General features: G+C 59.7%; 52 protein-coding genes (2 of these 52 cut by a window edge). 19 read left to right on the top strand and 33 right to left on the bottom strand.

Going from position 1 to position 57,671, the window contains the following annotated elements; all coding sequences use genetic code 11:
• The 10 genes from uvrA to KIK84_RS16785 form a co-directional block, all read right to left on the bottom strand.
• Positions 1–3,096, bottom strand: the 5' portion of a protein-coding gene (gene uvrA, locus KIK84_RS06285; protein WP_214122174.1) for an excinuclease ABC subunit UvrA. The gene continues 2,715 nt to the left of window position 1, outside the view; only the first 3,096 of its 5,811 coding nucleotides appear in the window; it begins with the start codon at positions 3,094–3,096; the stop codon falls past the left edge of the window.
• Between the two features lie 76 nt (positions 3,097–3,172).
• Positions 3,173–3,670 carry a hypothetical protein gene (locus KIK84_RS06290; RefSeq protein ID WP_214122175.1) on the bottom strand — a complete coding sequence of 166 codons (498 nt, stop codon included), beginning with the start codon at positions 3,668–3,670 and terminating at the stop codon, positions 3,173–3,175.
• Between the two features lie 99 nt (positions 3,671–3,769).
• The gene (locus tag KIK84_RS06295; protein WP_214122176.1) at positions 3,770–3,910 is read right to left on the bottom strand and encodes a hypothetical protein; all 141 of its coding nucleotides are present in this window, start codon (positions 3,908–3,910) and stop codon (positions 3,770–3,772) included.
• A gap of 88 nt (positions 3,911–3,998) precedes the next feature.
• On the bottom strand, positions 3,999–5,759 hold the full coding sequence (locus KIK84_RS06300; protein ID WP_214122177.1) for an MFS transporter: 1,761 nt from the start codon (positions 5,757–5,759) through the stop codon (positions 3,999–4,001).
• 132 nt (positions 5,760–5,891) lie between these two features.
• Entirely contained in the window at positions 5,892–6,362 is a 471-nt protein-coding gene (locus tag KIK84_RS06305) for a hypothetical protein (protein WP_214122178.1), read from the bottom strand.
• 7 nt (positions 6,363–6,369) lie between these two features.
• Positions 6,370–6,654, bottom strand: coding sequence for a DUF1289 domain-containing protein (locus tag KIK84_RS06310; RefSeq protein WP_349815904.1), 285 nt, complete (start codon positions 6,652–6,654; stop codon positions 6,370–6,372).
• Positions 6,651–7,163 carry a YbaK/EbsC family protein gene (locus KIK84_RS06315; protein WP_214122179.1) on the bottom strand — a complete coding sequence of 171 codons (513 nt, stop codon included), beginning with the start codon at positions 7,161–7,163 and terminating at the stop codon, positions 6,651–6,653. Before KIK84_RS06315 ends, KIK84_RS06310 begins: the two co-directional genes overlap by 4 nt.
• A gap of 6 nt (positions 7,164–7,169) precedes the next feature.
• Entirely contained in the window at positions 7,170–8,102 is a 933-nt protein-coding gene (locus KIK84_RS06320; protein ID WP_214122180.1) for a 2-hydroxyacid dehydrogenase, read from the bottom strand.
• Positions 8,103–8,114: 12 nt separating this feature from the next.
• Complete coding sequence (locus KIK84_RS06325) at positions 8,115–8,531, bottom strand: YchJ family protein (RefSeq protein ID WP_214122181.1); 417 nt, start codon at positions 8,529–8,531, stop codon at positions 8,115–8,117.
• A 14-nt stretch (positions 8,532–8,545) separates the two neighbouring features.
• A complete protein-coding gene (locus KIK84_RS16785) occupies positions 8,546–8,671 on the bottom strand; it encodes a hypothetical protein (protein ID WP_284150467.1) in 126 nt (41 codons plus the stop codon).
• Between the two features lie 245 nt (positions 8,672–8,916).
• Here KIK84_RS16785 and KIK84_RS06330 point away from each other — a divergent pair, with 245 nt between their 5' ends.
• The 12 genes from KIK84_RS06330 (at position 8,917) to KIK84_RS16905 (ending at position 23,274) form a co-directional block, all read left to right on the top strand.
• The gene (locus KIK84_RS06330; RefSeq protein ID WP_214122182.1) at positions 8,917–10,014 is read left to right on the top strand and encodes an ABC transporter ATP-binding protein; all 1,098 of its coding nucleotides are present in this window, start codon (positions 8,917–8,919) and stop codon (positions 10,012–10,014) included.
• A gap of 4 nt (positions 10,015–10,018) precedes the next feature.
• On the top strand, positions 10,019–11,116 hold the full coding sequence (locus tag KIK84_RS06335) for a LacI family DNA-binding transcriptional regulator (RefSeq protein ID WP_214122183.1): 1,098 nt from the start codon (positions 10,019–10,021) through the stop codon (positions 11,114–11,116).
• 1 nt (position 11,117) lies between these two features.
• Entirely contained in the window at positions 11,118–12,062 is a 945-nt protein-coding gene (locus tag KIK84_RS06340) for an ABC transporter permease (RefSeq protein ID WP_214122184.1), read from the top strand.
• A 22-nt stretch (positions 12,063–12,084) separates the two neighbouring features.
• The gene (locus tag KIK84_RS06345) at positions 12,085–13,017 is read left to right on the top strand and encodes a carbohydrate ABC transporter permease (RefSeq protein ID WP_214122185.1); all 933 of its coding nucleotides are present in this window, start codon (positions 12,085–12,087) and stop codon (positions 13,015–13,017) included.
• Between the two features lie 44 nt (positions 13,018–13,061).
• Entirely contained in the window at positions 13,062–14,672 is a 1,611-nt protein-coding gene (locus KIK84_RS06350; protein WP_214122186.1) for a type 2 periplasmic-binding domain-containing protein, read from the top strand.
• Between the two features lie 20 nt (positions 14,673–14,692).
• Positions 14,693–15,451 (top strand): SDR family oxidoreductase, encoded by a 759-nt coding sequence (locus KIK84_RS06355; protein ID WP_214122187.1) that lies wholly within the window; start codon positions 14,693–14,695, stop codon positions 15,449–15,451.
• On the top strand, positions 15,448–16,398 hold the full coding sequence (locus tag KIK84_RS06360; RefSeq protein ID WP_214122188.1) for a sugar kinase: 951 nt from the start codon (positions 15,448–15,450) through the stop codon (positions 16,396–16,398). The genes KIK84_RS06355 and KIK84_RS06360 overlap by 4 nt, the downstream gene beginning before the upstream one ends.
• Complete coding sequence (locus KIK84_RS06365) at positions 16,395–17,579, top strand: glycoside hydrolase family 88 protein (RefSeq protein ID WP_214122189.1); 1,185 nt, start codon at positions 16,395–16,397, stop codon at positions 17,577–17,579. The genes KIK84_RS06360 and KIK84_RS06365 overlap by 4 nt, the downstream gene beginning before the upstream one ends.
• Positions 17,580–17,601: 22 nt before the next feature.
• Positions 17,602–18,450, top strand: coding sequence for a 5-dehydro-4-deoxy-D-glucuronate isomerase (gene kduI / locus KIK84_RS06370; protein ID WP_214122190.1), 849 nt, complete (start codon positions 17,602–17,604; stop codon positions 18,448–18,450).
• Positions 18,451–18,494: 44 nt separating this feature from the next.
• The gene (locus KIK84_RS06375) at positions 18,495–20,312 is read left to right on the top strand and encodes a right-handed parallel beta-helix repeat-containing protein (RefSeq protein ID WP_214122191.1); all 1,818 of its coding nucleotides are present in this window, start codon (positions 18,495–18,497) and stop codon (positions 20,310–20,312) included.
• Between the two features lie 131 nt (positions 20,313–20,443).
• Entirely contained in the window at positions 20,444–21,550 is a 1,107-nt protein-coding gene (locus tag KIK84_RS06380; protein ID WP_214122192.1) for a porin, read from the top strand.
• 152 nt (positions 21,551–21,702) lie between these two features.
• Positions 21,703–23,274: a methyl-accepting chemotaxis protein gene (locus tag KIK84_RS16905; RefSeq protein WP_349815910.1), complete on the top strand. Its 1,572-nt coding sequence runs from the start codon at positions 21,703–21,705 to the stop codon at positions 23,272–23,274.
• Here the strand turns inward: KIK84_RS16905 and aceK are convergent.
• The 4 genes from aceK to rodA are packed head-to-tail and all read right to left on the bottom strand — an operon-like array spanning position 23,255 to position 29,000.
• A complete protein-coding gene (aceK, locus tag KIK84_RS06390; protein ID WP_214122193.1) occupies positions 23,255–25,105 on the bottom strand; it encodes a bifunctional isocitrate dehydrogenase kinase/phosphatase in 1,851 nt (616 codons plus the stop codon). The genes KIK84_RS16905 and aceK overlap by 20 nt on opposite strands.
• A gap of 18 nt (positions 25,106–25,123) precedes the next feature.
• Positions 25,124–25,789: a carbonate dehydratase gene (gene can, locus KIK84_RS06395; RefSeq protein WP_214122194.1), complete on the bottom strand. Its 666-nt coding sequence runs from the start codon at positions 25,787–25,789 to the stop codon at positions 25,124–25,126.
• 18 nt (positions 25,790–25,807) lie between these two features.
• The gene (locus KIK84_RS16910) at positions 25,808–27,832 is read right to left on the bottom strand and encodes an LTA synthase family protein (RefSeq protein ID WP_214122195.1); all 2,025 of its coding nucleotides are present in this window, start codon (positions 27,830–27,832) and stop codon (positions 25,808–25,810) included.
• A 13-nt stretch (positions 27,833–27,845) separates the two neighbouring features.
• Complete coding sequence (rodA, locus tag KIK84_RS06405) at positions 27,846–29,000, bottom strand: rod shape-determining protein RodA (RefSeq protein ID WP_214122196.1); 1,155 nt, start codon at positions 28,998–29,000, stop codon at positions 27,846–27,848.
• 25 nt (positions 29,001–29,025) lie between these two features.
• Between rodA and KIK84_RS06410 the strand changes: the two genes are divergently transcribed.
• The 7 genes from KIK84_RS06410 to ruvC all read left to right on the top strand — a co-directional run bounded on the left by KIK84_RS06410 (position 29,026) and on the right by ruvC (position 35,583).
• Positions 29,026–29,631, top strand: a complete 606-nt coding sequence (locus KIK84_RS06410) for a YqiA/YcfP family alpha/beta fold hydrolase (RefSeq protein ID WP_214122197.1) — start codon at positions 29,026–29,028, stop codon at positions 29,629–29,631.
• Positions 29,632–29,707: 76 nt separating this feature from the next.
• A complete protein-coding gene (locus KIK84_RS06415) occupies positions 29,708–31,780 on the top strand; it encodes a ribonuclease catalytic domain-containing protein (RefSeq protein ID WP_214122198.1) in 2,073 nt (690 codons plus the stop codon).
• A 2-nt stretch (positions 31,781–31,782) separates the two neighbouring features.
• Complete coding sequence (locus KIK84_RS06420; RefSeq protein WP_214122341.1) at positions 31,783–32,637, top strand: energy transducer TonB; 855 nt, start codon at positions 31,783–31,785, stop codon at positions 32,635–32,637.
• A complete protein-coding gene (gene mtgA / locus KIK84_RS06425) occupies positions 32,634–33,371 on the top strand; it encodes a monofunctional biosynthetic peptidoglycan transglycosylase (RefSeq protein WP_214122199.1) in 738 nt (245 codons plus the stop codon). Before KIK84_RS06420 ends, mtgA begins: the two co-directional genes overlap by 4 nt.
• Before the next feature lie 46 nt (positions 33,372–33,417).
• Positions 33,418–34,029: a lysophospholipid acyltransferase family protein gene (locus KIK84_RS06430; protein WP_214122200.1), complete on the top strand. Its 612-nt coding sequence runs from the start codon at positions 33,418–33,420 to the stop codon at positions 34,027–34,029.
• A gap of 12 nt (positions 34,030–34,041) precedes the next feature.
• Entirely contained in the window at positions 34,042–35,031 is a 990-nt protein-coding gene (locus tag KIK84_RS06435; protein ID WP_214122201.1) for a phosphatidate cytidylyltransferase, read from the top strand.
• Between the two features lie 3 nt (positions 35,032–35,034).
• The gene (gene ruvC / locus KIK84_RS06440) at positions 35,035–35,583 is read left to right on the top strand and encodes a crossover junction endodeoxyribonuclease RuvC (protein WP_214122202.1); all 549 of its coding nucleotides are present in this window, start codon (positions 35,035–35,037) and stop codon (positions 35,581–35,583) included.
• Between the two features lie 15 nt (positions 35,584–35,598).
• On the opposite strand, the gene KIK84_RS06445 is transcribed toward ruvC, so the two are convergent.
• The 19 genes from KIK84_RS06445 to KIK84_RS06535 form a co-directional block, all read right to left on the bottom strand.
• Complete coding sequence (locus KIK84_RS06445) at positions 35,599–36,291, bottom strand: hypothetical protein (RefSeq protein WP_214122203.1); 693 nt, start codon at positions 36,289–36,291, stop codon at positions 35,599–35,601.
• 188 nt (positions 36,292–36,479) lie between these two features.
• On the bottom strand, positions 36,480–37,403 hold the full coding sequence (gene lpxC, locus KIK84_RS06450) for a UDP-3-O-acyl-N-acetylglucosamine deacetylase (protein ID WP_214122204.1): 924 nt from the start codon (positions 37,401–37,403) through the stop codon (positions 36,480–36,482).
• A gap of 36 nt (positions 37,404–37,439) precedes the next feature.
• Positions 37,440–38,684 (bottom strand): cell division protein FtsZ, encoded by a 1,245-nt coding sequence (gene ftsZ, locus KIK84_RS06455; protein WP_214122205.1) that lies wholly within the window; start codon positions 38,682–38,684, stop codon positions 37,440–37,442.
• Between the two features lie 117 nt (positions 38,685–38,801).
• Complete coding sequence (gene ftsA, locus KIK84_RS06460) at positions 38,802–40,031, bottom strand: cell division protein FtsA (RefSeq protein WP_214122206.1); 1,230 nt, start codon at positions 40,029–40,031, stop codon at positions 38,802–38,804.
• Positions 40,032–40,043: 12 nt separating this feature from the next.
• Entirely contained in the window at positions 40,044–40,826 is a 783-nt protein-coding gene (locus KIK84_RS06465; protein ID WP_214122207.1) for a cell division protein FtsQ/DivIB, read from the bottom strand.
• Complete coding sequence (locus KIK84_RS06470; RefSeq protein WP_214122208.1) at positions 40,823–41,809, bottom strand: D-alanine--D-alanine ligase; 987 nt, start codon at positions 41,807–41,809, stop codon at positions 40,823–40,825. Before KIK84_RS06470 ends, KIK84_RS06465 begins: the two co-directional genes overlap by 4 nt.
• Complete coding sequence (gene murC, locus KIK84_RS06475) at positions 41,806–43,257, bottom strand: UDP-N-acetylmuramate--L-alanine ligase (protein ID WP_214122209.1); 1,452 nt, start codon at positions 43,255–43,257, stop codon at positions 41,806–41,808. The genes KIK84_RS06470 and murC overlap by 4 nt, the downstream gene beginning before the upstream one ends.
• A complete protein-coding gene (gene murG, locus KIK84_RS06480) occupies positions 43,254–44,378 on the bottom strand; it encodes an undecaprenyldiphospho-muramoylpentapeptide beta-N-acetylglucosaminyltransferase (RefSeq protein WP_214122210.1) in 1,125 nt (374 codons plus the stop codon). Before murG ends, murC begins: the two co-directional genes overlap by 4 nt.
• Positions 44,375–45,625, bottom strand: coding sequence for a putative lipid II flippase FtsW (ftsW, locus tag KIK84_RS06485; protein ID WP_214122211.1), 1,251 nt, complete (start codon positions 45,623–45,625; stop codon positions 44,375–44,377). The genes murG and ftsW overlap by 4 nt, the downstream gene beginning before the upstream one ends.
• Positions 45,622–47,154: a Mur ligase family protein gene (locus KIK84_RS06490; protein WP_214122212.1), complete on the bottom strand. Its 1,533-nt coding sequence runs from the start codon at positions 47,152–47,154 to the stop codon at positions 45,622–45,624. The genes ftsW and KIK84_RS06490 overlap by 4 nt, the downstream gene beginning before the upstream one ends.
• Before the next feature lie 2 nt (positions 47,155–47,156).
• The gene (mraY, locus tag KIK84_RS06495) at positions 47,157–48,335 is read right to left on the bottom strand and encodes a phospho-N-acetylmuramoyl-pentapeptide-transferase (protein WP_214122213.1); all 1,179 of its coding nucleotides are present in this window, start codon (positions 48,333–48,335) and stop codon (positions 47,157–47,159) included.
• Positions 48,329–51,331, bottom strand: a complete 3,003-nt coding sequence (gene murF, locus KIK84_RS06500; RefSeq protein ID WP_214122214.1) for a bifunctional UDP-N-acetylmuramoyl-L-alanyl-D-glutamate--2,6-diaminopimelate ligase MurE/UDP-N-acetylmuramoyl-tripeptide--D-alanyl-D-alanine ligase MurF — start codon at positions 51,329–51,331, stop codon at positions 48,329–48,331. Before murF ends, mraY begins: the two co-directional genes overlap by 7 nt.
• Positions 51,331–53,064: a peptidoglycan D,D-transpeptidase FtsI family protein gene (locus KIK84_RS06505; protein ID WP_214122215.1), complete on the bottom strand. Its 1,734-nt coding sequence runs from the start codon at positions 53,062–53,064 to the stop codon at positions 51,331–51,333. Before KIK84_RS06505 ends, murF begins: the two co-directional genes overlap by 1 nt.
• Complete coding sequence (ftsL, locus tag KIK84_RS06510; RefSeq protein WP_214122216.1) at positions 53,061–53,366, bottom strand: cell division protein FtsL; 306 nt, start codon at positions 53,364–53,366, stop codon at positions 53,061–53,063. The genes KIK84_RS06505 and ftsL overlap by 4 nt, the downstream gene beginning before the upstream one ends.
• The gene (gene rsmH, locus KIK84_RS06515; RefSeq protein WP_214122217.1) at positions 53,363–54,292 is read right to left on the bottom strand and encodes a 16S rRNA (cytosine(1402)-N(4))-methyltransferase RsmH; all 930 of its coding nucleotides are present in this window, start codon (positions 54,290–54,292) and stop codon (positions 53,363–53,365) included. The genes ftsL and rsmH overlap by 4 nt, the downstream gene beginning before the upstream one ends.
• Positions 54,293–54,307: 15 nt before the next feature.
• Positions 54,308–54,736, bottom strand: a complete 429-nt coding sequence (gene mraZ, locus KIK84_RS06520; RefSeq protein WP_214122218.1) for a division/cell wall cluster transcriptional repressor MraZ — start codon at positions 54,734–54,736, stop codon at positions 54,308–54,310.
• A 274-nt stretch (positions 54,737–55,010) separates the two neighbouring features.
• Positions 55,011–56,348, bottom strand: coding sequence for an ATP-dependent protease ATPase subunit HslU (gene hslU, locus KIK84_RS06525; RefSeq protein WP_214122342.1), 1,338 nt, complete (start codon positions 56,346–56,348; stop codon positions 55,011–55,013).
• A gap of 11 nt (positions 56,349–56,359) precedes the next feature.
• Positions 56,360–56,908: an ATP-dependent protease subunit HslV gene (gene hslV, locus KIK84_RS06530; RefSeq protein ID WP_214122219.1), complete on the bottom strand. Its 549-nt coding sequence runs from the start codon at positions 56,906–56,908 to the stop codon at positions 56,360–56,362.
• A gap of 55 nt (positions 56,909–56,963) precedes the next feature.
• Positions 56,964–57,671, bottom strand: partial view of an STAS domain-containing protein gene (locus KIK84_RS06535; protein ID WP_214122220.1) — the end only. Its footprint extends 1,005 nt past the window's final position; the window shows 708 of its 1,713 coding nt (coding positions 1,006–1,713); its start codon lies off the right edge, out of view — the gene reads right to left on this strand; it ends in the stop codon at positions 56,964–56,966.

Here is a 57,671-nt window from a genome sequence, read left to right on the forward strand (position 1 = left end):
CGTTGCTTTGTTGGCGTTGTCGTCAACCAGCGGGTGCGCATCAGCCTTAGTCGCCGTGTGCGGCTCGAAGGCGTAAGCCAAGGACGGCTCAGCCACCTCGTGCACCACTCCCATAGCCGCCGCGTACTCCCGCAGCGCCCGCGCCGTGTGCGAATGGGCGTGCAGCATCACCTCCTCGGGCGTGCCCACGGCCACCACCTCACCGCCTGCGTCCCCGGCATCGGGGCCTAGGTCTATGAGCCAGTCTGCAGCGCGCATCACGTCCAAATTGTGCTCAATGACCACCAGCGAATGCCCGGCATCCACCAGCTTGCGCAAGGCGCGCATGAGCTTGGCGATGTCGTCAAAGTGCAGGCCGGTAGTGGGCTCGTCCAGCAGGAAGAGCATGCCTTTGCGCGCCAGCGCTTGGCGGCTGGCGGGCTTGGCCTTGGCGGCGTCGGCCAAGTGGCCAGCGATCTTGAGGCGCTGCGCCTCGCCACCGCTGAGTGTGGGCACGGGCTGCCCTAGGCGCACGTACTCCAGCCCCACGTCCACTATGGGCTGCAGGCTGCGCAATACCTCCCTATCGTTGGCAAACAGGCCCACGGCTTCGCTCACGGTCAGGTGCAGCACGTCGGCCACGTTGAGGGTACGGCCACCGCGCTCTATCGTCACTTCCAGTATCTCGGGGCGATAGCGCTTGCCATCGCAGTCAGGGCAGCGCAGGTAGACGTCGCTCAAGAACTGCATCTCGATGTGCTCAAAGCCCGAGCCACCGCAGGTGGGGCAGCGGCCATCGCCGCTGTTGAAGCTGAACTTGGCGGCGGTGTAGCTGCGTTCTTGCGCCAGTGGCACGGTGGCAAACAGTTCGCGGATGCTGTCCCACGCGCCCACATAGCTCACGGGGTTGGAGCGGGCGGTTTTACCGATGGGGGACTGGTCTACAAACACCACATCGGCCAACTGTTCAGCCCCCAGCAAGTGCTGGTGTGCGCCCGGTGTTTCGGTGGCTTTGCCAAAGTGGCGCAGCATGGCCGGGGCCAATACGTCTTGGATAAGCGTGGACTTGCCCGATCCCGACACGCCGGTGACGCACACCAAGCGGTTGAGCGGGAACTCCACCGACACGTTGCGCAGGTTGTGCTCGGTGACGCCTTCGAGCACCAAGCGCGGCGCGTTGGGCGGCACAGCGCGTTTGAAGCCAAAACCCACTTGCTTGCGAGCGCCCAGATAAGCGCCGGTCAGGGTATCGGCACTTTTCAGTGCTTGGGGCGTGCCGTCAAACACGATCTGCCCGCCGCGTTCGCCGGGGCCAGGTCCCATGTCAATCATGCGATCAGCCGCCCACATGACCGCCGGGTCGTGCTCCACCACTACCAGCGTGTTGCCCGCGTCGCGCAAGCGGTGCATGGCCGAGACGATGCGATCCATGTCGCGTGGGTGCAGACCTATGCTGGGCTCGTCCAGCACGAACAGGGTGTTGACCAAGGATGTGCCCAAGGCCGTGGTGAGGTTGATGCGCTGCACCTCGCCGCCGCTCAGGGTGCGGCTTTGGCGATCCAGCGTCAGGTAGCCGATGCCCACCTCGCACAGGTAGCGCAGGCGGGTGTGGATTTCGTCCAGCAGCATGCGCTGGGCTTTGGCATCGCCATCCACCAGTGCGCCCTCATCGCTGCTGACAGGGGGCAAGCCTGCCTGCAGACTGGCCACGAACTGCTGCAATCGGCTCAATGGCAGCAGCATCAGGTCGTGCAGGCAGAGGCCAGGCAGGCTTTCCAATTGTTCGCGGCTCCACGCCACGCCGTGGGGCAGGTAGCGCTGGGTGGGGGGCAACACGGCATCAGCATCGGCCTTGCTGCCCAAGCGCCACAGCAGGCTGTCACCCTTGAGGCGCGAGCCGTGGCAGACCGGGCACTCGGTGTAGCTGCGGTACTTGGACAGCAGCACGCGGATGTGCATCTTGTAAGCCTTGCTCTCCAAGTATTCGAAGAAGCGGTAAATGCCGTACCAGCGTTGGTTCCACCTGCCGTTCCAGTCCGGCGCGCCGTGCAGCACCCAGTGCTTTTGCGCGTCGCTGAGCTGATACCAGGGCGTGTCGCGCGGAATGCCTGCGGCCTCAGCGTGGCGCATCAAGTCATCTTGGCACTCCGACCACGCGGGGGTTTGTATCGGCTTGATAGCACCGGCGCGCAAGGTGAGTTTGTCGTTGGGGATGACCAGCCCCATGTCCACCCCGATGACGCGGCCAAAGCCGCGGCAGGTGTCGCATGCGCCCACCGCCGAGTTGAAGCTGAACATGGACGGTGTGGGCTCGGCGTAGCGCAAGTCGCTGTCGGGGCAATGCAAGCCCTGCGAGAAGCGCCACACCACGGGCTCGACCTGCTCTGACTGCTCGTCTTGCAACACGTACACGTTGAGTCGCCCGGTGCCGCGTTTGAAGGCCAGCTCGATGGCCTCCAACACCCGCACCTGCTCGGCCTTGGCCAGGCGCAGGCGGTCAGCTACCACGTCCAGCTCCACCACCGCGCCGGCAGCCGTGCTGCGCTCGCGTTTGGCCTGGATGCGGGTAAAGCCGCTGGCGCTGAGCCATTGGGTCAACTCCTCTTCAGTGGTGTTGGCGGGCAGTTCCACGGGGAAGGTGAAGACCAAGCGCGGATCGCCGTGGGCGGCAGCACGCTCTTGCAGTTGGGCATACACGGTCTGCGCCGTGTCGTGGCGCACGGGCTGGGCGGTTTGGCGGTCGTACAGCGCCGCCATGCGGGCGAACAAGAGCTTGAGGTGGTCGTTCAGCTCAGTCATCGTCCCCACGGTGGAACGGCTGGAGCGCACTGGGTTGGTCTGGTCGATGGCAATGGCCGGGGGCACGCCTTCGACCTTGTCCACAGCGGGCTTGTCCATACGGTCGAGAAACTGGCGCGCGTAGGCACTGAATGTCTCTACATAGCGGCGCTGCCCCTCGGCGTAGAGGGTGTCGAAAACGAGGCTGGATTTACCCGACCCGCTAGGCCCTGTGACGACCGTGAGTTCGCCCGTGCGAATATCCAGATCGAGGTTTTTGAGGTTGTGCTGGCGTGCACCGCGGATGCGGATGGTTCCGCGCTTGTCTGCGTCGCTCATGACTGGCTCTCTCGCTTGGTTGCCCGGGGGGAGCAACATTCTAGAGGCTGGCCATGCGGCTGAAAGGCTTGGTGAATTAGCCCTTAAGGACTTGCTCCAACTCCTTGGTGGTTACCGAACCCACTGCCTCGCGGATTTTGGGCAACAAGGCCAGCAGTTCGTCATAGCCAGCTGCTGCCTCGACCGCCAAATTGAGCCGGAAACCGCGCAAGCCCATGCCAGCAGTGATCTTGGTGGCTATAGGCATAGCCAATAAATAGCGCTCTTGCTTACTCAAAGCGGTTTTGGGCAACTCCGCGTCTGATAGCAGCACATCGACCGTATCCAAACCCAACGGGGCGCGCTCGGTATTGAGCTGTACCCCTCCCTCACCGGGCAGTGGTTCGATAAAACCTTGCGCAATAAGGTGCTCTACATCGGTCGGCACGACCCCCAGGGACGTCACCGAAGCCAAGATATCACTGAGATTTTTCTGTCCATCAAACAGCAAAAACAAGGAGCGCTGGCGCTGGCTGAGCAGCGGCGAACGCTCTTTGAAAGCTTGTTGACCCAACGGTGTCTTGGTATAGCGCATAGTGTTTTTGGGTAAAAAGTGCTATCTATGCTGCATCAAGCCACCCCCACCGAGCTAGGTAATAACCCTAATTAACCACAAATACACCACCGCATGCCCTTACTTGGGTGCTGCTGGTGCTTCAGTGTGGGTTGCATCGGCCCCGTGCTTTTCACCGCTCATATCAATATCGCCACCTTTGCTAAGCAAATAAATCGCCAAAGCCACAAATACAACAAATCCTGCTGCGATCTTCCACATGGAGTTTTCCCTCTAAAAATACAAAGCCCCTGACTGTGCAGGGGCTTAGAACGGGCAACCGCATCCCTGCAAGCTGCCCGCCGCTCTATCAGTCGTTGGCGTAGATGTCTACATCTTTGGTTTCCTTCACAAACAGCATGCCAACCACGAAAGTGATGCCGGCGATGATGATGGGATACCACAAGCCGTTGTACATGTTGCCGGTCTGGGCCACGATGGCAAAGGCGGTGGTGGGCAGCAAGCCGCCAAACCAGCCGTTACCGATGTGGTAGGGCAAAGACATGGAGGTGTAGCGGATGCGGGTGGGGAACATTTCCACCAGCATGGCAGCAATCGGGCCGTACACCATGGTGACCAAAAGCACCAAGTAAGTCAGCAACACGATCACCGTCACCTTGTCGAACTTGGCCATGTCAGCCTTGGCGGGGTAGTTGGCGGCCTTGAGTGCAGCCCCCAAGTTGTCGCCCAGCAAAGTGGCAGAAGCGGTTTTTTCGTTGCCCAAGTCCGCTACCTTTTTCTTGGCTGCTTCTACCGCCTTGGCATCTTGGGGTTGGGCGGCGGTCAGCTCGGCCAATTTGGCTTCGGCTTTGGTCTTGGCATCCAACACTTCTTCTGGGCTGTACTTCACCTTCACCTCGGTAGCTCCCACCTTGATGAGGGCTGGCGTACCGGCAGGGGCGGCTTGGTTTTCATAGCTCACCGAGGCGTTGGCCAGGCGTTGTTTGGCCACATCGCAGCTGGACGTGAACTTTTTGGTGCCCGTGGGGTTGAACTGGAAGGAGCACTCGGCGGGGTCTGCGATCACCACCACTTGGGAGTTGGCTTGCGCTGCAGCCAAATCGGGGTTGGCCGCTTTGGTCAAGGCGTTGAACACAGGGAAGTAGGTCAACACCGCGAGCAAGCAACCCGCCATGATGATGGGTTTGCGGCCAATCTTGTCAGACAGCGAGCCAAAGAGCACAAAGAAGGGGGTGCCGATGGCCAGCGAAATCGCAATCATGATGTTGGCGGTAGCGCCATCGACCTTCAGGGCTTGCGTCAGGAAGAACAGCGCGTAGAACTGTCCGGTGTACCAGACCACGGCTTGGCCAGCGGTCAAACCCACCAGAGCCAGAATCACGATCTTGAGGTTTTTCCATTGACCAAAAGACTCGGACAAAGGCGCTTTGGAAGTCTTGCCTTCGGCCTTCATCTTTTGGAAAGCAGGCGACTCATTCATGCTCAAACGGATGTAAACCGAAATGGCCAACAACAGAATGGACACGATGAAAGGGATACGCCAACCCCAAGCGGCAAAAGCATCTTCACCAATCGAGGTGCGCACGCCCAAAATCACCATCAAGCTCAGGAACAAACCCAGCGTAGCGGTGGTTTGGATCCAAGCGGTGTAGGCTCCGCGCTTGCCGTTGGGCGCGTGCTCGGCCACGTAAGTCGCAGCACCACCGTACTCCCCCCCCAAGGCCAAACCTTGCAGCAAACGCAAGGCAATCAAAATGACTGGGGCGGCCACACCGATGGAAGCGTATGTGGGCAGTACCCCCACGATGAAGGTGGACAAGCCCATGATGAGGATGGTCACCAAGAAGGTGTACTTGCGACCAATCATGTCACCCAAGCGTCCAAACACCAGCGCGCCAAAGGGGCGCACGATGAAGCCCGCAGCAAACGCCAACAGCGCGAAGATGAACGCTGTCGTTTCATCCAAACCGCTGAAGAACTGTTTCGCAATGATGGCGGCCAAGGAACCGTAGAGGTAAAAGTCGTACCACTCAAACACGGTGCCCAAGGAGGAAGCGAAGATAACTTTCTTCTCTTCCGCCGTCATTGGGCGAGGGGCAGTAGTTGCCATGATGGGTCTCCTAGTCTGTTTTCAAGCCTTCGGTATGAAGGGTGATTCCATTCTTGGAGCGGCGTCTGACCGTGTTCTGACAGCAGGCTGACGAATTGCTTACAACCCCAGTAGCAACCCTAGGAACTTGTTTCACATCAAGGAATTTGCCAGTTCCTCAAGGGAAAGTACTAGGGCGGGGTTTTCCCCCACGCGCCAGCACGGTAGCTGCCGCACACCGGCTTGCAGGGCTTGCTGCGCCAGTCGCGCCCTGTGGGCCTGCACGGCGGCCGTATCGGGTTGCACTGCCAAAGTAGGTAATAGCGCTAGGGGTGGCGGTGCATCGTCGGCTTGCCACACCCAGCGCATGGCCACATCGCAGCCATAGCGGTTGGGCAAACCATCGGGCAGCGACAGGCTGTGCGCTAGCAACCAGTACTGGGCCTGCGCCACCCGCTCAGCATGGCGCTGTAGCGCAGGCACGGTGTCTGGCAGGCACACTGGCCAGTAGCGCACCCGGTAGCCCTGCGGCAAAGCCATGGCCTGCAGCACCGTTGGCAGCGCCTGAAAAGCCTGCCAACAGGCTTGGCTGGCGCAGTCCCAATACAGGGTGATGGTGTGCATGCGTCCCTCAGTGGTCGGCATCTGCCAGCGCTTGTGCCCATGCTTGCGGGTGGCGCTGCTGCAGACGTTGCTCCACTGCAGCCCACACGCGCAGGCGTTGCTCGGCGTTGGCAGTGCTCCAAAGACGCAACTCATCGAGCGTGCGCAAGCAGCCTTGGCACACTCCCGCCGCCTCATCCATGCGGCACACCGACACACAGGGACTGGGCGGCAAATCTTGGTCAGAATAGGCTGTAGAGCGCACCCACACTGCTCTATCAGCTAGCATTTTTATAGCAAACAAATTACTCATACCCCCTCCTTAGCGGCATCTTCCACCACGTCAACCACAGGGGCGCTGGTGAGACGCACCAAGTCTTGCGGCTGCAAAGGAAACACGGCATGCGGGTGCCCGGCAGCCGCCCAAATGGACTCGAAGCGGAACAACTCGCGGTCGATCAGGGTCACGCTCGAATTGGCATGCCCCACGGGGCTGACGCCACCGATGGTGAAGCCTGTGCTGCTTTTCACAAAGGCTGCGTCGGCGCGGGTCAGCCCGCCCACTTGGGCGGCGACCTTGGCCACATCCACCCGCTTGTCCCCGGAGGTGACGACGAGCACGGCGCGGTCGTCGGCCACTCGGCGAAAAATAATGCTCTTGGCAATCTGCCCTAACTGCACGCCCAAAGCGTCAGCAGCCTGCTGGGCGGTGCGGGCGGCATCGCTGAGCATCTGCGGCGCATGGGGGTGCTCCCTCTCTTGCAGGCTGCGCGCCACGCGTTGCACGCCCTCAGGCAATGCGGTCAATTCGGCTCCACACATGGTGTCTCAATATCCTTTGTTGGGGTCTACCACGCCCACCACGGCCTGGCCGTGGAGAACGGCCTGCATTTTGTGCACGATTTGGGCGATGCTCTCGCTACGCAATGTGCGTGCCGAGGTGTGCGGCGTGAGCGTGAGGCGTGGGTGGCCCCAAAACGCATGCTCGGGTGGCAGCGGCTCGGTACGAAACACATCCAGCGTGGCACCAGCCAACTGACCGCTATCGAGCGCCGCCAGCAAATCGGCATCCACCACATGCGCGCCCCGCGCCACATTGATAAGGTAGCTGCCACGTGGCATGTGGGCCAAGCGTTCGGCGTTGAGCAGGCCATCGGTCTCAGGGGTGAGGGGCAACAGGCATACCACGCACTGCACCTGCTGCAAAAACGCTGGCAGCTGCGCTATGCCATGGAAAGTGCGCACACCGCCCACCTGCTTGGGGCTGCGGCTCCAGCCCAGCACCGGAAACTCGAAGGTGGCCAGCGCCTGTGCCACGCGCGCGCCCAGCACACCCAAGCCCAGTACGCCCACCGCGAAGTCGGCCCGGCTGCGCACCGGGGGCAGCTGCCACTGGCCCGCGCGCATGGTGGCCTCGGCACTGTCCAAACCACGGAAATAGCGCACCACGGCTTGGGTCACGTATTCGGCCATTTGCACGGCCATGCCCGCATCATCCAAGCGGATGACGGGCAACCTAGGCGGAAAGCGCAGTGTGAGCAAGGAGTCCACGCCCGCCCCGGTGACGAAGTAGGCCTTGGCGCTGTGCTGCTCGTCGAGCATGGCCTGAGGCGGTTTCCACACCACGCAAAAGTCCGCAGTGGGCATGCCACGCTCCCACGCTTGCACTTGCGCTGGCAGCCCTGCAGCTTGCAGCGCCGCTTGCAACTCGGGCACCCAGTGCTGGGCAGAATCATCGGGGGCGTAATACAGGACACGCATCGTCAACTCCCATCAACTCCATGTGGCGTCGCCATCCACGTAGTACCAACGGCCTTGCTCACGCACAAAGCGGCTGGTCTCGTGCAGGCGCACAGCTTTGCCACTGGCCGGTTTGTGGCGTGCCACAAATTCCACCGTGGCGTGGTCTTCGTCTTGCTGCTGGACTGCGCGCACGTCCAGCCCCAGCCATTTGATGCCAGGCTCAAAGTCCAAGGACTCAGGGCGCTGGCTGCTGTGCCAGGTCGCCAGCAAATAGTCCTCCCGCTCCAGCACAAAGGCGCAGTAGCGGCTGCGCATCAGGTTCTGCGCATCCGGTGCGGGCGTGGGAGAGTCCAGATACTGGCCACAACACTGGGTGTAAGGCCGCACGGTTTTACCCGTGCTGGCCAAACGCCCACAAGGGCAAGGACTATTCAGGGGCAAAGACATAGCGGTCGCCATGGTTACAAACCCGCAAAAGAACTGCCGTCGCACTGCCAAAACGGCGCGGTGCTGACGGAAGATGTTGGCAAGCTCCGTACCACGGCGCACATGCCGCACGATGCGCCGATGGTGAATGTTGTTGTCATGAATGGGTAGGTAAAGCGGTTCGTTTGGCGCGACTGCGCCCGCTTCTGCACAAGGAAGTGGGCTATCTTAGCCAAGCCGCGCATATGGGAATCAATGGGTTAACGTCATCACCAATGAACCCACTTTCAAAGCAGTTTCACTCCATATGAGAACCTCGGGTTTTTCCGCATTGCTCAGCATTTATTAGGCTCTTAAACTGCATTCAACATGTTTACGTTAACACAACTGAGGAGCCACACTTTCCATGGCCGAGATCATTCTTGAAGGCATCCGCAAATCCTATGGGGACATTGCGGTCGTCGAAGACTTCAACCTGCACATCCAAGACGGCGAGTTCGTCGTATTCGTAGGGCCATCGGGCTGCGGCAAATCGACCACGCTGCGCATGATTGCGGGTCTTGAGGATATTTCGTCAGGCACGCTGCGCATCGGAGGCACCGTAGTCAACGATTTGCAGCCAAGCGAGCGCGACATCGCCATGGTTTTCCAAAGCTATGCGCTGTATCCCCACATGACAGTGGAAAAAAACCTCGCCTTCGCACTCAAGCTGCAGCGCGTCCCCCAGTCCGAAGCCAAACGCCGGGTCGCCGAGGCAGCCAAAATGCTGCATCTGGAAGACCTGCTGCATCGCCGCCCCAAGGATTTGTCTGGAGGCCAACGTCAACGCGTTGCATTGGGCCGTGCAATCGTGCGCGAACCACGTGCATTCCTCATGGACGAACCTCTATCCAATCTCGATGCCAAACTCCGAGGCGAGATGCGATCATCGATCGCCAAGCTACACCAGCGCCTAGGGGTAACCACTGTTTATGTGACGCATGACCAAGTCGAGGCCATGACAATGGGTGACCGCATCGTTGTGATGAAAGGTGGCCGCATCCAACAAATAGGCAATGCCATTGAACTCTACGAACGACCACAAACCCGGTTTGTGGCTGGCTTCATGGGGTCTCCTGCAATGCAATTTCTTCCAGGTCAACTGGCCAACGGTGGCGTCATAGGCGCAGGTTTTTCCATTCGCCTACCAGCATCGAAGGCCATGGCGACTGCTGCCTACAACGGCAAAGCGGTTTCCTTGGGTGTACGCCCAGAAGCGATTGGACTCAAAGGACATACCAGCATCATCGGCGAAGAGAATCAAGTGCGCGCCACGGTTGATGTCGTCGAACCGCTTGGCGCTGAAACACTGATCACCGCCTCCACCGCCGATGGCTCCAGTTTTGTCGCCCGGGTGGGAGCGCATGTCAGGGCACGCATTGGCGATGAGGCAGACTTCATCATTGACACCCAGCAGGTTCACGTCTTTGATGACACCTCCGAAGCCAATATCTCACTCCTTTGAAACCATGTCCAAAAAACAAACCGGAAAAAACACCCGCCGCGGCGAAGGAGGCTTGATAACCGCATCCGATGTCGCTGAGCGCGCAGGTGTTTCCATGATGACGGTTTCCCGCGTTCTCAGCGGCAGCGGTTACGCATCCGCCACGACCCGCAAAAAGGTACTGGAAGCAGCCCAGACTTTGGGCTACACGCCCAGTATTTCCGCCAAGGTGTTACGCGGCACGCGTACCAATGTTGTCGGCATGCTCGTCACAGAGCTCAGCTCTGCATACATCGGGCAAGTCATCTCTGCAGTCAGTGCAGCCACCAAGAAGGCCAAGATAGATTTGTTCATCGCCCTCGCGGGGGCCGATGCTGACGATGCCTCCCCCGGCCCCTTGGCCCACATGCTCAATGGGATTTGCGATGGGCTTCTGCTAGCACTCCCCAAAACCCCCATCAACAACTTGGAGCTCATTGAGCGCAGCAACGTGCCTGCGGTATTGCTGAACTACTGCCGCAGCACCACGCAGCTTGCCATCGTGCGTGGCGAAAACTATGAGGTGTCGCGCTCAGCGGTACGCCACCTGATTGAGCTAGGCCATCGCCACATCGCCTTCATTGCCGGCTCACACTACACAGGACAATCACAAGAGCGCCAACGTGGCTACAGCGATGCGCTGCTTGAAGCAGAAATCAAAGTCAATACTGCACTGATCGTGCCTGGCGAGTACGACAGAACCGTTGCTTTTACAAAAACACAAGAATTACTGGCTCGACGCGACCGCCCAACTGCCATCTTTGCAGCCAGTGATGACATGGCTCTGGGCGCACTGGATGCAGCCAAAGTGTGTGGATTGCGCGTTCCAGAAGATTTGTCCATTGTGGGTTTTGATGATCTACCGGCAGTGAGCCAGTCGAGCCCGCCATTGACAACCGTGCGTCAGCCCATTGACCGCATCGCAGAAACCGCCGTGCGCACACTGCTGCTTCAAATTGAAACGGGCACCCGCGCCAGCGAGCGCATTGAACTCCCCTCCGAACTTGTCGTTCGCGCAAGCAGCGGGATCGCACCCAAGATGGCAGCGCACCCTGCCAAGGCTACACGTCGCAAGGAAACCTGACATGAGCACCTCTTCTTTCACATCCAGCAACACTGCAGGGCGCCCCAGCAAGCTGCGGCGCGAATTGGCTCGACACAAATGGGCCTATCTGATGCTCGCGCCTGTCGTGCTGTATTTCCTTATCTTCCACTATGTCCCGATGTACGGCGTCGTCATCGCGTTCAAAGACTATGACCCTGTCGCCGGCGTTATCAATAGCCCGTGGGTAGGACTTGAGTGGTTCGAAGAGTTCTTCAACAGCATGTATCTCCAGCGCCTGCTGGTGAACACGCTGATGCTGAACCTGTACGACCTGCTCTTTGGTTTCCCTGCGCCGATTGTGCTGGCCCTGATGCTCAACGAGTTGACCAGCATGCGATTTCGGCAGTGGGTTCAGACGCTGGTCTATTTACCGCACTTCATTTCCGTTGTCATGATCGCAGGGATGATGGTTGACTTCCTTGCCCGCGATGGAGTCATCACGCAAATACTCATGCAACTGGGTGCCAATGGCGAACCTCTGCTGCGCGATCCGGCATGGTTCCGTACTATCTACGTGGCATCGGAAATCTGGCAAGCAGCAGGATGGGGATCCATCATCTACTTGGCATCCTTGGCCGGCATCAACCCCACACTTTACGAAGCTGCGCGGGTTGATGGTGCCAATCGCTGGCACCAGCTTGTGCACATCACGCTACCCAGCATGCTGCCCGTGATCATGATGATGCTGATCGTCCGTTTGGGTCAAATGATGACCGTTGGATTCGAAAAAATCCTGCTCCTCTATAACCCAAGCGTCTACGAAACTGCGGACGTCATCTCCACCTTTGTCTACCGACGCGGCATCCTTGATGCGAACTACAGCTTTGCCGCTGCAGTCGGACTTTTTAACTCAGTGATTGCGATGGTGCTACTCATCGTCGCGAACCGCATCAGCCGCCGTTTGACCGGCAACGGCCTGTGGTGAATGGCACTCCTGGAGCCCCATCATGACTACTACATCGCGTTTTCCCTCCACTTTACCGCCACGTACTGACCATGCACCCCGCGCCCGACAGCGTTGGTTAGGGCGCAGTTTTGATGCCGCCAATGTGTTGTTGCTGGCGCTCATTTGCCTACTGACGGTCTATCCGTTTTACTACGTCGTTGTGGCCTCCGTGAGCGAACCCAATGCCCTGATCGCGCATCGTGGTTTACTGCTCTGGCCTCAAGGATTCACCTTGGATGCATTCACCCGCGTTTGGGAAAATCCGCTGATCCGCACTGGCTTTCTGAACACACTGATCATCGTCATTGGCGGTACTGCGCTCAATCTTGTGCTGACATGTTTCGGTGCCTATGCGCTGTCACGCAAACGCCTCGCTGTCGAAAAGCCAATTCTTCTGTTGGTGATATTTACGATGTATTTCAGCGGCGGGCTGATCCCCATTTACCTGCTGGTGCGTGAATTGGGTTTACTCAATAGCCGTCTTGCGATCATCTTGCCATTTGCCATCAACGTCTGGAACCTACTCATCCTACGTACCGCATTCAATGCGGTGCCACAAGATTTTGAGGATGCAGCCCGCGTTGACGGCGCTGGAGATTTCACCATCTTGTTCCGAGTTTACGTTCCGCTTTGCATGCCGACACTGGCTGTCATTGGCCTGTTCTATGCAGTAAGTCATTGGAATGGCTACTTTTACTCCATGGTGTTTTTCCAAGATCGCTCCCTCTACCCGATACAACTGGTGATGCGCGAAATCCTGATTACAAACAACACCGAATCGATGATGCTTGGCGATGTAGCCGGCCGCGAAGCATTGAGCAACACGATCAAATATGCATCCATCGTCATGGCTACCTTGCCCATTCTTTGCCTCTACCCCTTCCTCCAGCGCTTTTTCGTCAAAGGTGCCATGGTTGGCGGCGTTAAGGAATGACCGACCCTTTCTGTGAACAGTGACCATAACTAAAGGAGACCACCATGTACCCCACTCAGCGCCTTATTAAACTCACCCTGTTAACGTCAACACTTTTTTCCGCAGCCGGTTTGCACGCACAAGCTTCTGCGCCCATCGCAACGCAGCCCACCACGCTCACGTGGTTTGCCCCCTTGGAGCGCGGAGCTGCCGCAACGATGCAAAGTTATGCAGAGCAAACTGCCTACAAAATGCTCGCGCAAAAGACCAACGTGACGGTGCAATTTCGCCACCCAGCACTGGGTTCTGAAAAAGAAAGCTTCCAACTTTTGCAAGCCTCGGGCAACTATCCCGATGTGATTGAGTGGAACAACTGGACTGCTTACCCCGGTGGGCCGACCAAGGCATTGGATAACAAATTCATCATCCCGCTCAATGACTTGATCAAGCAGCATGCGCCGAATTTGCAGAAACTGCTGGATTCAAACCCCGAAATCCGCCGCCAGATCAGCACCGACAAGGGCGATATTTACTGCTTCCCCATGCTGCGTTTGGACCCCAAAGTACGCACCTTCTGGGGGCCACAAATCCGTGCCGACTGGCTCAGCAAATTGGGACTCAAAGCACCGACAACCATTGACGAATGGACGCAAGTGCTGCAGGCATTCAAGACGCGCTCCCCTAGCGGCAAGAACGATGTCATCCCCTATTCGGTCAAGACCGATCCTAGCGACCCCATCGCACCAGGATTGCCAACCGGACTATGGCCGTTCCTCAGTGCTTACGGTTTGCAACCCAACTTCTTCCAAGTAGGTGGGAAAGTGCTCTACGCACCAAACCAGCCCGCCTACAAGGACTACCTGACGACGATGCACAAGTGGTATGCCGCAGGCCTGATCGACGGTGACTTCGTATCGCAAACCGGCGCCCAGCTTGATACAAAAATGGCCAACAATCAGGTTGGTGCCTATGCTGGCTTTATTGGCAGTGGACTGGGACGCTACACGCGCCTAGGCCAAGGATCCACACCCAGTTTCCGCCTCGTGGCGGTGCCATTTCCTGCAGCACGGGATGGCAAGCGCCACAACACATGGCCAGAAGCGGGTAACTTGTTCAATGGGGGCGGAGCAGCGATCAGCAGCCAGAACAAGAAAGTCATTGAAACAGTCCGCTTTTTGGACTACGGCTACTCACGCGAAGGCCAACTCGCTATGAACTTCGGCCAAGAAGGCGTCAGCTACACCATGGTCAACGGGCAACCCCGTTACACCGACAGCGTAATCAAAAACCCCAAACTGCCTATCTACGAAGCCATCTTGCAGCACGCACGTCCACAAGCGGGCCCCTTTGTGCAAGATCCGCAGTACCTGCTCCAGTTCTACCAACTGCAAGAGCAAAAAGATGCTGTCGCGCTGTGGTCTAGCAGTTCTACGGAACTGCAACTGCCTCCTCTCTCGGTTGATGCCAGTGATGCTTCACGCTTTGCCAGCACGATGAGCAATGTTGTCCCCTATGTTGCTGAAATGACCACCAAGTTCATCTTGGGCAAAGAGTCTCTCGACAAGTTCGACGACTACCTCAAGCAGCTCGACCAAATGGGAGTCAACCGTGCTACTGCGCTGATGCAAAAAGCATTCGACGGCTACGCCAAACGCGGCAGCCCTCTCACCAAGTAAAAGCGACCAAAGGAATAACCGTGTCTTCACTTTTCTCTTTGGTGGGCCGCAAGGCCCTCGTAACGGGAGGTGCTACTGGCATTGGTGCGGCGGTTGCTCAGGCTCTGGCTGATGCAGGAGCCCGCGTTGCCATCACCCGTCATAGCAGTGCTGTGAAATTGCCCATGCAGCACAGCGATTCGGTGCACCCTGTACTACCGATTGGCTGCGATCTCGCTGCCACCCGCGACATGGCCCCTTTGCTTGATACGGTCGAAGCTGGCCTTGGGGGCGCACTCGACATTCTCGTCAATTGCGCCGGAACCATTCGCCGAGCCGATGCGATCACCTACACCGAACGTGATTGGTCTGACGTGATAGCCATTAACCTTGATGCGCTGTGGCGCCTATCGCAAGCGACTGGCGCACGCATGGTGCATCGCGGATCCGGCAAGATCATCAACATCGCTTCTTTGCTCAGCTTTCAGGGCGGCATCCGCGTGCCCGCGTATACGGCGAGCAAACATGCCGTCGCAGGGCTGACCAAAGCGCTAGCCAACGAATGGGCTGCGCATGGTGTTAACGTCAACGCAATTGCCCCAGGCTATGTAGAAACGGCCAATACTGAGGCGTTGCGTGCGGACGAGCAGCGCAGCGCGCAGATATTGGCGCGCATACCTGCTGGGCGCTGGGCACAACCAGAGGACATAGCGGGCGCTGCCGTTTTCTTGTCCTCGCGTGCGGCTGACTATGTGCATGGCCATGTTCTGGTCGTCGATGGTGGGTGGCTGGCACGATGAATGCCCAACGGTCCATCGATCTCATCGGGCTGGGTGAATGCATGGTCGAATTCCATGCTGGAGCGACACCGCTGGACAAAGCCCTGGTGTTCGAGCGCCGCTATGGTGGCGACGTACTCAATGCGCTGGTTGCGGCCTCACGCTGCGGGGCTAGCACAGCGTTCATCAGTCAAGTAGGCGACGATGCTTTTGCTGCTGGGTTGCTGCACGCTTGGCAAGAGGAAGGCGTCGATACGACCGAGGTCAGCTTGTCACCTGGACCGAACGGTATTTACTTTATTTCCGTTGATGCCGACGGCGAACGCAGCTTCACATACCGCCGTGATGGCACGCCCGCCTCTCGCATCAGCCCAGCAGACCTCAATCCGGCGGCATTCCGCCATGCACGGGCTGTACTGCTGTCCGGCATCACACAAGCCCTGTCCCCCTCAGCCCGCTCCGCAACCTTGGCTGCAGCCCAGTTGGCACGCGAGCACGGTGTACTGGTCGCCTACGACCCCAACTACCGCGCCGCACTATGGGCGCCACACGGTGGGCTGGCGACTGCCCAAGCGGCCTTTGAAGAGTTGCTGTCACTGTGTGACTGGCTGCTACCGAGTCAGGGGGGGGATGGCCCACTGGTTGACCTCTCCGACACCGAAGAAACGGATCCCACAGCCTTGGCGCAACGCTTTGTCCGTCCCAGCTTGGCGGTCGCACTGAAATGCGGTGGCCATGGATGCGTGCTGATTCAAGACAAGACACCCCAAACCATCGCTGCAGCTACACCCAGCTCTGTCGTGGATACATCCGGTGCCGGTGACTGCTGGAACGGGGTGTTCTTAGCCCGGCTACTGCAGGGTGACCTTGCATCAACGGCTGCAACGAACGCCAACCGCATCGCCGCCGCAAAACTCGCTCATCGAGGAGCCATTCCTCCCCGCCACTTTATGGAGAACTTGATTTGAAAACTGCCACATCGACTCCCCCGGCAACCACCACTCGCGCACAAGCCATCGAGTCCGCGTTGGCCACTGCAATTGAACAAATAGCGACTAAACGCACACGTTTCTCAACGCTCTTCCCTGGCGACACCACCGTCGGTGGACATTACCAAGCACACCGCCAAGCCGGTTTTCCGGACGGTAGCAATGTAGGCTGGACTACCGGATTTTGGACTGGCTTGTTGTGGATGGCCTTCGAGCTAACAGGCCGATCAGAATTTGCCGATACCGCACGTGCACAACTACCCAGCTACGCCATACGGCTTGATAGGCGTGACGATGTGGATCACCACGACTTGGGCTTTCTCTACACACCATCGTGCGTGACGGCTTGGCGAATCGAGCAGACTGCGCAATGGCGCGACACTGCTGTGCGCGCCGCTGACACGCTGATGCAGCGCTACTTGCCATCGGCTGGTGTGATTCAAGCGTGGGGCAACCTCAACGACCCCTTGGAGCGGGGACGAATCATCGTTGACTGCTTGCTCAATCTACCGCTGCTGCACTGGGCTAGCGAGGTCACAGGGAAAACACACTATCGGGCCGCCGCATGCGCGCATGCACAACGCTCGCGCGACTATCTGATTCGCCCGGACGACTCCACTTTTCACACATTCCATTTCGACCCGCAAACCGGGATCCCGCTGCATGGTTCAACGGCGCAGGGGCATGCCGATACCTCGTGCTGGGCTCGTGGGCAGGCTTGGGCCATCTATGGCTTTGCTATCAACCATCGATACGCACCAGAGCTTGGTCTGCTCGATACCGCATGCCGGGTAGCGAACTACTTCCTGAGCCATCTCCCAGCCGATGGCGTTGCTTACTGGGATCTTGTGTTCAGTGAAGGCAGTGGTGAACCACTGGACAGTTCCGCCTCGGCCATTGCCGTCTGCGGGCTGCTCGAAATCGCCAACCTGCTGCCAGCAGGTGATGCGCAGACGCGCTACCGAGAAGCGGCGCTGCACATCCTTGACGGTCTGATAGCCCGCTGCAGCGGCATCGCGCCAGCCACCGATGGCCTGCTGCTGCACGGCGTTTACAGCAAGCCCCATGGCCGTGGCGTGGATGAAGCCAATCTGTGGGGTGACTATTTTTTCTTAGAAGCACTGGCCCGCGTGTCCAGCCACTGGCGCCCCCATTGGTGAGTTGATTGAAATGGAGAAATCTATGTACAAATGCGTCCATCAAGCCTGCCATCCCGACTCAATGGCGGGCGCTACCAACGAGCAACTCCGCAAGCGCTATTTGCTCGAAAACCTGCTCACCGATGGTGAAATAGTCCTGCATTACTCTCACCATGAGCGTTTCGTCATTGGCGGTGCAGTTCCAGTTCACACAACACTGCACTTGCCCAAACAAACCGCACCGCAGTCAGCGGCTGGGCGCCCCTTTCTGGAGCGCCGCGAGTTAGGCATTGTCAATGTATCGACGGCCACGGCCCAGGTCGAAGTAGATGGACAGGCGTACCTGCTGGCACCGCTTGATTGCCTCTACGTTGGCATGGGTGCAGTCGATGTGCAAATGCGCTCGCCCAATCCTGATGCACCAGCACGCTTGTATCTGGTATCCACACCGGCCCATGCTACGCGCCCCACCCAGCTCATCGCAGCTGAGAAAGCCACCCCACTGGAGCGGGGTTCACCGGAAACTTCGAACCAGCGAACCATCTACCAATACGTGATTCCAGGCGTCTGTGAATCTGCGCAATTGCTGCTCGGGCTGACGATCCTCAAACCCGGTAGCGTGTGGAACACGATGCCACCGCATCTCCATGATCGCCGCTCAGAAGTCTATTTTTATTTCCGCCTAAACCCAGCAGATCGCGTCTTTCACTTCATGGGCGAACCAGGCCAAGAGCGCCACATCGTCGTTGCCAACGAACAGGCAGTGGTGTCACCACCTTGGTCTATCCATATGGGTGCAGGGACTGCCAGCTATGGCTTCGTCTGGGCCATGGGTGGTGAAAACCAAGACTACACGGACATGCAGGTGCTCGACATCTGCCAACTGTGCTGAACCCACTCCATTCAAGTTTTTTCAAGACAGAAAGAGAGCTTGCGATGAACACCCTCCATGTTTTCGCGTTCACTCGTCGGTGGTCAAAACACGTGTTGGCTATCCCCCTGCTGCTCGGCCTCACGGCACTGACACCTGTACTGGCATCCGAGCCGCAGCTTGGCCTTCCGCAGCGCATCCAAGGTGACTGGATGCTGCGCTTCAACCATCCCGACAACGCCAATACTTTCACCATCAACCTGTCGGACGCTGGCTTCAAGGCCACGACGGCAGACGGTTCGGCGGCTTTGGCTGCGCATATTTCAGTCCATCGCAGACTTAACAAGGACGTATCAGCACTCCGCTTTAACATTGATGCGACCGGTGAGCTTGGCGACAGCCAAATCGTGCTTTACGACGCGGCTGCCAATGAAATCTGGCGCCACAAAGGGCCAACCAACAATCGCCAGATTGAATTGACTGGCCTGCACTTGCATGGCGAGCTGGTCTTCAGAATTTTGCGTGGCACGGGTGGCTCGGGCGGCAGCTATTCCATTTCCGGCATCGACACCGTGGCCGATACGACTGCGCCGAAGATGGCCGCCGATGGATTCATAGTCACCGATAGCCTTGACGCCTTACGCGGTTATGCCCGGCTCGACAAAGTCAAGGTGCGTCTCAAACCAGGTACCTATCGCGTGGAAAAGGCGCTCTACCAGCACTTCATCGAATTCACTGGCAACGACAGCACCTTCGACATGTCCGGGGTGCGCATCCAAGCGAACACCGAGCTATTTTCAAAGTTCGGGGTCATCCCCGGCGTTGGTGGCTTTTATAGCGTGATCGACCTCACTGGCGATCGGGTTCGCATGGAGGGCGGTTACTTCGAAACCTATGGCGATAAGCCCGGTATTCAACCACGCAACAAGATCGTCAATATCACCGGTGATGACGTGACGTTGAATGGTGCAACGGTTCGTACTGCGGGTTCTGTGCCTTGGGGCTACGGCAGCCTGTTCGGTATCAATGGTGATCCGATCCGCAAAATGAACGGCATCCGCATCGGTGCACCGGCACACCGCGTCACGCTGCTCAATTGCACGGTGCACATGCGAGCGATGGGGCATGGCATTTTCATTCAGGGCGCCGCAGATAGCTTGATTGATGGGTGCAAGGTGGATGGCCTGCTGCGACCGACCGACGACATTTTGGCTGAAACCGGCGGCTTTGCAGCAGAACGCGATTTCAAGATGCGTGGCAGTGGCGAGGGCGTGATGCCCGATTCGGACGGCCGCATCCCGCACGGCGACGTCGTGTCGCTCAGCGAAGACGGCATCCGCCTGTATGACAAGAGCGGGAATACACCAACGGGTAAGACAACCATCCGCAATGCGGTCGTGACCGGAATGCGCCGAGGGATTTGTACTGGCTTCGGTGTTGGTGGCAACCTGATTGTCAATTCGACCGTCCGCGATACCGTTCAGGCGGGCTTTCATGTCGGTAGCGGCGACACAGTGATTGGTGGCAAGGCCGATGCCAAATATGCCGAGGCACTCAGCATTGCGCAGAACACCGCCAAAGGGGCGCAAGTCGAGTTGGAGATTCTCGACAGTCGAGGTGGAACCAATGACTTGCTAGCCCAAATCAATGGCAGCCAACACAAGGTAAAGCTGTACACCGCCCAGCCCGCATTTATTCCCGGAAATATGCTCATTGAGCTTGGCACCAATCGAGGCTTTCTTGGAAAACTCAATGGCTACGGCAACAACCGACCCGATGGCAAGGCATCGGACATTTCCCTCACCAACTTGACACCGGCCAAAACCGTGTTGTCACAGCGAGCAACTCGCATCGATATATCCCCCGCCACAAATCTTCAATAAAACCAAGAGATCAGCTGTTATTAAAGAAATAACAGCTGATCTCTTAGCGGGGATCGGCATTTAAATATGCGGATTACATTCAATGGATGTATCGCACATAGTATCAATAAAACCGAACGAGGACGACAACTATGTTTCGCAAAAAATATGCCATTACGACTTCATTGCTTTTATCAGCAAGTGGCGCACAAGCCGACATGAGTCTATTGGACGAAAAAGCCATTTTGTATGGATTTCTAGCCACATCACCTCAATATGAAAATATTGACTCGCCAGTTAAGAACAAATCATCGAGCCGAACCCGGTTGGTTGACCAGAGTTCACGCATCGGCTTTAAGGGCGAAAGCAATATTGACGAAAACACCCAAGCCTTCTGGCGCGCCGAATACCGTGTGCGCGTGGGCTCCAACAGCGCCAATGGAACCAATGATGCCTCTTCAGGCTTATCCAGCAGACCCATTTATCTTGGTGTGAAAGGTAATTATGGGAAGGTTCAGGCGGGGAAATTTTACGATGTGTACGACGATTGGTTTCCCGAAGGTATGAAAAACATTGAAGAAACATCCGGTGGTATCGGGCAATTTGTACACCGAGGAGCGGGCCAACCAACCAGTGTCGTGGCGTATATCTCCCCAGTTATTAAAGGATTCAAAATAACCGCAGACTACGATTTCGGATCTGACACAACAACGGCCAATGCGCACGGCGTTGCCGCCACCCTCTCATACAAATATGAAAACATCAATATAGGCTACCAGTACAAACAAAACACCAACTCATCCACAAGCACCGCAGATTATTCCACCAGCAATTTATCCAATTCAAATAGCTTCACAGCCCAACTAATTGGCGGAAATATAGAAATCATCAAAGATTTGGATATAGGAATAGCGATAGAGAAGACAACGGTCAATGGAACGACAACCCAGGTCGGCTACGGTGTTGGATTCACTTACACGTGGGGAAAATACAGTGTGCATGCCACCTACGGCTTGCTAGACGATTCCCAAATCGGTTCGGCAACTCAACAAGAAACCGGTGCTCGAGGCGCCAATCTCGGCATGACCTACAAGGTGAACAAAAATCTGGAATGGTTGAGCGGAATTGGCTACGTCTTAAATGAAGCCAACGCATCGCTAGGGACGAATACCGCGAAAAGTTTGGCTCCAGATGGCAGCACCACATTGACTGGAACCAAAGTCACAACATTTTCAGTCGGTGCCAGATACACCTTTTAAGTGACAGATTCGGGGGCGATCCTAATGAGTCGCCCCCGTCTTGCCTTGCTGCAAAAGCAGCAACTGGCTGGCAGACCAACGCCGCTATGGCGTCAATGAAGCAGACACCGAGGCAGAAGGTCAAAAAAAACGAAAAACCGTAAATAGCTGTAATAGCGACTACAGCCACATCGGCAACGGTTGCAGCCCACTCTCGTGTCGGCGTTCGTTTGGGTGCAGGCTTTGCACTGCTATTGGTACTGGTCTTGGCAATGGGGGTGTATGCCCTTGATCGGGTAGCCCGCATACACGACAGCGTGCAATCATTCGCCACCGACTGGCTTCCCAGCACCCAGCAGTTGGCAGGCATCAACGAGGCACTCAACCAAATGCGGCGTGGCGAGTTGCAGATGATGCTGGGCGGTGATGCGCAGTCTATGCAAGATGAGTCTGCCCGCATTGCCAAACAATGGGAGCAAATCCCGCCCTTGCTCAAATCCTATGGGCAAACACTGTCGCCATCAGAGCGCATCCCTTTTGACGATCTGCAAGCGGCTATACAAGCCTACAAAGTGAGCCAACCGCGCTTAATGGATTTGCTCAAGCAAGGCAAAGCCGACGAGGCACGGGCATTCATCCGCGGGGATTCGCGCAAAGCATTTCGTGCTACGACCGATGCCATGGCCCAATTAACCCAAGCCAACACACAAGGTGCTGCACAAGCCACACGACAAGCGGATCTGGACTACAGCGCCGTCATCTGGGGCATGGGATTGCTGCTTGCGGTGGCGTTGGCCTTGGGGGCTGTTGTTGCATGGTTGCTCACGCGCTCACTGACCACACCCTTGGCCCACGCAGCTACCACGGCAGACCGCATTGCCAATGGTGATTTGTGCAACCGCGTCCAGTCCGACAGACGCGATGAATTGGGCGATCTTTTGCGTGCATTGGCACGCATGCAAAATGCCTTAAATGCCTCAGTCTCTAGGGTGCGCATGGGCGCAGACGCCGTGGCCACTGCGGCCCAAGAAGTGTCTGCGGGTGGGCACGATTTATCGATTCGCAACGAACAAGCCGCAGCCAATATCGAACAAACATCCGCCGCCATGCAACAAGTGGCCGATACAGTGCGCAGCAGTTCAGAGTCTGCGCAGCAAGCCCATCACTTGGCCCATACCGCAACCGAAGTAGCCACGCTGGGTGGCGCCGTGGTCAATCGCGTGGTGGCAACCATGACCGGCATTCAACATTCGTCACGCAAGATTGGCGACATCATTGGCGTGATCGATGGCATTGCCTTCCAGACCAATATCTTGGCACTCAATGCTGCGGTGGAAGCCGCTCGCGCAGGCGAGCAAGGACGTGGCTTTGCGGTAGTGGCCACCGAAGTGCGCACACTGGCTCAGCGGTCTGCGCAAGCGGCACGTGAAATCAGAACCCTGATTGCCAGTTCGGTAGAGCAAGTGGAACAAGGCGGTCAACTGGTGGACGAAGCGGGCAGCACCATGGCGCAGGTGGTGGCATCGGTGCACAACGTGCAAACGCTGATTGGCGAGATAGCTGCAGCCATCCAAGCGCAGACCCAAAGCGTGAGTGAAGTCAACTTGGCCATTGTGCAAATGGACAGCATGACGCAGCAAAACGCTGCCTTGGTAGAACAGTCCGCCGCCGCGGCCGAATCCTTGAAAGCCCAAGCAGGCGGACTCCTAACCGCCGTGGGCAAGTTCAAGTTGCTGTCAGCCTGAAACCACCCCCAAAGACTCCGCGGCTAAACCGCCGTTCCCGCTCGTACGGGAATACGTCCATCACGTGCCCGGCGACGATGCGTTCTTTGTGCGCTTGCCAAAATGCCGGGTCTAGCAAGTCGGCGTGGTGGCGCATGAACACATCGCGCACGGCAGTGTTTCCCAGCAGGAACGGGGCGAAGGTTTCGGGAAACACGTCTTTGGGGCCTACGCTGTACCAAATCTCGCCGGACATTTCATCTTCCTCGTTGCGCGGTGCGGGCACGCGGCGGAAGTGGCAATCGGTCAGGTATTCGATTTCGTCGTAGTCGTAAAACACCACCTTGCCGTGGCGCGTCATGCCGAAGTTTTTCCACAGCATGTCGCCGGGGAAGATGTTGGCAGCCACTAGGTCTTTGATGGCGTTGCCATAGTCCACCACCGTCCGCTCGATCTGCTCGCGGGCACGTTGGGCGGCAGCGCTGGTGTCTGCCGCGTTGGTACCACCCGCATCAAACGCTTCTTGCAGGTAGATGTTGAGCGGGATCATGCGCCGCTCGATGTACAAATGCTTGAGGATGACCTCCAAGTTGCCATCGCCATCGCGGTCGCTGACCTCGATCTGGCTCGGGGCGAATTGCTGGATTTCGGCAATCAATTCATCACTGAACCGTTCACGCGGAAAAGCCACGTTGCTGTACTCCAATGTGTCGGCCATACGGCCCACGCGGTCATGCTGCTTGACCAGCAGGTACTTGCCCTTGATCTGCTCGCGCGTAGTGTCCTTTTGCGGTGGAAAGTAGTCTTTGATGAGCTTGAATACATAGGGAAAGCTGGGCAAATCGAACACCAGCATGACCATGCCCTTGATGCCGGGAGCGATGCGAAACCGGTCGGTGCTGTGCCGCAAGTGCATGAGGAAATCGCGGTAGAACAGTGTCTTGCCCTGCTTGGCCAGCCCCAGTGCGTTGTAGATTTCGTTGCGCGGTTTGCGCGGCATGAGGCTGCGCAAGAACTGCACGTAGGCACTGGGGATTTCCATGTCCACCATGAAGTAGGCCCGCGCAAAACTGAACAGCATCAGCAAATCGTCTTCGCCAAAAAGTACCGCATCGATGTACAGCTTGCCCTGCTCGTTGTGCAGAATGGGCAAGGCAAAGCCATGCTCATAAAAGCCGTTGATCACCTTGCCCACCATGTAACACCCTTTGTTGCGCAGAAACAGGCCCGACAGCACCTGGATTTGGAAGTTGGCGCGCAGCTTGGTGTCGCGCAGCAAGCCGGCTACCCCCTGCGTGACGTACTGGGCATCGCGCTCTAGGTCGTCAAAGGGCACGCGCAAATCGAAGTCACGCACCATCTGTCGCACCGTCTGCTGCATGCTGTCGCGGCTGGGGTAGTAGGAGCGGTAGCTGGGTTGGTTGCGCGACTCGTCGATCTGGATGTATTCCGTGCTGACCGCTGGGCGCACAAAGATGAAGTCATTCTGGAAATAGCTGCGGTGCAGGATTTTGGTGGTGACCGAATTGAAAAAGGTCTCCGCCAACTCGGGCTGGTGGTGATCTACCAAGAGGCCAATGTAGTGCAGCTTGACTTGCTGCCACACGTCCATGCCTTGACTCCCAGCCTTGAACTCGCGCTCCAAGCGCAGGCTGCATTCTTTGACGCGCAGGTCGTAAAACTCAATGCGCTCGCGCTGGGCGCGCTGCTGGCCGTGCCAGTCTTGCACCTCAAAGCGGTGCTTGGCCCGTGCGGATTCGGTGCGAAACAGTTGGTAGTGACGGTTAAAGCCATCCATCATGGCCTTGGCAATGTCATAGGCCAGCAACGAATCCAGACGGGCTGGGAACATGGTGCAAATCTCCCCGGCTTATTGGGGCTGGCGTGGCATCAGGCGCACGCCCGACAAAGCCTCCCCGTAAATGGATACCAAATCATCATTGCCGTTGACGGTGATGTGCAAGTCTTGCAGCAAACCGTCACTGACACCATACACCCAGCCGTGCAAAGTGACGTCTTGCCCCTTGCCCCACGCATCCTGCACCACGGTACTTTGGGCGACATTGACTACCTGCTCGATGACGTTGAGCTCACACAGCGCCGCAGAACGGGAAAACTCGGGCAAGGCATCTAATATGTCGCGGTGGCGGTCGCGCACGTCTTGGATGTGGCGCAACCAGTTGTCGGCCAGCCCAATGCGGGCACCATCGAGCGCGGCCTTGACGCCCGCGCAGCCGTAGTGGCCCACCACCATGATGTGGCTGACCTTGAGGTGCTCCACCGCGAACTGGATGGTGGAGAGGGCATTCAAATCCGAGTGCACCACCACATTGGCCACATTGCGGTGCACGAACACTTCACCCGGGGCCAAACCCGTGATTTCGTTGGCGGGCACGCGGCTGTCGGAGCAACCAATCCACATGTACTGGGGACGCTGTTGATTGGCCAAACCGGTGAAAAAACCGGGGCGTTGGCGCTCCATCTCGGCAGCCCACGCGCGGTTGTTGGTAAAAAGTTCTTCGAGTTGTTTGCTCATGCAGTAGCGTTTTCAGTGTTATTTGCGTTGTTGCAGTCCATAGCGGATATTCCAGTCCAGCAGCCCAATGCGGGCGCGCTCTTGGGCATCGTCTTGGGGGTTGAAGACACAGCCAGGCACATCACCAGCCTGCTTGGAAGAGGTGCAGACAAAAGAGCCGGGATTTCCCAGCTGCCAAGCGCCTTGTGCGTTGCGAGCCTCAGCGGTGTAAAACAAGGTGCGCGGTGCATCCATGGGTGATGCGCTGGGCTGCGCCAACAGATTGCGCCCGCTTTGCACATACCCCGCATCCACCCCAAGCAATGGAAAGAGTGTGGGGAACATGTCGCGGTGGCTGGCTGGCAAGTGCTGCTGCGTACCGCACTGCAGGTTTTTGCCCCAAATGACGAAGGGCACTTGGCGAATCAGGTAACGGCGTGAGGCCTCGGCATAGACGCCAAAAGAGCGCACATTGTGATCGCCCGTGCCCGCCATGATGGTGTTATCCCACCAAGGGCTTGCACGCAGCCACTGCACGAAGCCGCCCAACAAATCAGCCGCATAGCGGTAAGTATCCAAGTTGGGCACCAGGGTATCGGCAGAGGTCTCGCCTTTCCACTGCGACATGTCCAGCTTGGGTGGGGTGTAGTTCTCTGGCAAATCGTAGGGTGGGTGGTTGGTTACCGATAGCACAAAGACCATGAGTGGCTTATCCCCTGGTTTGGGGGGCTGTGCCAGGCGCTGTTGCAAGTATTTGAAGATGTACTCATCCCACACCCCCCACAAACCAACGTTCGCTTCGGGGTAGAGCGCACGCAAGTTGTTGGCATCGATGACTTCGTCAAAGCCCTGGGTATGGAGCACGCGGTTCAAGTCCCGCCAACCAGAGCGCCCCGACGTCAGAAACAGGGTGTGGTAACCCGCTTTTTGCGCGGCCACGGCAATGCTGCTGGGCAGTGGCTTGCGTCCGGCATCGCCCAAGGTAAGCGGGGTAATGGGACTGGAGAACAAAATCGCCTCCAACGACGGGTGAGTACCCGGCTGCGCTGAATCGAAGTTGTCAAAGTGGCAAGCATCCTTGAGTGTGGGCACCATGCGCCCCAGCACATCAAAGCGCGGGGACTGGTAGAGCATGGGCTCTGCACTCCACGACTCCATGAGGAAAAAAATCAAATTCTTTTTGGCCGCGCCTGCTGGCAAAGCCGGGTGCTGGTAAAGCGCGGCCTGCACCGCAGCATCGCTGTCAGCAGGCAAACCCAAAACCTTGGCTGCTTCTTGCGCGGACTGGTAACCCATGGCGCGCAAGCCTAGCAATGGGTCAGCCAACTGCTGCGACTGGCGGCGACTGTCCCATGCGTACTTGAGGGCGATAGAGCCATTGGGCACCATGTCGTTGAGGAACTGCGAGGTGGTCACCGTCAGGTGCTGCTTTTGCAGGGCCATTTCACGCACCGTGCCCTTGCCTGCAAACAGCAAGGCCACCAGCAACACCACAGACAAGGGCACCAGAACAAACCAGCGCGCCTTGTACAGCAGGGTTTCGATAGGGGCTTGCCGCACCAAACGGCCATGCAAAGCGATGCCAGCAGTGATCAGCAGCACGGTCCCTAGCAAGGTCATGGCAATAGGAAAGTCGCGCCAAATGGTGGCGAACACCGCGCCCGTGTCATCCTCAAACACACCAAAGACCAAGGAATCGATGGGCGTTTTATAAAACCCAAAGTAGTGCAAATTGATCACCGACAGCACCACCACCAAGCCAATCAACACCCCGCCCACGATACGGTAGATGCGCTCACTCACCCAAGGCCACACCAGCAGCAACACAAACACCAGAACAGCAGCCACCTTGAGGTCAAAGCGCACACCTTGCCATAACACTGCAGCCACATCGGGGCGAGAGGCACCAAAACCTTGTGGCCAGAAATGCATGAGCTGCACCCCACGCACCGCACTTTGCACCAACACCAAAGGCCCGATCAAAAGCCACGCACGCAACAATGCGCGCACCACGCCTCGCCCCAGCAAGGCCAACAGCCCTGCGATGGATTGCACTGCTTTCACGACGTCATCCTTTCTAACTCTGTACCAAGCGCTTGCTGTTGGCAATCGACATCAAAATGCCCAAGGCCAAGCCCAAAATCACCATGGCCGTACCACCGTAACTGATGAACGGCAGAGGCACGCCCACCACTGGCAAAATGCCACTGACCATGCCCATATTCACAAAAGCATAGGCAAAGAAAATGACAGAAACCGCCCCCGCCATCAGGCGAGAGAACAAGGTGGGCGCCTCCATGGCAATGTTGAGCCCACGCAAAATAAGCGCCATAAAAGCACCTATCAGTACCAGCACACCAATCAAGCCCAACTCCTCGGAGTAAGCCGCAAAAATAAAGTCCGTGGTGCGCTCAGGAATGAACTCCAAATGGGTTTGCGTACCCTTCATATAGCCCGCGCCTGTGATACCACCCGCACCAATGGCGATCATCCCTTGGATGATGTGAAACCCCTTGCCCAAAGGGTCACGCGTAGGGTCCAGCAAGGTACACACCCGTTGCTGCTGGTAATCGTGCAAGCCCGGCCAGTTCACGCCTTCGGCGCACAGCCGTGGCTCAAAAATCACCAGCAGGGCAATACCTATCACCCCCAAGACCACCGGCGGGATGACCAACTTCCAGCTCATACCGGCAAAGAAAATGACCGACACGCCCGCTGCCAGCACCAGCATGGCCGTGCCCAAATCAGGCTGTTTCATGATCAGGCCCACCGGGATAGCCAGCAACACGCCCGCCACCACAAAATCCAAGGCCCGCAACTGACCCTCGCGTTTTTGGAACCACCACGCCAACATCAAAGGCATGGCCAGCTTCATGATCTCGCTGGGCTGGATCACCACCCCCACATTGACCCAGCGTTTGGCCCCCTTTTTGGTAATACCAAAAATAGCCACCGCTATCAGCAAAGCCACCCCCACGGTGTAAAGCGGCACCGCAATATTCATGAGGCGCTGTGGCGGTATCTGGGCGACCACAAACATGATGGAACCGGCAATCAACATATTGCGCGCGTGGTCGGTAAAACGCGAACCATTGTCATAGCCCGACGAGTACATGATGAGCAAGCCCAGACAACACAAAATGAACACGATGAAGGCCAAGGGCCCGTCAAAGCGACTCAATACAGGCTCTAAACGCTTGCGAAGGGGAATTTTTCCGAACTGGTGTGGCATGGGGGTGGATTATCCTTGCTCGCTTATGCCCACACCTGCCGTATTGCCCACCACCCACCTCCTCTACCTGCACGGCTTTCGCTCCTCGCCCCAGTCGTTCAAAGCGCGTCTCATGGCCGAGCACATGGCCCGTCACTACCCGCAGGTGCACTGGTGGTGCCCGCAGTTGCCGCCGTCACCTGCTGCAGCCATGCGGCTGGTGCTAGACGGCATAGCCCACTGGCCGCGCTCAAGCATGGCGGTCATGGGCTCGTCGCTGGGTGGGTTTTATGCCACCTATGTGGCCGAGCACACGTTCTGCCGCGCCGTGCTCATCAACCCCGCAGTGAACCCAGCACGTGACTTGGAGCGCTACATCGGCGAGCAAACCCAGTGGCATGCACCCGAGGAGTCGTTTTACTTTGCCCCCGAATACGTGGGCGAACTGCACGCCTTGACGCTGGGCGAGTTGACCCACCCTGAGCGCTACCTAGCCCTGCTGGCCAAAGGCGATGAGGTACTGGACTGGCGCGAAATGCACGTCCGCTACAGCGCCATGCCCCATGTATTGCAAGAAGGTGGCGACCATGCCCTGAGCAACTTTGCCGACTACCTGCCGCAGGTGCTGCGCCATCTAGGGCTTCAAGCCTGACCGACGCGCCAGCAGGGCTGCACGCAGGGGAGTTATGGGGATAGCGGACAATACGCCCCTTATCTGAAGAGCCCCTATGTTTGTATTGTTCGACGATGCTGGCAAATTTTTGGCCGGCCGCATTCTTTCCGAGGCCGATGCCTCTGCGCAGGTGGAGCTGGACTCTGGCAAGCGCGTCAAGGTCAAAGCCGCCAACCAGTTGCTGCGCTTTGAAAAGCCCGAGCCCGCCGCATTCTTGGCAGCGGCGCACACCGTGGCCGCTAGCATTGAGCTGGACTTGGCGTGGGAATTCGCCCCCGAAGACGAGTTTGGCTTTGCCGACTTGGCGCGCGAATACTTTTCGGCCAACGCCACGCTGACAGAACAAGCCGGTGCCCTCTTGCGTCTGTACGAAGCGCCGCATTATTTCCGCCGCGCTGGCAAAGGACGCTTTCGCAAAGCCCCCGCCGAAATCATCCAGCAGGCGCTGGCAGCCATCGAGAAAAAACGCCTGCAGGCCGAGCAAATCGCCCAATGGGCGGCCGACTTGGCGCAGGGCCAGTGCCCGCCCTCAGTGCGCGAGCAGTTGTACAAAATTCTGTTCAAACCGGACAAAAACGCACCTGAATACAAGGCCGTGGTGGAAGCCAGCCGCAGCAGCCAGCAGGCCCCACTGGCCCTGCTGCAAAAGGCAGGGGCCATTGCCTCCCCCTACGAGTTCCACTGGAAGCGCTTTGTGCTGGAGTATTTCCCCAAAGGCACGGGCTTTCCTGCGGTGCAGGCACCGGACATCACCGATGCGCTGCCAGTCGCCCCTGTGCAAGCGTTCTCCATCGACGATTCGCAAACCACCGAGATTGACGATGCCCTGTCGCTGCAAGGCTTGGGCACTGGCACGGTAACGCTGGGCATCCACATTGCAGCGCCCGGCTTGGCCGTGCAGCCCGGCAGTGCCGTGGACGTACTGGGTCGCGCCCGCCTGTCCACCGTGTACATGCCCGGCTACAAAGTCACCATGCTGCCCGACGACGTAGTGCAACGCTACACGCTGCTAGAGGGGCGCGACTGCCCGGCCGTGTCGCTCTACGTGACGCTGGACGAAGCCACACTGACCATCCAAGGCCACGAAACCAAGCTGGAGCGGGTGCCCATCGCCCACAACCTGCGCCACGACCAGATAGACCACATCGTGACGGGGGATTGGCTGCAAGACGCCAGCGTGCAGCACGACAACACGCCGACTGAACTGCAGACCCTGCGCCCCGCACTGACCTTTTTGCACCGCTTGGCGCAAGACCTCAAGGCCAAGCGCGAAGTCGTGCGTGGCAAGCCAGAGACCTTCAACCGTCCAGACTACAACTTCCGCTTGGTCGGCAACGACGGCGCTGAACCCGTGGGTGACGAAACCGTACACATCAGCGTGCGCCAGCGTGGCGCACCGCTGGACTTGATCGTGGCCGAAGCCATGATTTTGGCCAACAGCACCTGGGGCAGTTGGATGGCTGAACTGGGTGTGCCCGCCATCTACCGCAGTCAAGCCAGCATGACCCCCGGCGTGAAAGTGCGCATGGGCACCAAGGCCCTGCCGCATGCGGGTATTGGCGTAAAAAGCTATGCGTGGAGCACCTCCCCGCTGCGCCGCTACACCGACTTGGTGAACCAGTGGCAAATCATCGCCTGCGCGCGCCACGGCAAGACCGCCGCGCTGGCTGTCCCCTTCAAACCCAAGGATGCGGAGCTGTTTGGCATCATTTCCGCATTCGACACAGCGTACTCGGCCTACAACGGTTACCAAGCTGGCATGGAGCGCTTCTGGACGCTGCGCTACGTGCAGCAACATGGCCTGACCGAGCTGGTAGCCGCCGTCATGAAGGACAACCTGGCCCGCGCTCAAGACATCCCGCTGGTACTGCCCGTGCTGGGCGCGCAAGGCTTGCCACGCGGCGCTCTGATTCGCGTCAAGCTGGGAGAGCCCGACCTGATTGCCTTGGACATCCACGGCACGCTGCTGGAGCGCTTGGACAGCCCTGTTGGCAACGCAAGCCCAGCCGACGAAGAAAACGACGAGGACGAAGCAGCCGCCGGACCGCTAACGATTGCCGTGGATGTGACGGAGAACAACACCGACACCGAGCCCCCCCCCTCCGGCGGCGATAATCCCCCCCTGTGAAACTGGCATCGCTTACCACCTTGCATTGGACTTTGGGCGCCTCCGTGCTGCTGCACGGGGCGTTGCTCACCGTCCGTTTGGTAGATCCAGAGGCTTTTAACCGCGTGTTTGAAGACCAGCCACTGGAAGTGATTCTGGTCAATGCCAGCACCAAAAACGCCCCCACCAAAGCGCAAGCCATCGCCCAAGCCCATATTGCGGGAGGGGGCGAGCAAGAAACGGGGCGCGCCAGCAGCCCCCTGCCGCCATCGGCCATGACGCAGTGGGCCAACGACAGCGAAGACGATCAGCGCCAGCAGATAGAAAACCTGCAACAGCAACAGCAGCGCTTGCTCACGCAAGTCAAAGCCCAAATTGCCGCGCTGTCCCAGCCCATCAATCCGCAGGCCAACCAGCAAGACCAAGTGGAGCGAGAAGAGCGGCGCAAGCAGCTCATCAAACTGCTGGCGGAGATTGAACGCCGTATCAACATGGAAAACGCCCGCCCCAAGCGCCAATTCATTGGCCCGTCGGTGCAGCAAGCCGTCTACGCGCTCTACTACGACCGTCTGCGCCGGGCCATTGAGACCAAAGGCACCGACAACTTTCCGACGCAAAACGGGCAAAAAATTTACGGCGATCTGACCATGATCGTCACGATTAACCATAACGGCAAGGTGCTCGATACCGAAGTGGTGCAAAGCTCTGGCAACAAAGCCTTGGATCGCCAAGCCCAAGCGATTGCGCATGAGGCAGGCCCCTTTGGTCGCTTCAGCTCCGAGATGCGCCGTCAAGCAGAACAACTTGCCGTCGTTGCCCACTTCAACTTCACCCGCGACTCTGCGCTGCAAGCCACCGTTTCCAGTTCAGGCCAATGAAGTCTTTTGCCCGCTGGCTGGTCGTCTGTGCACTGGCCTTTGTACTGCTGCAATTGTTTTTTGTGCTGCGCATTGCGGCCATGGCGTGGATCGCACCGCAGTCCACCGCATTCCAGCGCTCGGAAATTTGGCGCATCGCCAGTGAAAACCATCGGCTGCCCTGGGATCAAGAATGGGTGCCCTACGAACAAATATCCCCCCACCTGAAGCGGGCTGTGATTGCCTCGGAAGACGATGCTTTCGCCAGTCACGATGGCGTGGACTGGGACGCCCTGCAAAAAGCCCGTGAGCGCAATGCCAAAGCCGAAGCCCGTGCGGAGCAGCGCGCCATCCAAAGCAAAGATGGCAAACCACCCAAGCCACCCAAAATCATCGGCGGCTCCACCATCACCCAGCAGTTGGCGAAAAACCTCCTGCTCAGTGGTGAGCGCACCCTTATTCGCAAAGGCCAAGAACTGGTGCTGACCCTCTTGCTGGAACACTTGCTGGACAAGCGCCGCATTCTGGAGATTTACCTCAACAACGTGGAGTGGGGTGAAGGCGTATTTGGCGCGCAAGCTGCCGCCCAGCACTACTACCGCAAACCGGCCGCCAAACTCAACGCCTACGAAGCGGCGCGCTTGGCGGTGATGCTGCCACGGCCACGGTACTTCGAGAAAAACCTAGGCTCTGCCTACCTGAGCAACCGCGCCAGCGTCATCGTGGCGCGCATGCCCGACGCCGAGCTGCCCTGAACCAGCGCGCATCCAGATCGTTGCCGCGCCTCGCTATCATGCGTCCATGCTTGCCAAACTGATGGAAATTTTCCTGCTCAATCTGGTGCGCTTTCTCACCGGATCGCAGGCCCGCTGGCACGGCTGCCCGCCCAAGGCCGAGCAGCGCATTTACTTTGCCAACCACCAAAGCCACGCCGATTTGGTGCTCATATGGGCGGCTCTGCCCAAGGAGCTGCGGCGCAGCACCCGCGCCATTGCCGCACGCGACTATTGGACGCGCAGCCCCTTCAAGCAATGGCTGACCAGCCAAGTGTTCAACGTGGTCTATGTCTCGCGTGATCGCACAGCCGATGAAGACCCACTCGAACCCTTGGCGGAAGCCTTGTCGCAAGGGGACTCCATCATTTTGTTTCCCGAAGGCACACGGGGTCACACAGGGGAGCCACAGCCGTTCAAAGCGGGTTTGTACAACTTGGCCCTGCGCTTTCCCAACGCGGTGCTGGTGCCCACTTGGATTCACAACGTGCAGCACATGCTACCCAAAGGCGAAGTGGTGCCCGTGCCCGTGCTGTGCTCGGTGACGTTTGGCACCCCCATTGCCGTGCAAGACGGTGAAGAATGCAAACCTTTTTTGCAGCGTGCGCGCGAAGCGGTGCTGGCCCTGCGTGACCTGTAACCCCCTGCCCTGATGTACTACTACCTCAAGCTCCTCTCACCCACGGAACAAATTGGTGTCATGTTCCAGGTAATTTTTGGCATGCTGCTGCTGGCCACCGTATTGGTGTTTTTCGCCTCTACCCGCGAACACGCCGACCCCAAGCAGGCCGAGCGCTACCACGCTGACATGAAAGGCCTGTGGGCCACGCTGCGTACCAGCTGGTTCATGGCCGCCGTGTTTTGGATCAGCTGGATGAGCAACCCCATCTTCACCTTGGTGCTGTTTGCGTTGGTGTCGCTGTTTTCGCTGCGCGAATTCCTCACCCTATCGCCCACGCGCCGGGGCGACCACCGCAGCTTGGTGATGGCTTTTTTTGTACTGCTGCCTGCGCAGTACTGGCTGATTGGCTTGGGCTACTACGACTTGTTTGCCGTGTTCATCCCGGTCTATGGCTTTCTGGCCCTGCCCGTGCTGAGCGCTTTGGCCAACGACCCGCAGCGCTTTTTGGAGCGCAGCGCCAAGCTGCAATGGGGCGTCATGGTGTGCATATACGGCATGAGTCATGTCCCCGCCATCTTGCTGCTCAAATTCCCGGGCTACGAAGGACGCAACGCGTTCTTGATGCTGTTCTTGGTGCTGGTGGTGCAAACCTGCATGCTGGCCCAGCACCTGGCGGCACGCTGGTTGCACCGCCTGCCTGTCGCGCCCGCCATCAGCCAGAGCTTTCACTGGCATAGCTGGTGGATTGGCATGCTGGTGGCCAGCGTTCTGGGGGCGGCACTGGCGGGCATCACGCCCTGGGTGCCCGGTACAGCGTTTGCGTTTTCCTTCATCGCCTGCTTGGCGGGCTCCATGGGACACTTGGTCATGAAAGCCATCAAACGTGACCGTGGCATCCCCAGTTGGGGCAGCTATGGACGCGCCAGCACCGGTGCGGGCGGCCTGCTCGACCGCATGGATGGACTGTGCTTTGCTGCGCCCGTGTTCTACCACTCCATTCGCTGGTACTTCGGTATTTAAGGCATGCGCATTCTTGGCATTGACCCCGGCTTGCGCACCACCGGCTTTGGCGTGGTGGATGTGGATGGCCCACGCGTGGGCTACATCGCCAGCGGCGTGATCAGCACCCAAGCCACCGACACCCGCGCCCTGCCCGAGCGGCTCAAAATCTTGTTCGATGGCATTGGCGAAGTGGTGCAGCGCTATCAGCCGGACTGCGCTTCGGTGGAAATTGTGTTCGTCAACGTCAACCCGCAATCGACCCTGCTGCTGGGGCAGGCGCGGGGCGCCTTGCTCACCGCCTTGGTGGCCAACGGTCTACCCGTGCACGAATACACCGCCTTGCAAATGAAGCAAGCCGTGGCAGGCCATGGCCGAGCGCACAAAACGCAGATTCAGGAAATGGTCAAACGCTTGCTGCAGTTACCGGGCCTGCCTGGGCCCGATGCGGCCGATGCACTGGGCATGGCCATTACCCACGCACACGCAGGCACCTCGATGGCCCGCATGGCCGCAGCCGACTCGATTATTGGCAATGGCCGCGTGTCCTACCGCGACGGGCGGAGACGCTAAGCCACTACGGTCTACTCACCACGGTCCCCAGGGGCCGCGACGGTGCCACCCCCAACCCGGACCTGGCCCCACAGGCCACACATAGACAGGCACGGCCACGCGCGGCACATAGACCGGCTCTTGCACCACCACGGTAGTGGCTGGTGCCACGGTAGTCACGGTTGTGGCAGTACTGGCTGCCGTCACGATGTCCACCGGAGTGGGTTCATAGTTCGACTCGTTCACAAACACCTCCAAGGTGTTGTTCACGGGGGCTTTGTTCACCTGCGCGCTGTACTGTTTACCACCATATTCGTAAGTGACTTGGTACGCCACTGTTTTGTATTCGGTGCGCATTTGGGTGCTGCAGCTTTGCACCTGCTGGGTTTGTGTATTGGAGGACTCCAAACTGTCACCCACCACGGCACCAGCTACCATGCCCGCTGCGGCCGTAGCACCCGATGCGGGGCCACGCGCTAGGCTACCGCCCAACACGGCACCGGCCACAGCGCCAACGGCCGCGCCCACACCGCTCTTGGGCTGCTGTACCGCTACAGTTTGGGTCGTACACACCTGCTGCGGCGTAGTCACCGCTTGCACCAAGGGTTGGCTAGCCACTACCTTGGCATAGTCTTGCAGCGCCCATGCAGGGGCAGACAGGGCTGCCAGTCCAGCCATGGCCAGACAGGCCATGCTGCTTGCTCGGGGGGTGAAAAAAGCCTTAGTCATTGCTCCATCCTTTCGAATCAGACCGCTGCCAAGCATAGCCACGCAGTTGGGAGTTGCCGCCTGCAAAGCGTGAACGCTGTGCAAAAGCCACTCCGATTTAGGAGACTGAGGAGAGCAGCGCGCTTAGCTAGAAAGACAACGCCAGCACAGCCAATTGGTTGACGCCGCAGCGCTGCACAGGCCGAAACTTACCAAGCTGGCGCGAGTTTGGCAAAGCCGCTGGGCGCAACCTTTTCGTCTTCAAAGGTGATGATGTCCCACGCTTCGGGGTGGGCTTGCAATTCACGCAACAACAAGTTGTTGAGCGCATGGCCCGAGCGGCGGGCACTGTAGGCGGCCAGCAGGGGGCGGCCAATGAGGTACAAGTCACCCATGGCGTCCAAAATCTTGTGCTTGACGAACTCGTCGTCGTAGCGCAAACCATCGGCATTGAGCACCTTGTAGTCGTCCATGACGATGGCATTGTCCAGACCACCACCCAAGGCCAAGCCGTTGGCACGCATCATTTCCACATCTTTGGTAAAGCCAAAAGTGCGGGCACGGGCAATGTCACGGGTGTAGTTGCCTGCGCTCAGGTCAAACTCCACACGCTGGCCGGTAGAGTCCACCGCCGGGTGCTTGAAATCGATCTCGAAACTGAGCTTGTAGCCGTGATAAGGCTCCAAGCGGGCCCACTTCTCGGCATCGCCACTGCCTTGACGCACTTCAATAGGCTTGTTCACCCGAATAAAGCGGCGCGGCGCGTTTTGCTGCTCAATGCCCGCACTTTGCAGCAAGAACACAAAAGAAGCCGCAGAGCCATCCAGAATGGGGATTTCCTCGGCCGTGATGTCCACGTACAGATTGTCCACCCCCAACCCGGCACAGGCCGACATGAGGTGTTCCACCGTCAGTACTTTGGCGTTGCCGCACGACAGCGTAGAGGCCAGACGGGTATCGGTCACCGCTTGCGCGCTGACCACGATATCCGGCGCTTGCGCCAGATCCACCCGGCGAAACACGATGCCCGTATCCGGCGCAGCGGGGCGCAGGGTCATTTCGACCCGTTGGCCGCTGTGCAGCCCCACGCCAACGGCGCGGGTGAGGGATTTGAGGGTTCGTTGTTTCAGCACGGGGCGAATCTTACGCAAAAACATAAAGACCTCGCTTTAGTCGGCCTGCTTGCGCAGGAAGGCAGGGATTTCGTAGTCATCCATGCCCCCGCTGGCCAGCGCGTCCACCTTGGCAGCGGCCGAGGTACGGTCGCTGGGGCGGCGCCACACGCTGGGCGTGCTCATGCTGCTGAAGTCGGTGCCCGCAGCGGCGCCCGTTGCAGCGGCGTTGGACACAGCGGCACCAGCGGCCACGGCGTTGAGGGTAGGAACTTGGAAGGGTACGTTGTCGGTGCCGGTGCGCAGCACTTGCAGCGGAGGCGCTGTGCGGCGGCCACCTTGTTGGCGGGTCAAGCCGGTTGCCACGACGGTGACGCGCAGGTTCTCGCCCAAGCTATCGTCATAAGCGGTACCGAAAATGACATGTGCTTCAGGGTGGGCAAACTCGCGGATGGTGTTCATTGCCAGTTGCGATTCCTTCAGTTTGAGGTTGCCACGCGCTGCGCTGATCAGCACCAGCACGCCCTTGGCTCCGCTCATGTCCACGCCTTCGAGCAGTGGGCAGGCCACAGCTTGTTCGGCAGCGATGCGGGCGCGGTCGGGGCCGCTGGCCAAGGCAGTGCCCATCATGGCCTTGCCGGGCTCGCTCATGACAGTGCGCACGTCTTCAAAGTCGACGTTCACCAGCGCTTCCACGTTGATGATTTCAGCAATACCGCCGACAGCGTTTTTCAGCACGTCGTTGGCTTGAGCAAAGGCTTCGTCTTGGGTGATGTCATCGCCCAGCACTTCCAAGAGCTTGTCGTTGAGCACCACGATCAGGGAGTCCACGTTTTGCTCCAGCTCGCCCAAACCACCGTCGGCGTTGGCCATGCGGCGGCCACCTTCAAAGTCAAACGGCTTGGTCACCACGCCCACGGTCAGGATGCCCATTTCGCGGGCTACCTTGGCAATCACAGGAGCTGCGCCGGTGCCGGTTCCACCGCCCATGCCAGCGGTGATGAACAGCATGTGCGCGCCTTCCAGCGCTGCGCGGATATCGGCCTCGGCTTGCTGGGCGGCGTCACGGCCCTTGTCAGGCTTGCTGCCAGCGCCCAAACCCGTCACACCCAGCTGGATGTGCTTGTGCGCGGAGCTGCGCACCAGCGCTTGCGCGTCGGTGTTGGCACAGATGAATTCCACGCCACTCACCCCGGTTTGGATCATGTGCTCAACAGCGTTGCCGCCACCGCCACCGACTCCAATCACCTTGATTTGAGTGCCTTGGTTGAACGTTTCCTCGTCGATCATTTCGATGGTCATTGTGTTTACTCCTGATTAGCTAAATAGGTCAAAAAGATTGCATTTCTTGCTTGTTTTAGGTCTTTCATGGCGGCGGACTTCCCCGTGCCAGTCGTATTCGGTTGCGATAGGCCATGGTCAAAAGCTCCTTACAAACCAGTCTTTGAAGGAGCCCAGCGCCGACTTCATGGGGCCCGCCTTTTGGGCCACCTTGAAGCCGCGCTGCCGGGTCCGGCGTGCCTCTTCAAGCAGGCCCATGACGGTGGCTGCACGCGGCTGGGCCACCATGTCATGCAAGGCGCTGCTGTATTTGGGAATGCCTCGGCGCACGGGCTTGAGGAAAATGTCCTCGCCCAGTTCCACCATGCCGGGCATGACGCAACTGCCACCCGTGAGCACAATGCCGCTGGAGAGCACTTCCTCGTAGCCGGATTCGCGGATGACCTGGGCCACCAGCGTGAAAATCTCTTCCACACGCGGCTCAATCACCCCGGCCAGCGCTTGGCGGCTGAGCATGCGCGGGCCGCGATCGCCCAAGCCGGGCACTTCCACCTGCACTTCGGGATCCACCAACAATTGCTTGGCGTGGCCGCTTTCGAGCTTGATTTCTTCCGCATCCTTGGTGGGCGTGCGCAGCGCCATGGCAATGTCGCTGGTGATGAGGTCACCCGCTATCGGAATGGCGGCCGTGTGGCGAATGGCCCCGCCGGTGTAGATGGCGATGTCGGTCGTGCCCGCGCCAATGTCCACCAGCGCCACGCCCAATTCGCGTTCGTCCTCGGTCAGCACCGCCAAGCTCGATGCATGGGAGTTGAGCATCAGTTGCTCCACTTCCAGCCCGCAGCGGCGCACGCACTTGACGATGTTTTCCGCTGCACTTTGCGCCCCGGTCACGATGTGCACCTTGGCTTCCAAGCGGATGCCGCTCATGCCAATGGGCTCTTTCACGTCCTGCCCATCGATGATGAATTCCTGTGGTTCCACCAGTAGCAAACGCTGGTCGGTGGAGATGTTGATGGCCTTGGCTGTTTCCACCACGCGGTTCACGTCGGCCTGGGTCACCTCGCGGTCTTTCACCGCCACCATGCCGCTGGAGTTGATGCCGCGGATGTGGCTGCCCGTGATGCCCGTCAGCACCCGGGTGATCTTGCAGTCGGCCATCAGCTCAGCCTCTTTGAGAGCCTGCTGGATGCTGGCCACGGTGGCGTCGATGTTGACCACCACGCCACGCTTGAGCCCTTGGGTGGGGGCCACACCCAGGCCCGCCAGCTTGAGCTCGCCGCCAGGCAAGACCTCGCCGACCACCGCCATCACCTTGGCGGTGCCAATGTCCAAACCGACTACCAAATCTTTGTACTCTTTTGCCATCTTGCTACCTGTCTACTTCTTGCGCGGGGTTGCATCGGCAGCCAACGTGGTGACGCCTTGCAGCTTCACCGCGTAGCCGTTCTCGTGACGCAAATCCGCTGATTCCAGCGCCTGCGGGGTGCGCCCATACCGGGCGGTCACCTGCGTCAAGGTATGGGTGAAGCGCTGCACGCGCTCCATCACTTCTTGCTGGGTGCCACGCCCCAGCTCCACCACCGCATTGCTTTCCAACTGCACGCGCCAACTGCCGCGCCCAGTCAACTCCAGCCCCGCCACCGGCAGATCCAAGCGCTGCATTTCGGGGGCAATCTGGCGGTACATGTCCAACACCAAGGCACTCTGCCCATCGGGGCCACTCAGGCTGGGCAGCTTGTCTTGTTCCACTTCGTCCACGTTGGCGTCAAACACTTCGCCATGGCTGTTGACCAACTGCTGCTCGCCCCAGTAGGCCACGGCCTGGTGCTCTTGCAACTCCACGCGCAGGCGGTTGGGAAACTCGCGCCGCACCACCGCTTGGCGTACCCAGGGCACGGCCTCGAATGCCTCGCGCACGCGCTGCAAATTGACCGTGAAAAACGTGCCCTGCACCCTAGGCGCTACGTTGGCGCGCAGGGTGACGGCGTTGTTGTGGTTGGTATCACCTTCCACGCTGATGCCCTGCAAGCGGAACAAGGGCAGCCCCACCACATAACGACCTGCCGCGACCACGCACAGGCCCGCAAACACCAGCACCAGCAAAGCGGCGGTGGCGTTCATCAGGCGCACGTCCATGGGCGTGGTCACGGCTTGGCTCATGCGCTGGCACCTCCTGCCGCGTTGTCGGTGCGGGCAGCAGCCAGCAGGTGCAGGCACAGTTGCTCGTAGCTCATGCCCGCAGCACGCGCTGCCATGGGCACCAGCGAGTGGCCCGTCATGCCCGGCGCGGTGTTGATTTCCAACAAATAGGGCTTGCGCGTGGTGGCGTCGATCATCACATCGGCCCGCGCCCAGCCGCGGCAGCCCAGCACGGCAAAGGCCTTGCGCACTTGCACGGCAATGGCTTCTTCCTCCCCTGCAGGCAAGCCTGCGGGGACGATGTACTGCGTGTCGTCGGTGAAATACTTGTTCTGGTAGTCGTAATTGCCTTGCGGGGCGCGGATCAAGATGGCTGGCAGGCTGACCAGCTGGCCGTCTTGCTCCAGCACCGGGCAGGTGATTTCGTCGCCCGCGATGAACTGCTCGCACAGCACCTCGGGGTCGTGCTGCGCGGCCAGCGCGTAGGCTTGCTCGCACTGGGCTGGGTCGGTCACTTTGGTCAGGCCAATGGTGGAGCCTTCGCGGGCGGGCTTGACGATCATGGGGGCCCCCAGTTCAGCCAGCGCGGCGCGCGTGTCGGCGGCGCTGTGCACCACCTTCCAGGCCGGAGTGGGCAATCCTTCAAAACGCCAAATGCGCTTGGTCATGACCTTGTCCATGGCAATGCTCGAGGCCATCACCCCCGAACCGGTGTAGGGCATGCCCATCAACTCCAGCGCACCTTGCACGGTGCCGTCTTCCCCGCCACGGCCATGCAGGGCGATGAAGCAGCGCGCAAAGCCCTGCTCCTTCAGGTTCCACAGGGGCTGCTCGGCCGGGTCAAAGGGGTGGGCGTCCACGCCTTGCGAGCGCAGGGCCGCCAGCACGCCGTTGCCGGACATGAGGGATACCTCGCGCTCGGCCGACGTACCGCCCAGCAACACCGCCACCTTGCCCAAGCTGGCTGGGTTGATGCTGCTGGTTTTTAAACTCAAATCGCTCATACAGCGCGTCCTTGCTGCTCAGGCAGCTCCTTTTTTTGTAGCAAATCCACTATTTTTGCGGGCACACCGCCAATCGATCCCGCGCCCATGCAGAGCAGCACATCGCCGTCTTGGCCGTGGGCAATGGCTTGGGCTGGCAGGTCGGCGATGTCGTCCACAAAATGCGGCTCCACCTTGCCTGCCACACGCAGGGCGCGCGCCAGGCTGCGGCCATCGGCCGCGACGATGGGCGCTTCGCCTGCTGCGTACACCTCGGTCAAGAGCACGGCATCGGCCACGCCCATGACCTTCACAAAATCTTCAAAACAATCGCGGGTGCGGGTGTAGCGGTGTGGTTGGAAAGCCAGCACCAAACGGCGACCGGGGAAGGCTCCACGCGCTGCGGCCAAGGTGGCGGCCATCTCCACCGGGTGGTGGCCGTAGTCGTCGATCACGGTCATCACCCCACCAAGGCTGCCATCGGCTTTGGGTGGCAAGGGCAAGTCGCCATAGCGCTGGAAGCGCCGCCCCACGCCCTTGAACTCGGCCAGGGCCTTCTGCACCGCCGCATCGGGGATGTTCAACTCCACGGCCACGGCAATGGCGGCCAAGGCGTTGCGCACGTTGTGCAAACCTGCCAGGTTGAGCACCACGTCCATGTCGGGCAGGGTTACCCCATTGCGCCGCTGCACGGTGAAGTGCATTTGCGCGCCCACAGCCCGCACGTTGGTGGCACGCACCTGTGCGCCCTCGTCCAAGCCGTAGCTGGTGATGGGGCAGGTCACGTCTTCGCAAATGGCGCGCACCGCCGGGTCGTCGGTGCACAAGATGGCCGTGCCGTAAAACGGCATGCGGTGCAGGAAATCGACAAAGGCCTTTTGCAGCTTGGCAAAGTCGTGCCCGTAGGTCTCCATGTGGTCGGCGTCGATGTTGGTCACCACCGCCATCACGGGCAGCAGGTTGAGGAAGGACGCATCGCTCTCGTCAGCTTCCACCACGATGTGGTCGCCCTGCCCCAAGCGGGCATTGGCACCGGCGCTGTTGAGGCGACCACCGATGACGAAAGTGGGATCAAGCCCGCCCTCGGCCAGCACGCTGGCCACCAAGCTGGTGGTGGTGGTTTTGCCGTGCGTGCCGGCAATGGCGATGCCTTGCTTCAAGCGCATCAGCTCGGCCAGCATGAGGGCGCGGGGCACGACCGGAATCTTTTTCTCACGGGCGCGTTGCACCTCGGGGTTGTCGGCCTTCACGGCGGTGGAAGTCACCACAGCGTCAGCGTCTTGCACATGCTCGGCGCTGTGGCCAATGCAGGTGCGAATGCCCATGCCGCCCAAGCGGCGCAAGGTGGCGCTGTCCGACAAATCGGAACCCGACACTTCGTAGCCCAGGTTGTGCAGCACCTCGGCAATGCCGCTCATGCCCGAGCCACCGATGCCGACGAAATGGATATGGCGTACCGCGTGCTTCATGCGGACCTCCGGGTGGAGGAATCTGTGGGGGCTGTGGGCGCTTTCGGGGTGGCAGCGCAGTCTTCGCAGGCTGCCACCAAGGCGTTAACGGCCTCTGTTTTTTGCATCTTTTTGGCCTCCAGCGCCCGTGCAATCAGCTGCGGGCGCTCTAATTTTTGTAGCAAATCTGCCAGCAACTCGGGCGTGAGCTCGCGCTGCGGCAGCAACCAGCCCGCTTTGGCATCGACCAGAAAGCGGGCGTTGTGGGTTTGGTGGTCGTCCACCGCGGCGGGAAATGGCACAAAGGCCGCAGCCACGCCGACGGCGGCCAGTTCCGTCACGGTGCTGGCTCCGGCGCGGCACAGCACCAAGTCGGCCTGCGCGAACGCACTGGCGGTGTCTTGGATGAACGGGGTCAGCGTGGCCTGCACGCCCGCTTTGGCGTAGTTGGCCTGTAACTCGTCGAACTGTTTTTCGCCTGCTTGGTGGGTCACCACCGGGCGCTTGTCGGGACTGATCAAGGCCAATGCCTGCGGCACGATGGTGTTGAGCGCCTTGGCACCCAAGCTACCGCCCACCACCAGCAGGTGCAGCGGCCCGCTGCGCCCTGCAAAGCGCTCGGCAGGCTCGGCCTGCTGCAAGAACGCTGCGCGCAGCGGATTGCCCACCCACTGCCCACCGGGTAAAACGTGGGGGAAGGCAGTGAACACGCGCCGGGCCAGCTTGGCCAGCCAGCGGTTGGCCGTGCCGGCAATGGAGTTTTGTTCGTGCAGCAGCAATGGCTTGCCCAAGAGCCACGCCATCAAGCCGCCCGGTGCGGTGATATAGCCACCAAAGCCCAGCACCACATCGGGCTGCACGCGGCGCATCACGCGGGCGGCCTGCCAGCAGGCGCGGCCCAAGGTGAAGGGCAAAGCCAACAGGGTGCGCAGGCCTTTGCCGCGCACACCGCCAAAGGCGATCAGCTCCAGCCCAATGCCGCTGTGCTGGGGCACGATGCGGCTTTCCATGCTGCCGGGCGTGCCCAGCCAGTGCACCTGCCAGCCCTGCGCTTGCAGGGCGTGGGCCACGGCCAAGCCGGGGAAGATGTGCCCGCCTGTGCCGCCGGCCATGATGAGTGCGGTTTTTTGACGCTGCGTCATAGTCGCACTCCATGCATGAGCTGGCGGTTTTCCAGATCGATGCGCATCACGATGGTGATGGCCACCAGATTGAGCAGCACGGCCGAGCCGCCATAGCTCATGAGCGGCAACGTCAGGCCCTTGGTGGGCAAAGCACCCAGATTCACGCCCATGTTGATAAAGGCCTGAAAGCCCATCCACATGCCCACGCCTTGCGCCACCAGCCCCGAGAACACGCGATCCATGGCGATGGCTTGGCGACCGATATGCATGATGCGGCGGGTCAGCCAGAAGAACAGCACGATGACGGTGAGCACGCCCAGCAAGCCAAATTCCTCGCCAATGACGGCCAGCAAAAAGTCGGTATGCGCCTCGGGTAACCAGTGCAGCTTTTCCACGCTGCCGCCCAAGCCCACGCCAAAAATCTCGCCCCGCCCAATGGCAATGAGCGCGTGCGTGAGCTGGTAGCCTTTGCCCAAGGAGAACTGCTCGTCCCACGGATTGAGGTAAGCAAAGATGCGCTCACGACGCCACGGGGACAGGGCGATCATGAGCGCGAAAGCCACTACCAAGATAGCGGCGATCAGGAAAAACATGCGGGCATTGACCCCGCCCAAAAACAAAATGCCCATGGCGATAACGGCAATCACCATGAAGGCCCCCATGTCAGGCTCGGCCAGCAGCAACAAACCGACAATGCCCACGGCCAAGGCCATGGGCGCCACGGCTTGGAAGAACTGCTCTTTGAGCTCCATCTTGCGCACCATGTAGCTACTGGCGTACAAAAGCACCCCCAGCTTGGCCAATTCGGACGGCTGGAAGTTCATCACCCCCAGACTGATCCAGCGCTTGGCCCCGTTCACGCCACGGCCAATGCCCAGCACGGCAATCAGCAGCACGATGGAGCCAACAAAGATCCACGGTGCCCACTGCTCCCAGCGTTCCATGGGCACTTGGTAGGCCAGCAAGCAGGCTACAAAAGCCACCCCAATGGACAGCACATGGCGCATGACGAAATGGGTGTGCGCGTAGTTGGAAAAGCGCGGGTTGTCAGGCATGGCGATGCTGGCCGAATAGACCATGACCACCCCCCACAGCAGCAAGGCCACGGTGACCCAGACCAGCGCTTGGTCAAATCCCAGCACGTGGGCGGGCTGGTAGGGGCCACTCGATGGACTGGCCCCCAAGCGCACAGGCAGCACTTCCTCGCGCTCTTGGCCCGAGCGTTTGCTCCACCAGTCCTGCAAGCTTGCGCGCAAACTGCTCATCCGTGCGCCTCCAAATCCTGGCCTTGGGCCAATGCCAGCTCGCGCACCGCCTCGACGAAAACCTCGGCACGGTGGGCGTAGTTGCGGAACATGTCCAAGCTGGCGCAGGCGGGCGACATCAGCACTGCATCGCCCGCATGGGCACGTTCGCTGGCTTGCTGCACAGCTTCTGGAAGCGATGCGCAGTGCTGCAGGGGCACGCCGGTATGGGCCAACGCCTGCTCCAGCAGCGGGGCGTCGCGGCCAATCAGCAGCACGGCGCGGACGTAGCGCGCCACCGGGTCGGCCAGCGGGGCGAAGTCTTGCCCCTTGCCGTCACCGCCCAATATGAGCACCAAGCGGCGATCCTGCCCCAAGCCCATGAGGGCGGCCACCGTGGCACCGACGTTGGTGCCTTTGCTGTCGTCCACGTACTCCACGTCGGCCACCACCCCCACGCTTTCCACGCGGTGGGGTTCGCCTTGGTACTCGCGCAGGCCAAACAAAATGGGGGCCAGCGACACGCCCGCTGCGGTACACAGGGCCAGCGCCGCCAGCGCATTGCTGGCGTTGTGGCGGCCCCGGATGCGCAGTGCATCGGCGGGCATCAGGCGCTGGACGTAAATTTCCTCTTCGTCCACCGCGTTGCGGCGTTTTTTCTGTGTTTCGTCGGCCTCGTGGGCGCGCACCAGCCAGACCATGCCGTTGACTTCTTCCAAGCCAAAGTCGCCAGGGCGGCGTGGCATGTCGGTGCCGAACGTCACATAGGGACGCGGCAACACACCCCGGGGCAGCTTGGCACCGGGGCGTGCATCGGCCGGGAGCATGTCCATGACCAACGGGTCTTCGCGGTTGAGCACCATCAGCCCTTGCTGGCCAAAAATGCGCGCCTTGGCCTGCGCATAGGCATCCATGCTGCCGTGCCAGTCCAAGTGGTCTTGCGTTACGTTGAGCACGGTGGCGGCGGTGGGCTCGAAGTCTTTCACCCCGTCGAGCTGGAAGCTGGACAACTCCAGCACCCACACCTGCGGCAAGGCATGCGCCACCAGCGCTTCGCGCAGGGTATCGAGCAAGCTCGGGCCGATGTTGCCTGCCACGGCCACCTGCATATCGGCCCAGCGCAGCAAATGGCCGGTGAGCGAAGTGGTGGTGGTTTTGCCGTTGGTACCAGTAATAGCCAGCACCTGGGGCGCGTAGCCTTGGCTTTGTTGCAAATCGCGCAGCGCGTGGGCGAACAAGTCCAGCTCGGTGCCCAACCACAAGCCCATGGCCTGTGCGGCTTGCCACACAGGTGCCACCTCGGCAGGCGACAGGCCGGGGCTCTTGAACACCGCGCGCACGCTGCTGCCTTCCACCAAACTGGCTGCCAACGGGCCTGCAACAAAAGCAGCGTTGGGCCACTCGGCGCGCAAGGTGGCCAACTGCGGTGGCTCGGCCCGGGTGTCGGCCACGGTGACCTGCGCGCCTTCTGCGGCGCACCAACGCGCCATGGCCAGGCCTGAAGCGCCCAAGCCCAGAATGAGTACGTGCTGGTCGGTGAAACGTCCCATGCTCACCTCAACTTCAGGGTGGACAAGCCCACCAAGCACAAGAACATGGTGATGATCCAGAAGCGCACCACCACCTGCGTTTCTTTCCAACCGCTTTTCTCAAAGTGGTGGTGCAAAGGGGCCATCTTGAACAGGCGGCGGCCCTCGCCAAACTTTTTCTTGGTGTACTTGAACCAAGTCACTTGCAACATCACGCTCAGTGCCTCGGCCACAAAGACGCCACCCATAATGGCCAGCACAATTTCTTGCCGCACGATGACGGCCACCGTGCCCAGCGCACCGCCCAAGGCCAGCGCGCCCACATCGCCCATGAACACCTGCGCAGGATGGGTGTTGAACCACAAAAACGCCAAGCCCGCCCCGGCTATGGCCGAGCAGAAAATGAGCACTTCGCCCGAGCCGGGAATGAAGGGGAAGAACAGGTATTTGGAATACACCGCGCTGCCGGTGACGTAGGCAAACACGCCCAAGGAGCCACCCACCATGACCACGGGCATGATGGCCAAGCCGTCCAAACCATCGGTCAGGTTCACGGCGTTGCTTGAGCCCACGATGACCAAGTAGGTCATGATGACAAAGCCCAGCACACCCAGCGGGTAGCTCACTTCCTTGAAGAAGGGCAAGAGCAAGCCTGCGCGGCTGGGCAGGTTGATTTCAAAGCCCGAGCGCACCCACGCGCTCATGAGCTCGAACACGCGCACATTGGAGCCTTCGGACACGGCAAACACCAACCAAAAAGCGGCCAGTAGGCCGATGACGGATTGCCAGAAATACTTCTCGCGTGAGCGCATGCCCTCGGGGTCTTTGCGCACCACTTTGCGCCAGTCATCCACCCAGCCAATGGCCCCAAAACCCAGCGTGACCAAGAGCACCACCCACACGAAGCGGTTGCTCAAATCAGCCCACAACAAGGTGGAAATAGCGATGGCCAACAAAATGAGCACGCCGCCCATGGTGGGCGTACCGCTTTTGGCCAAGTGGGTTTGCATGCCGTATTCGCGGATGGGCTGACCGATCTTGAGCGCACGCAAGCGGGCGATGACGGCAGGGCCTGCGGCCAAGCCGATCAGCAAGGCGGTGAGCGCACCCATCACGGCGCGGAAGGTCAGGTATTGGAATACCCGCAAAAAACTCAGGTCGTGTCCCAAGCCTTGCAGCCATTGGGCCAGCATCATCAACATGCGTGTTCTCCTAATCCAGTGTCGGTGCCGGTGTGGGCTTGGATGGACAACACCACCCGCTCCATGCGCATGAAACGCGAGCCCTTGACCAGCACACTGCTTGCCTGCGCTAGCACCAAAGGCAGTGCGTCTTGCAGGGAAGCCATGTCCGCGAAATAACGGCTGCTGGGTGCTGCCGCAGCAGCGTGCTGCGCCAGCTCTCCAGTGAGCCAAATGTGTTCAATGCCGCAGGCTTGGGCATAAGCCCCGGCCTCGGCGTGGAAGGCGGGGCCTTGCTCGCCCACCTCGCCCATGTCCCCCAGCACCAAGAGGCGCGGGCCGGGCAAGTCGGCCAACACATCGATGGCAGCGTGCACCGAGTCGGGGTTGGCGTTGTAGGTGTCGTCCACCACGGTCAGGTAGCGCGGTGGCTCGCTCTGCACCGGGTGCGGCAGCGTCAGGGCTCGGCAGCGGCCTTGCACGGGTTCAAACGCGCTCAAGCCTGCGGCAATGGCCGCCAGCGGCACCCCTGCGGCCACGGCACAGGCCGTAGCGGCCAAGGCGTTGACTACGTGGTGGCGACCGGCAATGGCCAAGGTGCAATCGAACGCTCCGAGTGGTGTGGCGATTTGCAACTGCCAACCACCCTGCCCCCACTGCACGCGGGTGGCGTGCACATCGGCCTCGCGCTGCAACCCAAAGCGCAGGGTACGGCGCTGGCCAGCCAGCGCTTGCCACAGTGGGGTGTAGGTGTCGGCATACGGAAAGACGGCCACGCCATCGTCTGGCAAGGCTTGCAGAACGCTGCCGTTCTCCTCAGCCACGGCCTGCACGGTGTGCATGAATTCCAAATGCTCGCGCTGGGCGTTGTTGACCAAGGCCACCGTAGGCTGGGCCACGGCAGCCAAATCGGCAATTTCGCCGGGGTGGTTCATACCCAGCTCGACCACAGCCATGCGGTGGGCGCTGCGCAAGCCCAGCACGGTGAGCGGCACACCAATGGCGTTGTTCAGGTTGCCACGGGTAGCCCATGCGGCCTCGCCCGCATGGGCGCGCAAGATGCTGGCCGTCATTTGGGTGACGGTGGTCTTGCCGTTGCTGCCGGTCACCGCAATCACAGGCAGGCTTTGCTGGCTGCGCCATGCCGTGGCCAGTGCCGTCAGAGCAGCCGTGGTATCGGTCACCTCGATGCGGGGCAGTCCGGCGGGATAGGCATCAGCAGGCAGCCCAGCGTGGCACAGCAAGGCTGCGACGCCTTGCGCTTGCGCTTGGTGCAAGAAGGCGTTGGCATCGAAGCGCTCGCCGCGCAGGGCGATGAATAAATCGCCCGCCATGGCGGTACGGGTGTCGGTGTGTACACGGGCAATGGGGGTTTCACCCACTCCCACCAACTGCGCTTGCAGTTGCGGGGCTTTCTGCTGCAGCGCCTGCTGCAACTGCTGCAGCGTGGCCATGGGTTTGGCACGCTGGGTGAGCGCGCGCTGGGCGTGCTCTTGGTCGGCAAACGGCATTTTTTGTCCGGCAATTTCTTGGGTGGCCTCGTGCCCCTTGCCCGCCAGCAACACCACGTCGTTGTCAGCAGCTTGGCTCAAGCTCCAAGCGATGGCTTGGGCGCGATCCAACTCCACCTGCACATGGTGTTGCTCTGGTGCACCCAACAATATCTGGGCGATGATGGTTTGGGGCGATTCGCTGCGCGGGTTGTCGCTGGTCACCACCACTTGGTCTGCATGGCGGGCCGCAATAGCGCCCATGAGCGGGCGCTTGCTGGGGTCGCGGTCACCACCGCAACCAAACACGCACCACAGCTTGCCGTTTCGGGCATCGGCCAAGGGACGCAGGGCCAGCAGAGCTTGCTCCAATGCATCGGGTGTGTGGGCATAGTCCACCACAGCCAAGGGGCCCGCGCCTATGCACTCCATGCGACCGGGCACGGGCAGCAAGTCTTCACACGCCGCTGCCGCCACGGGCAAAGACATGCCCATGGCGCGCAAGCTGCCAATCACGGCCAGCAAGTTCAATACGTTGTAGCTGCCGATAACCGCAGCGCGCACCGGCACGCGGGCACTGCCTTCGCACACGGTGAACTGCACACCACGCTGGTTGTGCTGCACCTCCACGGCCTGCAAATGGCGCTCTGGGCGCTCAGTGGGTTGATGTGCCGCTTGCAGACCATAAGTCCACACCGTCAGCGGCTTGCCTGTAGCTGGCTGGCGCAGTGCATCTTGCACCAACTCGGCCGCCAAGGCTTGGCCTTGCAAATCATCGGTATTGATGACCGCATGCTCCAGACCGGGCCACGCAAACAGTTTGCGCTTGGCTTGCCAGTAAGCCTCCATGGTCTGGTGGTAGTCCAAGTGGTCTTGCGTGAAGTTGGTGAACACGGCCACGCGCACGCGCACGCCCTCTAAACGCAACTCGTCGATGCCGATGCTAGAGGCTTCCATAGCGCAAGCCGCCAGCCCGTCTTGGCGCAAACGCTGCAGTGTGTTTTGCACCACCACGGGATCGGGGGTGGTCATGCCCGTGCTGTGCACCACCGGAGGAACGCCCACACCCAGAGTGCCAATCACACCGCAAGGTATGGGTTTGCCCGTGGCCTGTGCAGGTGCCTTGCCCAAGGCTTGCGCCAGCCACCAAGTGGTGCTGGTTTTTCCATTGGTTCCTGTCACAGCCAGCACCGACAAATGCTGCGATGGTTCGCCATACAAAACACTGGCAATGGGGCCACTCAAGGCCTTGAGGTTGGCCACTGCGGCCACGCGGCCTGCAGGCCATTGCTCGGTCATGCCCGATGCAATAGCGGCATCCAAACCGTGTTGCTCCACCAAGCAAGCAGCAGCACCGGCTTGCAGGGCGCTGGCGACATATTGGCGACCATCGTGCGCGGCACCGGGCCATGCTACAAAGGCTTCGCCCGCTTGCACGCGGCGGCTGTCGGTCACCATGCGCTGTACGCCTTGGGCTTGCAACCACTGCACCACGCTAGTGATATCGGTCAGGAGTGGAATACCCATCACAAACTCTCCTCCACCGCATCGGTCACTACCAAGGGGCGCACCGACATATCGGGCTGCACCCCCAGCATGCGCAGGGTTTGCTGCACGGTGTCGCTGAACACTGGGGCGGCCACATCGCCACCAAAGTATTTGCCATTGGTGGGCTCATCAATCATGACGGCCACCACGATGCGCGGCGCATCAATGGGCGCGATGCCGACAAAAAAACCGCGGTATTTGTGGCTGGCGTAGCCCTTGCCCTCTACCTTGTGGGCGGTGCCGGTTTTGCCGCCGACCGAGTACCCCATGGTCTGCGCCTTGGGGGCGGTGCCGCCAGGGCCAGTGACCAAGTGCAGCATGTCTCGCACTTGCTTGGCATGGATGGGGTCGAGCACCTGCACACCAGCCACCTCGTCTGTGGTTTTGAGCAAGGACACGGGAACCAGAGCACCGTCACGGGCAAATACACTGTATGCCCTGGCCAACTGGAACAAGCTGGCCGACAGCCCATAGCCATAGCTCATGGTGGCTTGCTCAATAGGACGCCACGTTTTGTAGGGCCGCAGCCGACCACTCACAGCCCCGGGAAATGGCACTTGGGGTTTTTGCCCCAAGCCGACTTGGGTGTAGATATCCCACATGTCTTTGGAAGCCATGCGCAAGGCAATTTTGGCAGTTCCCACATTGCTGGATTTTTGGATAACCTCGCTCACCGTCAAATCCCCATGGGGGTGGGAGTCGGTGATGGTGGAACCGGTAATAGTCATTTTTCCCGGTGCAGTAGCAATGACTGTATTGGGTGTGACCATGCGTTTTTCCAGCGCCCAGCCGATGATGAAAGGCTTCATGGTGGAGCCTGGCTCAAAGGTGTCAGTCAGTGCCCGGTTGCGCAGCTGCTCGCCACTCAAGTTGGCGCGTTTGTCGGGCTGGTAGCTGGGGTAGTTGGCCAATGCCAGTACCTCGCCAGTCTTCACATCAAGCACCACCACACTGCCCGCTTTGGCCTTGTTTTCCAACACGGCATCACGCACCTTTTGGTACGCGAAAAACTGGATCTTGCTGTCAATGCTGAGTTGAACGTCTTTGCCATCCACCGGGGCACGGCTGTCGCCCACATCTTCCACCACGCGGCCCAAGCGGTCTTTGATGACCTTGCGAAAACCATTCAAACCCGCCAAGCTCTTGTTAAAGGCCAATTCCATGCCTTCTTGGCCGTTGTTCTCGACGTTGGTAAACCCCACCACGTGGGCCGAGGACTCGCCCTCGGGATACACGCGCTTGTATTCCCGGGTTTGGTAAATGCCCTTGATGCCCAAAGCCTCGATTTGCTTGCCCACCTCGGTGTCCAGTTGGCGCTTGACCCAAACAAAACTCTTGTCTTCGTTGGCCAGTTTGCGTGCCACATCGGCAGCGGGCATGCCCAGCAGTTTGGCCAATTGGGCCAGCTGGGTTTTGTTCATCTCCACGTCTTCCGGTATGGCCCAGATGCTAGTGGCCGGGACGCTGGAAGCCAGAATCAAGCCATTGCGATCCAGAATGCGGCCCCGGTTGGCTTGCAGCTCCAGCGTGCGCTCAAAACGCACCGCGCCTTGGCGCAAGAAGAAGTCGTTGCCCACCACTTGGATGTAGGCCGCACGCCCCACTAGCACGCAAAAACCAGCGGCCAGCATGGCCACCACCAACTTGCTGCGCCATGGCGGCGTGGGTGTGGCCAGCAGCGGGCTGGAGCTGTAGTGCACGCTGCGTGTCATGGTGCCCCCTTGTCTGATGCCTCTGCAGGGCTGGGCACGGGGGTGTAGTGCGCATAGGTGGTAATAGCCGGATTGGCTTGGCGCATCTTGAGTTTGTCGGTGGCGATCTTCTCCACCTTGGCTGGCGTGGCTTGGGCGCGCTTGGCCACCACCAGTTGCTGGCGCTCCAACTCCAAACGGCGCGCTTCGGCGTGGGCTTTTTCCAGCGCCACAAAGGTGCTGCGCGACTCGTACTGGACACTGACCAGATAGAGCGCGCTGAGCAGCACCGCCACCATGAGCACGAGGTTGAGCCGAATCATGTAGGCAACCTCTCTGCTACCCGCAGCACGGCACTGCGCGCGCGCGGGTTGGCCGCCACTTCGGCCTCGCTCGGGAAAATGCGACCCAAGGCCTTGAGCGCCATGGGCTTGCTGGGCGCCATGGGGTTGCGGCGGTCAAACTCCTCTTTGGAATGTTTGGCGATGAACTGCTTGACGATGCGGTCTTCCAGCGAGTGAAAGCTGATGACAGCCAAGCGCCCACCGGGTTTGAGCACGCTCAGCGCAGCGAGGAGTGCTTGTTGCAACTCTTCAAGCTCGGCGTTGATGAAAATCCGAAAAGCCTGAAATGTGCGCGTTGCAGGGTCCTTGCCCGGCTCGCGGGTTTTGACCGTGTCAGCCACGAGCCCGGCCAACTCGGCGGTGGTTGAAATTGGGCCCCGTTCCTGTCGGCGCGCAACAATCGCCTTTGCAATGGGGAAAGCAAACCGTTCTTCACCGTATTCACGTATCACCTCCGTGATGTGTTGCACCGTGGCTGTTTCCAGCCACTGGGCCACGCTCTCGCCCTGTGTAGGGTCCATGCGCATGTCCAGCGGCCCATCGGCACGGAAGCTAAAGCCCCGAGCCGGATCGTCGATTTGGGGCGAACTCACCCCTATGTCCATCAGCACCCCATCCACACTGGCCGCAGGCAGGGTGGACAAATCGGAAAACGGTGCATGGCGGATGGCAAAGCGCGCATCGGCTATCGTGGCAGCAGCCGCGATGGCCTGCGGGTCGCGGTCAAATGCCTGCACCCGTGCCTGCGGCCCCAAGCGCTGCAACAACAAACGCGAATGACCGCCACGACCGAAAGTGGCATCGACAAAAACGCCCGCTTGAGCGCTAGGCAATGGCTCTTGGGGTGTGCCCACGAGGGCGGCTACCGCCTCGTCGAGCAAGACAGTGGTGTGTTGTAACTGCATGGTGACCACTGCCCTTCAAAACGAGAAGTCCCTGAACACGTCAGGCATTTCTGCCTGCATGGCTTGGGCTTCTTGGGCCTCGTACGTGGCCTTGTCCCACAACTCGAAATAACTCCCCATGCCCAGCAGCACCGCTTCTTTGCTGATACCCGCCGCTTGGCGCAATTCGGGCGCAATGAGCACGCGGCCCGTGCCATCCATCTCGGCATCCATGGCATTGCCCAAGAAGATGCGCTTCCACCACTGGGCTGACATGGGCAAGGCGGCAATGCGCTCACGGAATTGCTCCCACTCGGGACGCGGAAAGATCATGAGGCAACCATGGGGGTGTTTGGTCATGGTCAATTGCCCAGAAGCAGTGGCCAATAGGACGTCACGATGCCGGGTCGGTACTGATAACCGACCCTTGGCATCCAGACTCAGCGATGACGGTCCTTGGAACACCCGGAAAAACCCCTTGATTTGTGCACGTGCTAGCTAGGCAGGGCAATTTGGGCACTTTTTCCCACCAAATTGCACTTTTTTGCACTGTAGCAGTAAAAGCGCAAGATGCAATAGGGCTTGCGTGATTTTTTTCCAATGAAATCAAGGACTTAGAGCGATTTTAGAAGGTTCCCCACAAGCAAAAACCGTTCTAAATTAAGCACTTAGCGAAGGGTCTGAAAGTGAAGCATTAGCACCAAACCAGTGCCAATGCTCCACGCAACACAGGGTGTTTTCAGAGGATGAAGCGCGACAAGTCTTCGTTTTGGCTCAGCGCAGCCAAGCGCTGGTTGACGTACTGGGCATCGATGTGCACGGTTTGACCGCCCATGGTGGTGGCGCCAAAGCTGATTTCATCGAGCAAGCGTTCCATGACCGTGGCCAAGCGGCGAGCGCCGATGTTTTCGGTGCGCTCGTTGACCTCGTGGGCGATCTGCGCCAAACGGGCAATGCCATCGGGCGCAAAGTCCAGCGTGACACCTTCGGTCAGCAACAGGGCCTGGTACTGCTTGAGGAGCGAGGCGTGGGTCTGGGTCAAGATGGCCTCGAAGTCCTGCACCGAAAGTGATTGCAACTCCACCCGGATCGGGAAACGCCCTTGCAGTTCCGGAATGAGGTCACTGGGCTTGCTCAGATGGAAGGCACCCGAAGCAATAAACAGGATGTGGTCGGTCTTGACCATGCCGTACTTGGTGGATACGGTGCACCCCTCGACCAAGGGCAGCAAATCACGCTGCACACCTTGGCGCGACACATCGGCCGACGAGCCGCCCTCGCCGCGCGTGGTGACCTTGTCGATCTCGTCGATAAAGACGATGCCGTTTTGCTCCAGCGCCTGCAGGGCCTCGGACTTGATGGCATCTTCGTTGACCAGCTTGCCTGCCTCTTCGTCGGTGAGCAGTTGCAACGCTTGGGCAATGGGCAGCTTGCGGGTCTGGCGTTTCCCCGCGCCCATCTGGCCGAACAGACCACGCAGCTGTTCGGTCATTTCCTCCATACCCGCAGGGCCCATCACCTCCAGTTGCGGCACAGGAGCGGCCACATCCAACTCGATCTCACGCTCATCGAGCTGGCCTTCGCGCAGTTTTTTGCGAAACACTTGGCGCGCGGTGCTATCGGAGCTGCTGCTGGACTCGGCCCCCCAGTCGCTGGTGCGGGCGGGGGGAATCAAGATGTCCAAAATGCGCTCTTCGGCCGCATCACGGGCGCGTTCACGCACTTTGCGCTTTTCAGTTTCGCGGGTTTGCTTCACTGCCACTTCGGCCAAGTCGCGGATGATGGTGTCTACATCTTTGCCCACATAGCCCACCTCGGTGAATTTGGTGGCTTCGACTTTGATAAACGGCGCATCAGCCAGCTTAGCCAAACGGCGGGCGATCTCGGTTTTGCCCACGCCCGTGGGGCCGATCATGAGGATATTTTTGGGCGTGATTTCTGTGCGCAAGCTGGCATCCACCTGCTGGCGACGCCAGCGGTTGCGCAGGGCAATGGCCACTGCGCGCTTGGCCTGCGCTTGGCCCACGATGTGTTTGTCCAATTCGGCCACGATGTCTTGTGGCGTCAGGGCTTGGATGGAACTGGCAGTCATGACAAGGTTTCGATGGTGTGGTTCATATTGGTGTAGATGCACAGCGAGCCGGCAATCTCCAACGAGCGTTTAACAATTTCTTGTGCCGACAAATCGGTGTTTTGCACCAAGGCCAAGGCCGCCGACTGGGCGTAAGCGCCACCCGAGCCGATGGCCAGCACACCGTTTTCAGGCTCCAGCACATCGCCATTGCCGGTGATGATGAAGCAGGCCTCCTTGTCGGCCACAGCGAGCATGGCCTCCAACTTGCGCAACACGCGGTCGGTGCGCCAGTCTTTGGTCAGTTCAATGGCTGCACGGGCCAACTGGCCTTGGTGCTTTTCTAGCTTGGCCTCAAAACGCTCGAACAGCGTGAAGGCATCGGCCGTAGCCCCCGCAAAGCCCGCCAGCACACGGCCTTGGTAGAGTTTGCGCACTTTGCGCGCCGTGCCCTTGATGACGATGTTGCCCAGCGTGACCTGACCGTCCCCGCCGATAGCGACCTGCACACCGTCGGGGGTCTGGCGGCGTACGCAAAGAATGGTGGTTCCGTGAAATGCTTCCATAGCAACAAAAAAATAAAGCGGCACAAGGCCGCTGGTGGATAGGAAAACCCAGGGTTCAGAGATCGCGCAAGACGAGCTTGGCGTGCTCTTGAATACCCAACACATGGAAAAACGCGGCGACCAAGCGGTGCAGGTCTACCAATTCCACGCGCTTGCCTTCAGATTGGCGCTTTACCGCCCAATTCAAGAGGCTACCAGCAGCGGTGAAGTCCATGCGCTCCAAATCTTGGCATTCGATGACCAACACGTCTTGCGGACGTGCAAGCGCAGATTCCATCGCATCGAGCGAAGCACTCACATCCCCGGTGATATTGCCGCGCAGGGCCAAACCTGTACTGCCCATCAAAGGCATGCTGGTGGAGACAGCCAAGGGAGCAGGCTTACTCAGGGCAGGCAGCTCGACCGTGCGGCAGCTACAAACCGGACGCTCCCACTGGGGCGGGGACAATTCGTAGGTGACACAAAAATCCAGTGCCGCCAGTTCGAAGTCTTCTTCACGCTGCATCACCTGCAGCATGGTCAGGCGCAGGTGCCACCAGACTTGATCGACCGCCGCATCCCCCACCGGAGTGCGGTTTTGCAAGACAGCCAGTAATTCGTTTTCACCCGCAAACTCCAACACCAAGGGCTGCGACACCCATTGCTGTGCCAAGGCACGCAGGGTAGGCACCGCCGATTCATCCATGGACTCGGCGTTGCGCCAATCGAGTATCCATGGCGACGGCTGATTTTGCAGAGCATGGCTCAAGGCGCGCATAGAGCT

This window comes from Curvibacter sp. CHRR-16 (genome assembly GCF_018474005.1).
Lineage (GTDB): Bacteria > Pseudomonadota > Gammaproteobacteria > Burkholderiales > Burkholderiaceae_C > Allorhodoferax.

Bases quoted from the DNA above. Each gene is read 5' to 3' on its own strand.
- KIK84_RS06360 (WP_214122188.1), top strand. From the start codon at position 15,448: ATGAATGCCCAACGGTCCATCGATCTCATCGGGCTGGGTGAATGCATG.
- kduI (WP_214122190.1), top strand. From the start codon at position 17,602: ATGTACAAATGCGTCCATCAAGCCTGCCATCCCGACTCAATGGCGGGC.
- KIK84_RS06320 (WP_214122180.1), bottom strand. From the start codon at position 8,102: ATGCGTGTCCTGTATTACGCCCCCGATGATTCTGCCCAGCACTGGGTG.
- KIK84_RS06505 (WP_214122215.1), bottom strand. From the start codon at position 53,064: ATGACACGCAGCGTGCACTACAGCTCCAGCCCGCTGCTGGCCACACCC.
- ruvC (WP_214122202.1), top strand. From the start codon at position 35,035: ATGCGCATTCTTGGCATTGACCCCGGCTTGCGCACCACCGGCTTTGGC.
- mtgA (WP_214122199.1), top strand. From the start codon at position 32,634: ATGAAGTCTTTTGCCCGCTGGCTGGTCGTCTGTGCACTGGCCTTTGTA.
- KIK84_RS06310 (WP_349815904.1), bottom strand. From the start codon at position 6,654: ATGAGTAATTTGTTTGCTATAAAAATGCTAGCTGATAGAGCAGTGTGG.
- KIK84_RS06490 (WP_214122212.1), bottom strand. From the start codon at position 47,154: ATGGGACGTTTCACCGACCAGCACGTACTCATTCTGGGCTTGGGCGCT.
- rsmH (WP_214122217.1), bottom strand. From the start codon at position 54,292: ATGCAGTTACAACACACCACTGTCTTGCTCGACGAGGCGGTAGCCGCC.
- murF (WP_214122214.1), bottom strand. From the start codon at position 51,331: ATGGGTATTCCACTCCTGACCGATATCACTAGCGTGGTGCAGTGGTTG.
- ftsL (WP_214122216.1), bottom strand. From the start codon at position 53,366: ATGATTCGGCTCAACCTCGTGCTCATGGTGGCGGTGCTGCTCAGCGCG.
- KIK84_RS06445 (WP_214122203.1), bottom strand. From the start codon at position 36,291: ATGACTAAGGCTTTTTTCACCCCCCGAGCAAGCAGCATGGCCTGTCTG.
- KIK84_RS06435 (WP_214122201.1), top strand. From the start codon at position 34,042: ATGTACTACTACCTCAAGCTCCTCTCACCCACGGAACAAATTGGTGTC.
- KIK84_RS06430 (WP_214122200.1), top strand. From the start codon at position 33,418: ATGCTTGCCAAACTGATGGAAATTTTCCTGCTCAATCTGGTGCGCTTT.
- murG (WP_214122210.1), bottom strand. From the start codon at position 44,378: ATGACGCAGCGTCAAAAAACCGCACTCATCATGGCCGGCGGCACAGGC.
- KIK84_RS06350 (WP_214122186.1), top strand. From the start codon at position 13,062: ATGTACCCCACTCAGCGCCTTATTAAACTCACCCTGTTAACGTCAACA.
- KIK84_RS16785 (WP_284150467.1), bottom strand. From the start codon at position 8,671: ATGACAACAACATTCACCATCGGCGCATCGTGCGGCATGTGCGCCGTG.
- KIK84_RS06300 (WP_214122177.1), bottom strand. From the start codon at position 5,759: ATGGCAACTACTGCCCCTCGCCCAATGACGGCGGAAGAGAAGAAAGTT.
- KIK84_RS06415 (WP_214122198.1), top strand. From the start codon at position 29,708: ATGTTTGTATTGTTCGACGATGCTGGCAAATTTTTGGCCGGCCGCATT.
- ftsW (WP_214122211.1), bottom strand. From the start codon at position 45,625: ATGAGCAGTTTGCGCGCAAGCTTGCAGGACTGGTGGAGCAAACGCTCG.
- KIK84_RS06340 (WP_214122184.1), top strand. From the start codon at position 11,118: ATGAGCACCTCTTCTTTCACATCCAGCAACACTGCAGGGCGCCCCAGC.
- KIK84_RS06410 (WP_214122197.1), top strand. From the start codon at position 29,026: ATGCCCACACCTGCCGTATTGCCCACCACCCACCTCCTCTACCTGCAC.
- KIK84_RS06470 (WP_214122208.1), bottom strand. From the start codon at position 41,809: ATGAGCGATTTGAGTTTAAAAACCAGCAGCATCAACCCAGCCAGCTTG.
- KIK84_RS06465 (WP_214122207.1), bottom strand. From the start codon at position 40,826: ATGAGCCAAGCCGTGACCACGCCCATGGACGTGCGCCTGATGAACGCC.
- KIK84_RS06375 (WP_214122191.1), top strand. From the start codon at position 18,495: ATGAACACCCTCCATGTTTTCGCGTTCACTCGTCGGTGGTCAAAACAC.
- KIK84_RS06325 (WP_214122181.1), bottom strand. From the start codon at position 8,531: ATGTCTTTGCCCCTGAATAGTCCTTGCCCTTGTGGGCGTTTGGCCAGC.
- KIK84_RS06305 (WP_214122178.1), bottom strand. From the start codon at position 6,362: ATGCACACCATCACCCTGTATTGGGACTGCGCCAGCCAAGCCTGTTGG.
- KIK84_RS06295 (WP_214122176.1), bottom strand. From the start codon at position 3,910: ATGTGGAAGATCGCAGCAGGATTTGTTGTATTTGTGGCTTTGGCGATT.
- KIK84_RS06290 (WP_214122175.1), bottom strand. From the start codon at position 3,670: ATGCGCTATACCAAGACACCGTTGGGTCAACAAGCTTTCAAAGAGCGT.
- KIK84_RS06380 (WP_214122192.1), top strand. From the start codon at position 20,444: ATGTTTCGCAAAAAATATGCCATTACGACTTCATTGCTTTTATCAGCA.
- KIK84_RS06335 (WP_214122183.1), top strand. From the start codon at position 10,019: ATGTCCAAAAAACAAACCGGAAAAAACACCCGCCGCGGCGAAGGAGGC.
- murC (WP_214122209.1), bottom strand. From the start codon at position 43,257: ATGAAGCACGCGGTACGCCATATCCATTTCGTCGGCATCGGTGGCTCG.
- can (WP_214122194.1), bottom strand. From the start codon at position 25,789: ATGAGCAAACAACTCGAAGAACTTTTTACCAACAACCGCGCGTGGGCT.
- KIK84_RS06330 (WP_214122182.1), top strand. From the start codon at position 8,917: ATGGCCGAGATCATTCTTGAAGGCATCCGCAAATCCTATGGGGACATT.
- rodA (WP_214122196.1), bottom strand. From the start codon at position 29,000: ATGCCACACCAGTTCGGAAAAATTCCCCTTCGCAAGCGTTTAGAGCCT.
- ftsA (WP_214122206.1), bottom strand. From the start codon at position 40,031: ATGGCAAAAGAGTACAAAGATTTGGTAGTCGGTTTGGACATTGGCACC.
- KIK84_RS06345 (WP_214122185.1), top strand. From the start codon at position 12,085: ATGACTACTACATCGCGTTTTCCCTCCACTTTACCGCCACGTACTGAC.
- ftsZ (WP_214122205.1), bottom strand. From the start codon at position 38,684: ATGACCATCGAAATGATCGACGAGGAAACGTTCAACCAAGGCACTCAA.
- hslV (WP_214122219.1), bottom strand. From the start codon at position 56,908: ATGGAAGCATTTCACGGAACCACCATTCTTTGCGTACGCCGCCAGACC.
- mraY (WP_214122213.1), bottom strand. From the start codon at position 48,335: ATGTTGATGATGCTGGCCCAATGGCTGCAAGGCTTGGGACACGACCTG.
- KIK84_RS06315 (WP_214122179.1), bottom strand. From the start codon at position 7,163: ATGTGTGGAGCCGAATTGACCGCATTGCCTGAGGGCGTGCAACGCGTG.
- aceK (WP_214122193.1), bottom strand. From the start codon at position 25,105: ATGTTCCCAGCCCGTCTGGATTCGTTGCTGGCCTATGACATTGCCAAG.